This is a genomic window from Hanstruepera sp. CR43 (assembly GCF_055227665.1).
Genome location: NZ_CP200078.1, coordinates 2,364,529 through 2,421,964 on the forward strand (window position 1 = coordinate 2,364,529; position 57,436 = coordinate 2,421,964).

General features: G+C 35.7%; 59 protein-coding genes, 2 tRNA genes and 1 pseudogene (2 of these 62 running past the window's edge). 44 read left to right on the top strand and 18 right to left on the bottom strand.

Annotation, left to right across the window (positions count from 1 at the left end; genetic code table 11):
• The 5 genes in view from ACKXGU_RS10750 to ACKXGU_RS10770 are tightly spaced (each overlapping or abutting the next) and all read right to left on the bottom strand, a layout consistent with a single transcriptional unit that may run on beyond the window.
• Positions 1-296 carry the start of a purine-nucleoside phosphorylase gene (locus tag ACKXGU_RS10750; protein ID WP_463465319.1) on the bottom strand. Its footprint begins 517 nt before the window's first position, so only the first 296 of its 813 coding nucleotides appear in the window; its start codon is at positions 294-296; its stop codon lies beyond the left edge, outside the window.
• Positions 253-891: a TIGR04282 family arsenosugar biosynthesis glycosyltransferase gene (locus ACKXGU_RS10755; RefSeq protein WP_463465320.1), complete on the bottom strand. Its 639-nt coding sequence runs from the start codon at positions 889-891 to the stop codon at positions 253-255. Before ACKXGU_RS10755 ends, ACKXGU_RS10750 begins: the two co-directional genes overlap by 44 nt.
• Positions 884-1,381, bottom strand: coding sequence for a rhodanese-like domain-containing protein (locus ACKXGU_RS10760; RefSeq protein WP_463465321.1), 498 nt, complete (start codon positions 1,379-1,381; stop codon positions 884-886). Before ACKXGU_RS10760 ends, ACKXGU_RS10755 begins: the two co-directional genes overlap by 8 nt.
• Positions 1,381-2,433 carry an arsenosugar biosynthesis radical SAM (seleno)protein ArsS gene (arsS, locus tag ACKXGU_RS10765; protein ID WP_463465322.1) on the bottom strand — a complete coding sequence of 351 codons (1,053 nt, stop codon included), beginning with the start codon at positions 2,431-2,433 and terminating at the stop codon, positions 1,381-1,383. Before arsS ends, ACKXGU_RS10760 begins: the two co-directional genes overlap by 1 nt.
• The gene (locus tag ACKXGU_RS10770) at positions 2,434-2,769 is read right to left on the bottom strand and encodes an arsenosugar biosynthesis-associated peroxidase-like protein (RefSeq protein WP_103051038.1); all 336 of its coding nucleotides are present in this window, start codon (positions 2,767-2,769) and stop codon (positions 2,434-2,436) included.
• 130 nt (positions 2,770-2,899) lie between these two features.
• Here ACKXGU_RS10770 and ACKXGU_RS10775 point away from each other — a divergent pair, with 130 nt between their 5' ends.
• The 9 genes from ACKXGU_RS10775 to ACKXGU_RS10815 all read left to right on the top strand — a co-directional run bounded on the left by ACKXGU_RS10775 (position 2,900) and on the right by ACKXGU_RS10815 (position 9,786).
• Positions 2,900-4,147, top strand: coding sequence for a cation:proton antiporter (locus ACKXGU_RS10775; protein ID WP_463465323.1), 1,248 nt, complete (start codon positions 2,900-2,902; stop codon positions 4,145-4,147).
• 5 nt (positions 4,148-4,152) lie between these two features.
• Positions 4,153-4,788: a Crp/Fnr family transcriptional regulator gene (locus ACKXGU_RS10780; protein WP_463465324.1), complete on the top strand. Its 636-nt coding sequence runs from the start codon at positions 4,153-4,155 to the stop codon at positions 4,786-4,788.
• Between the two features lie 73 nt (positions 4,789-4,861).
• Entirely contained in the window at positions 4,862-5,665 is an 804-nt protein-coding gene (locus ACKXGU_RS10785; RefSeq protein ID WP_463465325.1) for a sulfite exporter TauE/SafE family protein, read from the top strand.
• Between the two features lie 68 nt (positions 5,666-5,733).
• Complete coding sequence (locus ACKXGU_RS10790) at positions 5,734-7,146, top strand: MBL fold metallo-hydrolase (RefSeq protein ID WP_463465326.1); 1,413 nt, start codon at positions 5,734-5,736, stop codon at positions 7,144-7,146.
• 117 nt (positions 7,147-7,263) lie between these two features.
• On the top strand, positions 7,264-7,623 hold the full coding sequence (locus ACKXGU_RS10795; protein ID WP_463465327.1) for a rhodanese-like domain-containing protein: 360 nt from the start codon (positions 7,264-7,266) through the stop codon (positions 7,621-7,623).
• A 1-nt stretch (position 7,624) separates the two neighbouring features.
• Positions 7,625-7,897 (top strand): heavy-metal-associated domain-containing protein, encoded by a 273-nt coding sequence (locus ACKXGU_RS10800; RefSeq protein ID WP_463465328.1) that lies wholly within the window; start codon positions 7,625-7,627, stop codon positions 7,895-7,897.
• Complete coding sequence (locus ACKXGU_RS10805) at positions 7,894-8,898, top strand: c-type heme family protein (RefSeq protein ID WP_463465329.1); 1,005 nt, start codon at positions 7,894-7,896, stop codon at positions 8,896-8,898. The genes ACKXGU_RS10800 and ACKXGU_RS10805 overlap by 4 nt, the downstream gene beginning before the upstream one ends.
• An 8-nt stretch (positions 8,899-8,906) precedes the next feature.
• Positions 8,907-9,203, top strand: a complete 297-nt coding sequence (trxA, locus tag ACKXGU_RS10810; protein ID WP_463465330.1) for a thioredoxin — start codon at positions 8,907-8,909, stop codon at positions 9,201-9,203.
• Position 9,204: 1 nt separating this feature from the next.
• Entirely contained in the window at positions 9,205-9,786 is a 582-nt protein-coding gene (locus ACKXGU_RS10815) for a methyltransferase domain-containing protein (protein WP_463467430.1), read from the top strand.
• A gap of 3 nt (positions 9,787-9,789) precedes the next feature.
• Here the strand turns inward: ACKXGU_RS10815 and ACKXGU_RS10820 are convergent, their stop codons facing one another.
• On the bottom strand, positions 9,790-10,668 hold the full coding sequence (locus ACKXGU_RS10820) for a sterol desaturase family protein (RefSeq protein WP_463465331.1): 879 nt from the start codon (positions 10,666-10,668) through the stop codon (positions 9,790-9,792).
• Between the two features lie 150 nt (positions 10,669-10,818).
• On the opposite strand from ACKXGU_RS10820, the gene ACKXGU_RS10825 reads away from it, so the two are divergent.
• Genes ACKXGU_RS10825 through ACKXGU_RS10835 form a run of 3 tightly spaced genes read left to right on the top strand, consistent with a single transcriptional unit; the run spans position 10,819 to position 12,440 of the window.
• Positions 10,819-11,376, top strand: a complete 558-nt coding sequence (locus tag ACKXGU_RS10825; RefSeq protein WP_463465332.1) for a YeeE/YedE family protein — start codon at positions 10,819-10,821, stop codon at positions 11,374-11,376.
• 3 nt (positions 11,377-11,379) lie between these two features.
• Positions 11,380-11,793 carry a DUF6691 family protein gene (locus ACKXGU_RS10830; protein WP_463465333.1) on the top strand — a complete coding sequence of 138 codons (414 nt, stop codon included), beginning with the start codon at positions 11,380-11,382 and terminating at the stop codon, positions 11,791-11,793.
• Between the two features lie 53 nt (positions 11,794-11,846).
• Complete coding sequence (locus tag ACKXGU_RS10835) at positions 11,847-12,440, top strand: peroxiredoxin-like family protein (protein ID WP_463465334.1); 594 nt, start codon at positions 11,847-11,849, stop codon at positions 12,438-12,440.
• Between the two features lie 64 nt (positions 12,441-12,504).
• Here ACKXGU_RS10835 and ACKXGU_RS10840 read toward each other — a convergent pair.
• Positions 12,505-12,577: transfer RNA gene (locus ACKXGU_RS10840), tRNA-Phe, on the bottom strand.
• A gap of 100 nt (positions 12,578-12,677) precedes the next feature.
• Between ACKXGU_RS10840 and ACKXGU_RS10845 the strand changes: the two genes are divergently transcribed.
• The 7 genes from ACKXGU_RS10845 (at position 12,678) to ACKXGU_RS10875 (ending at position 20,446) form a co-directional block, all read left to right on the top strand.
• Positions 12,678-13,409 (top strand): type III pantothenate kinase, encoded by a 732-nt coding sequence (locus ACKXGU_RS10845; protein WP_463465335.1) that lies wholly within the window; start codon positions 12,678-12,680, stop codon positions 13,407-13,409.
• Positions 13,406-14,722, top strand: a complete 1,317-nt coding sequence (locus ACKXGU_RS10850) for a hypothetical protein (protein ID WP_463465336.1) — start codon at positions 13,406-13,408, stop codon at positions 14,720-14,722. Before ACKXGU_RS10845 ends, ACKXGU_RS10850 begins: the two co-directional genes overlap by 4 nt.
• 19 nt (positions 14,723-14,741) lie before the next feature.
• Positions 14,742-16,127 carry a hypothetical protein gene (locus tag ACKXGU_RS10855; protein WP_463465337.1) on the top strand — a complete coding sequence of 462 codons (1,386 nt, stop codon included), beginning with the start codon at positions 14,742-14,744 and terminating at the stop codon, positions 16,125-16,127.
• Positions 16,127-16,684 carry an LPS export ABC transporter periplasmic protein LptC gene (lptC, locus tag ACKXGU_RS10860; protein WP_463465338.1) on the top strand — a complete coding sequence of 186 codons (558 nt, stop codon included), beginning with the start codon at positions 16,127-16,129 and terminating at the stop codon, positions 16,682-16,684. Before ACKXGU_RS10855 ends, lptC begins: the two co-directional genes overlap by 1 nt.
• 57 nt (positions 16,685-16,741) lie before the next feature.
• Positions 16,742-16,924 carry a hypothetical protein gene (locus ACKXGU_RS10865; RefSeq protein WP_103051071.1) on the top strand — a complete coding sequence of 61 codons (183 nt, stop codon included), beginning with the start codon at positions 16,742-16,744 and terminating at the stop codon, positions 16,922-16,924.
• Between the two features lie 9 nt (positions 16,925-16,933).
• On the top strand, positions 16,934-18,223 hold the full coding sequence (locus tag ACKXGU_RS10870; RefSeq protein WP_463465339.1) for a hemolysin family protein: 1,290 nt from the start codon (positions 16,934-16,936) through the stop codon (positions 18,221-18,223).
• A gap of 99 nt (positions 18,224-18,322) precedes the next feature.
• Positions 18,323-20,446 (top strand): peptidylprolyl isomerase, encoded by a 2,124-nt coding sequence (locus ACKXGU_RS10875; protein WP_463465340.1) that lies wholly within the window; start codon positions 18,323-18,325, stop codon positions 20,444-20,446.
• Positions 20,447-20,497: 51 nt separating this feature from the next.
• Here the strand turns inward: ACKXGU_RS10875 and ACKXGU_RS10880 are convergent, their stop codons facing one another.
• Both ACKXGU_RS10880 and ACKXGU_RS10885 read right to left on the bottom strand, forming a co-directional pair.
• A complete protein-coding gene (locus tag ACKXGU_RS10880) occupies positions 20,498-21,400 on the bottom strand; it encodes a GYDIA family GHMP kinase (RefSeq protein WP_463465341.1) in 903 nt (300 codons plus the stop codon).
• A pseudogene (locus ACKXGU_RS10885) lies at positions 21,387-22,713 on the bottom strand (hydroxymethylglutaryl-CoA reductase, degradative). The gene ACKXGU_RS10880 and the pseudogene ACKXGU_RS10885 overlap by 14 nt, the downstream one beginning before the upstream one ends.
• A 224-nt stretch (positions 22,714-22,937) precedes the next feature.
• Here ACKXGU_RS10885 and ACKXGU_RS10890 point away from each other — a divergent pair.
• The 3 genes from ACKXGU_RS10890 (at position 22,938) to ACKXGU_RS10900 (ending at position 26,926) form a co-directional block, all read left to right on the top strand.
• Complete coding sequence (locus tag ACKXGU_RS10890; RefSeq protein WP_463465342.1) at positions 22,938-24,455, top strand: peptide MFS transporter; 1,518 nt, start codon at positions 22,938-22,940, stop codon at positions 24,453-24,455.
• Positions 24,456-24,480: 25 nt separating this feature from the next.
• Positions 24,481-26,265: a peptide MFS transporter gene (locus ACKXGU_RS10895; protein ID WP_463465343.1), complete on the top strand. Its 1,785-nt coding sequence runs from the start codon at positions 24,481-24,483 to the stop codon at positions 26,263-26,265.
• A gap of 115 nt (positions 26,266-26,380) precedes the next feature.
• Positions 26,381-26,926, top strand: a complete 546-nt coding sequence (locus tag ACKXGU_RS10900; protein ID WP_463465344.1) for a thioredoxin family protein — start codon at positions 26,381-26,383, stop codon at positions 26,924-26,926.
• Between the two features lie 7 nt (positions 26,927-26,933).
• Here ACKXGU_RS10900 and ACKXGU_RS10905 read toward each other — a convergent pair whose 3' ends face one another.
• Positions 26,934-28,973, bottom strand: a complete 2,040-nt coding sequence (locus ACKXGU_RS10905) for a ComEC/Rec2 family competence protein (RefSeq protein ID WP_463465345.1) — start codon at positions 28,971-28,973, stop codon at positions 26,934-26,936.
• Between the two features lie 22 nt (positions 28,974-28,995).
• On the bottom strand, positions 28,996-29,520 hold the full coding sequence (locus tag ACKXGU_RS10910) for a C40 family peptidase (RefSeq protein ID WP_463465346.1): 525 nt from the start codon (positions 29,518-29,520) through the stop codon (positions 28,996-28,998).
• 108 nt (positions 29,521-29,628) lie between these two features.
• Between ACKXGU_RS10910 and ACKXGU_RS10915 the strand changes: the two genes are divergently transcribed.
• Entirely contained in the window at positions 29,629-30,798 is a 1,170-nt protein-coding gene (locus ACKXGU_RS10915) for a DNA cytosine methyltransferase (RefSeq protein ID WP_463465347.1), read from the top strand.
• On the opposite strand, the gene lpxB is transcribed toward ACKXGU_RS10915, so the two are convergent.
• The 3 genes from lpxB to surE are packed head-to-tail and all read right to left on the bottom strand — an operon-like array spanning position 30,788 to position 32,966.
• Complete coding sequence (gene lpxB / locus ACKXGU_RS10920) at positions 30,788-31,906, bottom strand: lipid-A-disaccharide synthase (RefSeq protein WP_463465348.1); 1,119 nt, start codon at positions 31,904-31,906, stop codon at positions 30,788-30,790. The genes ACKXGU_RS10915 and lpxB overlap by 11 nt on opposite strands.
• Before the next feature lie 6 nt (positions 31,907-31,912).
• Positions 31,913-32,197: a hypothetical protein gene (locus ACKXGU_RS10925; RefSeq protein ID WP_463465349.1), complete on the bottom strand. Its 285-nt coding sequence runs from the start codon at positions 32,195-32,197 to the stop codon at positions 31,913-31,915.
• Positions 32,175-32,966 carry a 5'/3'-nucleotidase SurE gene (surE, locus tag ACKXGU_RS10930; RefSeq protein ID WP_463465350.1) on the bottom strand — a complete coding sequence of 264 codons (792 nt, stop codon included), beginning with the start codon at positions 32,964-32,966 and terminating at the stop codon, positions 32,175-32,177. The genes ACKXGU_RS10925 and surE overlap by 23 nt, the downstream gene beginning before the upstream one ends.
• A 154-nt stretch (positions 32,967-33,120) precedes the next feature.
• Here surE and ACKXGU_RS10935 point away from each other — a divergent pair, with 154 nt between their 5' ends.
• Entirely contained in the window at positions 33,121-35,262 is a 2,142-nt protein-coding gene (locus ACKXGU_RS10935; RefSeq protein WP_463465351.1) for a carboxy terminal-processing peptidase, read from the top strand.
• A 7-nt stretch (positions 35,263-35,269) separates the two neighbouring features.
• Positions 35,270-36,364, top strand: a complete 1,095-nt coding sequence (locus ACKXGU_RS10940) for an ABC transporter permease (RefSeq protein ID WP_463465352.1) — start codon at positions 35,270-35,272, stop codon at positions 36,362-36,364.
• A gap of 3 nt (positions 36,365-36,367) precedes the next feature.
• Here the strand turns inward: ACKXGU_RS10940 and ACKXGU_RS10945 are convergent, their stop codons facing one another.
• The 3 genes from ACKXGU_RS10945 to ACKXGU_RS10955 are packed head-to-tail and all read right to left on the bottom strand — an operon-like array spanning position 36,368 to position 38,425.
• Positions 36,368-37,045: a hypothetical protein gene (locus tag ACKXGU_RS10945; protein ID WP_463465353.1), complete on the bottom strand. Its 678-nt coding sequence runs from the start codon at positions 37,043-37,045 to the stop codon at positions 36,368-36,370.
• Entirely contained in the window at positions 37,042-37,644 is a 603-nt protein-coding gene (gene yihA / locus ACKXGU_RS10950) for a ribosome biogenesis GTP-binding protein YihA/YsxC (RefSeq protein ID WP_463465354.1), read from the bottom strand. Before yihA ends, ACKXGU_RS10945 begins: the two co-directional genes overlap by 4 nt.
• 16 nt (positions 37,645-37,660) lie before the next feature.
• Positions 37,661-38,425, bottom strand: coding sequence for an alpha/beta fold hydrolase (locus ACKXGU_RS10955; protein ID WP_463465355.1), 765 nt, complete (start codon positions 38,423-38,425; stop codon positions 37,661-37,663).
• Positions 38,426-38,720: 295 nt separating this feature from the next.
• On the opposite strand from ACKXGU_RS10955, the gene mraZ reads away from it, so the two are divergent.
• From mraZ to ACKXGU_RS11050, 19 genes are all read left to right on the top strand, one after another.
• Complete coding sequence (gene mraZ, locus ACKXGU_RS10960) at positions 38,721-39,191, top strand: division/cell wall cluster transcriptional repressor MraZ (RefSeq protein WP_463465356.1); 471 nt, start codon at positions 38,721-38,723, stop codon at positions 39,189-39,191.
• Positions 39,178-40,074, top strand: a complete 897-nt coding sequence (rsmH, locus tag ACKXGU_RS10965) for a 16S rRNA (cytosine(1402)-N(4))-methyltransferase RsmH (protein WP_463465357.1) — start codon at positions 39,178-39,180, stop codon at positions 40,072-40,074. The genes mraZ and rsmH overlap by 14 nt, the downstream gene beginning before the upstream one ends.
• Positions 40,074-40,391: an FtsL-like putative cell division protein gene (locus ACKXGU_RS10970; protein WP_103051091.1), complete on the top strand. Its 318-nt coding sequence runs from the start codon at positions 40,074-40,076 to the stop codon at positions 40,389-40,391. The genes rsmH and ACKXGU_RS10970 overlap by 1 nt, the downstream gene beginning before the upstream one ends.
• Positions 40,392-40,452: 61 nt before the next feature.
• Positions 40,453-42,405, top strand: a complete 1,953-nt coding sequence (locus tag ACKXGU_RS10975) for a penicillin-binding protein (protein ID WP_463467431.1) — start codon at positions 40,453-40,455, stop codon at positions 42,403-42,405.
• Positions 42,402-43,865 (top strand): UDP-N-acetylmuramoyl-L-alanyl-D-glutamate--2,6-diaminopimelate ligase, encoded by a 1,464-nt coding sequence (locus ACKXGU_RS10980; protein WP_463465358.1) that lies wholly within the window; start codon positions 42,402-42,404, stop codon positions 43,863-43,865. The genes ACKXGU_RS10975 and ACKXGU_RS10980 overlap by 4 nt, the downstream gene beginning before the upstream one ends.
• 7 nt (positions 43,866-43,872) lie before the next feature.
• Positions 43,873-45,114 carry a phospho-N-acetylmuramoyl-pentapeptide-transferase gene (gene mraY, locus ACKXGU_RS10985; RefSeq protein ID WP_463465359.1) on the top strand — a complete coding sequence of 414 codons (1,242 nt, stop codon included), beginning with the start codon at positions 43,873-43,875 and terminating at the stop codon, positions 45,112-45,114.
• 1 nt (position 45,115) lies between these two features.
• The gene (gene murD, locus ACKXGU_RS10990; RefSeq protein WP_463465360.1) at positions 45,116-46,447 is read left to right on the top strand and encodes a UDP-N-acetylmuramoyl-L-alanine--D-glutamate ligase; all 1,332 of its coding nucleotides are present in this window, start codon (positions 45,116-45,118) and stop codon (positions 46,445-46,447) included.
• Between the two features lie 7 nt (positions 46,448-46,454).
• Positions 46,455-47,648, top strand: a complete 1,194-nt coding sequence (locus tag ACKXGU_RS10995; protein ID WP_463465361.1) for an FtsW/RodA/SpoVE family cell cycle protein — start codon at positions 46,455-46,457, stop codon at positions 47,646-47,648.
• The gene (gene murG, locus ACKXGU_RS11000; RefSeq protein ID WP_463465362.1) at positions 47,648-48,748 is read left to right on the top strand and encodes an undecaprenyldiphospho-muramoylpentapeptide beta-N-acetylglucosaminyltransferase; all 1,101 of its coding nucleotides are present in this window, start codon (positions 47,648-47,650) and stop codon (positions 48,746-48,748) included. The genes ACKXGU_RS10995 and murG overlap by 1 nt, the downstream gene beginning before the upstream one ends.
• Positions 48,745-50,097 carry a UDP-N-acetylmuramate--L-alanine ligase gene (murC, locus tag ACKXGU_RS11005; protein ID WP_463465363.1) on the top strand — a complete coding sequence of 451 codons (1,353 nt, stop codon included), beginning with the start codon at positions 48,745-48,747 and terminating at the stop codon, positions 50,095-50,097. The genes murG and murC overlap by 4 nt, the downstream gene beginning before the upstream one ends.
• 16 nt (positions 50,098-50,113) lie before the next feature.
• Positions 50,114-50,806, top strand: coding sequence for a cell division protein FtsQ/DivIB (locus tag ACKXGU_RS11010; protein ID WP_463465364.1), 693 nt, complete (start codon positions 50,114-50,116; stop codon positions 50,804-50,806).
• 3 nt (positions 50,807-50,809) lie between these two features.
• Positions 50,810-52,132, top strand: coding sequence for a cell division protein FtsA (gene ftsA / locus ACKXGU_RS11015; RefSeq protein WP_463465365.1), 1,323 nt, complete (start codon positions 50,810-50,812; stop codon positions 52,130-52,132).
• Positions 52,133-52,176: 44 nt separating this feature from the next.
• Positions 52,177-54,138 carry a cell division protein FtsZ gene (gene ftsZ, locus ACKXGU_RS11020; protein ID WP_463465366.1) on the top strand — a complete coding sequence of 654 codons (1,962 nt, stop codon included), beginning with the start codon at positions 52,177-52,179 and terminating at the stop codon, positions 54,136-54,138.
• 101 nt (positions 54,139-54,239) lie between these two features.
• On the top strand, positions 54,240-54,692 hold the full coding sequence (locus tag ACKXGU_RS11025; RefSeq protein WP_463465367.1) for a GatB/YqeY domain-containing protein: 453 nt from the start codon (positions 54,240-54,242) through the stop codon (positions 54,690-54,692).
• A 68-nt stretch (positions 54,693-54,760) separates the two neighbouring features.
• Complete coding sequence (locus ACKXGU_RS11030; RefSeq protein ID WP_463465368.1) at positions 54,761-55,012, top strand: GIY-YIG nuclease family protein; 252 nt, start codon at positions 54,761-54,763, stop codon at positions 55,010-55,012.
• 1 nt (position 55,013) lies between these two features.
• Positions 55,014-55,087: transfer RNA gene (locus tag ACKXGU_RS11035), tRNA-Arg, on the top strand.
• Between the two features lie 181 nt (positions 55,088-55,268).
• Complete coding sequence (locus ACKXGU_RS11040; RefSeq protein WP_463465369.1) at positions 55,269-55,838, top strand: hypothetical protein; 570 nt, start codon at positions 55,269-55,271, stop codon at positions 55,836-55,838.
• A 221-nt stretch (positions 55,839-56,059) separates the two neighbouring features.
• Positions 56,060-56,785: a zinc-dependent peptidase gene (locus tag ACKXGU_RS11045; protein ID WP_463465370.1), complete on the top strand. Its 726-nt coding sequence runs from the start codon at positions 56,060-56,062 to the stop codon at positions 56,783-56,785.
• Between the two features lie 77 nt (positions 56,786-56,862).
• A complete protein-coding gene (locus tag ACKXGU_RS11050; RefSeq protein WP_463465371.1) occupies positions 56,863-57,282 on the top strand; it encodes a CBS domain-containing protein in 420 nt (139 codons plus the stop codon).
• A gap of 45 nt (positions 57,283-57,327) precedes the next feature.
• On the opposite strand, the gene rpe is transcribed toward ACKXGU_RS11050, so the two are convergent.
• Positions 57,328-57,436, bottom strand: partial view of a ribulose-phosphate 3-epimerase gene (rpe, locus tag ACKXGU_RS11055; protein WP_463465372.1) — the 3' end only. The gene runs 554 nt beyond the window's last position; 109 of the gene's 663 nt are visible here — the last part of the coding sequence; the start codon falls outside the window, past its right edge; it ends in the stop codon at positions 57,328-57,330.

Below are 57,436 nucleotides of genomic sequence, written 5' to 3' on the forward strand. Positions count from 1 at the left end.
TCCATAATCCGAACCGGATAGGTGACATCTTGTAGTGTATAACCTTCATATACATGGAAGCGTCCTTGCATGATGACGGCTTTTTTGCCTTCAATAATTCCGTAAATGAGTTTGCCTTTATGGAATTCGACCGTAGCGGTTGGAAAGTTTGGGATATGGTTGTAGCTCACTTCATGGAGGATTTCGACTTCTTCCAATAGTTTTCCCAATCCTGTTCCTAGGATGATGCCAATTTCAGGGTTTTCAAAGCCTTTACTTTGTAAATATTCGGTTGTCTCCGTGATGAATTTTATCATGTAAATATATCTTATAAATGGATGAATTTTTTAAATCTTCAAGGGTGTCTATATCGTTCAGTGTTTCTAACAAACCTACTGAAATAGATTGAGATTGTAACACGTTCATAGTTTCTTCAAACACTTTGGAATTACTCCAAGGCATGTTTTTAAAAAGGTTTTTATGAAGCTGTTTCATGCCAACTAAATAATAACCGCCATCTTCAGCTGGACCAAAAACGGTATCGGACGTTTTCAGTGCGCCAAAGGATTTGTTTATGAGTTCTTCTGAAATATCTGGCAAATCCGAGCCTATGAGTACAATGTTTTGATAGCCTTTTTTAAAACCGTCATTGAAGGCGTTTTTCATGCGTTCGCCCAAATCATTTCCTTGTTGAATGGTTTTGAAATCATTATGCCATCCTGTTTCTTCAATGGAATCTGAAAAATAAATGTGCTTGTCAATAGTTACCTGTTTAGTGGCTTGCTCGGTTTTAGATACGAGTATTTTGTAAACTTCAAAAGCAGCTTCGTCACCTATGTCTTTTGCCAGGCGTGTTTTTACTTTGCCCAACTCGCTGTTTTTCACAAATACAATCAGCAAATCCTTACTCATAGACACAGTCTCCTTTTTTTAGCCACTTGCTCCAGTCTTTTGAGAATCCATGCACTTTGGTGGTTTCACCCTTGTCATCAAAAACTGTGTAATCAGCATTTTTCCACTCAAAGATGCCACCATATAGATTATAGACCTGTTTATATCCTGCTTTTTGAAGTTTTTCCGCAATATCTTCCGAACGAATACCCAACGAGCAATACACCACAATGGTTTGGTTTTTATCAGGTACTTTGGTCTGAACTTCATCCAAATGGAAATTATTATAACCCACGTACATAGCTTTGTTTATGTGGCTCACTTCAAATTCTGGGCGTTCTCGAGCGTCCAATATCACTGCTTGTGTTTTCGGCATGGCTAATTCCTGAACACTTATATATGGCACCGAATTGGTGTTATATTTTTTTAGTAATTCAGACAACGACTCTTGGGAATAGCCAGAAACTATACCAAACACGATCAGGGCCATATTTAGGATATATCGTTTCATCAGGTAACACTTCCTTGACAGCTACTACCAGCACCAGCGGTACAGCCATAACAGTGCTGCGAAATGACAATATTTCTACCTTCAAGAAGGGATTCGTTGAATTCAGAAATGTGTTTGGCCTGACTGTTTACGGGCAATTGTAGCATTTGGTTAAAGTCACAATCATATAAGAATCCGTCCCAGCTTACTGATAAGGTATTGGTACACATGACGTTTTTGACAGCTTCAGGGTTATATGCTTCAACCAGTGCGTACATATAATCTTCATAATTTTCGGATGCAATTAAGTAATCCAAAAATCGACTGATGGGTAAATTGGTTAGTGCAAACAAATTATGAAAATGAATCCCGAAATCATCTAATAGCGATTTTTTAAAATCTTTTTCCAATGCTGCTTGATTTCCTGGTAAAAAGGCGCCAGAGGGATTGTAAACCAAATCCAAACGCAAGTCACTTTCAGGCATACCATAACCTATGGCATTCAAATCTTGAAGTGCCTGGATAGATTTGTCGAAAACACCATCACCACGTTGCTTATCGGTCTTGCCTTTAGTCCAATGTGGCATGGAACTCACGACATGGATGTTGTGTTTTTTGAAAAACTCTGGTAAATCATGATATTTTTTATTAGCTCTAATGATGGTCAAATTGGAGCGCACAATAAAATCCTTAATGCCTGCCTTGGCTGCTTCTTTCACAAACCATCGAAAATTGGGATTCATTTCTGGAGCACCACCTGTTAAATCTAATGTATGAGCTTCGGTTTGTTTTATCACATCCAAGCATTGTAGCATGGTTTCTTTGGTCATAATTTCCTTACGATCAGGTCCAGCATCTACATGGCAATGCGCACAAACTTGATTGCACATGTAACCTACATTAATTTGAAGGATTTCCAGCTTCCTGGCTTTCAATGGAAATTGTTGGCTTTCGGCCAGCTTGTTTTTAAATTTAGGCAATTCATCAGATTCAAAGATACCATTAGACAGTATTTCCAGTTGTCGGTTGCTTTCGGCTAATTCACTATGTCTCTTATGGAGCGATTGTAGCATCTATAAATCCAGTTTATTGACTTTATTCATCATTTGGACACCATGAACCAAGGAAGCGCCTCCACGAATGGCACCAGCTACATGCAGTGCTTCCATCATTTCGGCTTTAGTAATGCCACGTTGTAATCCATCACCCGTATAGGCGTCAATACAATAAGGACATTGAATAGTATGGGCAACTGCCAGCGCAATCAGGGACTTTTCCCGTTCGGTTAAATGGCCTTCCTTAAAAACAGCATTGTAATAATCGAAGAATTTAGAGCCCAATTCCTCATTCCAATCCGATATTTTTCCAAATTTTTTGAGATCGGCTGGGTCGTAATAGGTTTTTTGCATGGTTTAATTTTTTGAAAATGGAATATACGGTTTTAAGTCGAAGCTATGAATTAAAGATTACAGAAAATATGAAGTTTCAATTCTTGAAAAAACGAAAAATGGTATATTGCAAATAATATAAACTATTGTTATGGATTACTTTCATATAGCCACTGTTCTGGTGGTCATATCGGCTATTTTTGGTTATGTTAATGTGCGGTTTTTAAAGCTCCCAAATACGATAGGGCTTATGCTGATAACTATTGTTTTTACCTTGGCAGTTTTTGCTTTGAGTGCGGTAGATTCAACCTTACTAAATGCAGAACGCTACATTATTACACAAATTGATTTTAAGGAAATCCTACTGGATGTTATGTTGAGTTTTATGCTGTTTGCGGGAGCCTTGCATACCAATTTTGAGCAGTTGCGCGTGCAACGATGGCCAGTCTTGGTTTTTGCCACAATAGGAGTTTTGACTTCTACTTTTTTGGTTGGCTATGCCATGTATTTCTTATTACCGATTTTTGGATTGCCAGTAGAATTGGTTTATTGTCTCTTGTTTGGTGCTTTAATCTCGCCTACTGACCCTATTGCTGTTTTGGGTATTCTTAAAAATGTAGGTGCTCCTAAAAAATTGGAGACTAAAATTGTTGGGGAGTCCTTATTTAATGATGGTGTGGGCGTTGTGGTATTTCTAACCATTTTAAAAATAGCTCAATTGGGCAGTGGCGAAATTCAAGTGTCTGAAATTTTTGAGCTCTTTGTAGTTGAGGTTATTGGCGGCATAACATTAGGACTGGCTGTTGGATGGGTTACCTATCGATTAATGAGGTCTATTGATGATTATGATATTGAAGTTATTATAACATTAGCTGCTGTTATGGGAGGAACTGTCGTCGCGCAAATATATCACTTGTCAGCACCATTGGCCATGGTAACAGCCGGATTGGTTATTGGAAACGATACAGTGAGAAATTCAGCCATGTCAGAAATAACCGAAAGCTATGTGGATAAATTTTGGGAATTGGTCGATATTTTATTGAATACCATTTTATTTGTGTTGATAGGTATGGAGATTTTGGTTTTAACCTTTGAAACCAATTATATGTTTGCGGGACTTGTGGCTATTCCAGTAGTGTTAATTTGTCGCTATTTGTCCTTATTGCTGCCTGTTAAGTTTTTTGAAAAGCGTTTGGACTTTGCTCCAAAAACCAATCTTATCATGACCTGGGGTGGATTGCGTGGCGGTATTTCGATTGCTTTGGCACTGGGATTGACATTGGATATGCACCGAGACTTATTTTTAGTAATTACCTATATCATTGTTATATTTTCCATTTTAGTTCAAGGATTATCTTTGGGTAATTTGGTCAAGCGATTTACACCAACCATTAATTAAAAATTATGATTCAAGAACTTACCCAGAACTATGCGCATCTTTTTGAAAAAGAGCTTTTAAACGAGATTAATCAGGTTGGAACTTACAAGGATATTCCTGAAGGACATAAAATGATTGAGATTGGCGAGTACGTCCGTTCGATGCCTTTATTGATTTCTGGAGCTATAAAAATTTTACGGGAAGATCATGATGGTGATGAGCTGTTACTCTATTTTTTGGAAAAAGGCGATACCTGTGCCATGACCTTAACTTGTTGCTTGGGTCAGACCAAAAGTGAGATTCGTGCCATTGCAGAAACGGATGCTAAACTCATTATGATTCCCATAGAAAAGATGGAAGAATGGTCAGCCAAATATAAAAGTTGGCGGAATTTTGTGTTTGAAAGCTATCATAATCGACTCAATGAGTTGTTGGAAACCATTGATAGTATTGCCTTTTTAAAAATGGATGAGCGCTTGTTGAAATATCTTAATGAAAAAGCCCGGATTTCAAACGATAATATCATCAACAGTACGCATCAAGAAATAGCTTACGAGTTACATACATCGCGGGTGGTTATTTCACGACTTCTTAAAAAGTTAGAGAATTTAGGAAAGGTGGAGTTACACAGAAATCATATTGTGATAAAGAACATCAACTAGTCATTGTAACAGTTGTTACTGATAACTTTTGAAAGCATGAGTACTTTTGCCTCAAATGTTATCAATACTAAATATGGAACTACTAGAAATTTTTGGATATATCAGCGCTTTGATCATTGGCATTTCACTTGGCTTGATAGGAGGTGGTGGGTCCATTTTGGCAGTACCAGTATTGGCCTATTTATTTGTGGTTAATGAAAAAGTAGCTACAGCCTATTCTTTGTTTATTGTAGGTTTTAGTTCATTAATTGGTGGCGTTAAACAGCATTTTAAAGGCTATGTGGATTGGCGTACAGCAGTTGTTTTTGGTTTACCTGCCATTGTCGGAGTTACTTTGGTAAGACATTATTTGGTGCCTGCATTACCAGATGTGTTGTTTGAAATAAGCGATTTTGAGTTCACTAGGCGTATGGGTATGTTTGGGCTTTTCGCACTGCTTATGTTTCCAGCAGCGTTTTCCATGCTGAAAAAACGGGAGGATAAAGTAGTTGATAAAGCGGTTAAGTATAATTACCCGTTGATTTTAGTGGAAGGATTGGTTGTTGGAGCTATAACAGGATTGATTGGTGCAGGTGGTGGGTTTTTAATTATTCCAGCGTTAGTGATTCTCGCTAATGTCAAAATGAAGGTTGCTGTTGGAACCTCATTGATCATTATAGCCTTTAAGTCCTTGTTAGGATTCTTTTTGGGAGATGCCGTGACTATGGAAATTGATTGGACATTTCTTATCACATTTACCGGTATATCCTTAATTGGTATCTTTATTGGTAGTTATTTAGGGAATTTTATTGATGGTAATAAGTTGAAAAAAGGATTTGGATACTTTATTTTTGTTATGGCCATATTTATTTTTTACATGGAGTTTTTTGTAAAATAGGATTGTAACTTAAGTTACTGCTTGATTGATAATCAAATCGTAAATTTGTAAAATTAAAATTTAGAAAGATGAAGATAGAACAAATATATACTGGATGTTTAGCTCAAGGTGCATACTACATAGAGAGTGAAGGTGAAGTGGCTATTATTGATCCGTTGCGAGAAGTAAAGCCTTACATTGAAAGAGCCAAGAAAGCAAACGCCAAGATTAAATATATTTTTGAAACCCATTTTCATGCTGATTTTGTGAGTGGGCATGTTACCCTATCAAAAGAGACAGGCGCTCCAATCGTTTATGGGCCAACAGCTAATCCCTCATTTGATGCCCATATAGCTAAAGATCATGAGGAATTTAAACTTGGAAACATCACCATTGTAGCCTTGCACACACCAGGGCATACCATGGAGAGCACAACCTATTTGTTACGCGATGAAAATGGTAAAGACCATGCTATTTTTAGTGGCGACACGCTGTTTTTAGGAGATGTTGGACGACCAGATTTAGCTCAAAAAGCAGCTGATATGACTCAAGAAGAATTGGCTGGTATGTTATATGATAGTTTGCGGAGCAAAATTATGCCATTAGCGGACGACGTTATTGTTTATCCAGCTCATGGTGCAGGATCGGCCTGTGGTAAAAATATGATGAAGGAAACAGTAGACACGCTCGGTAATCAAAAAAATATGAATTATGCCTTACGAGCTAATATGACTAAACAGGAATTCATTAATGAGGTAACGGAAGGTTTAGAGGCTCCGCCAAAATATTTCCCGTTGAATGTTAAAATGAACAAGGAAGGGTATGATGACATAGACGAGGTATTAAAACGTGGCACACAAGCTTTAACGCCAGATGCCTTTGAAGCTGCTGCCAATGAGACAGAAGCCGTGGTATTGGATGTGCGTCATCAAAGTGAGTTTGTGAAAGGACATATACCACGATCTATTTTTATAGGTATTGATGGCGGTTTTGCGCCATGGGTTGGCGCATTGATAGCCGATGTAAAGCAACCGATTTTATTGGTGACCCCTGAAGGAAGAGAGGAAGAAACCATTACTAGACTATCGCGTGTAGGTTTTGACAACACGTTGGGATATTTAAAGGGTGGTTTTGAAGCCTGGAAAGCAGCTTCTAAAGAATACGATACCATTTCATCCATTTCGGCAGATGTCTTTAAAGAAAAATTAGCGGATTCGAATATACCAGTTTTTGATGTTCGAAAAGAAGGTGAATATGCTAGCGAGCATGTAAAGGATGCGCATTTAACGCCTTTGGACTTCTTGAATGATCATTTGAGTGAGTTTCCAGAAAATGAGACTTTCTATGTGCATTGCGCTGGTGGTTATCGTAGTGTGATAGCAGCATCCATTTTGAAAAGTCGCGGTATTCATAATTTAGTAGATGTTGCCGGTGGTTTTGGTGCTATTAAAAAAGCAGGAATCCCAGTAACGGATTACGTTTGCCCTTCGACATTAAAATAGTTTGAAAACTGAATTAGATATTTGAAAGAGCGGTACTGCCGCTCTTTTTTTAGTAACAAATGTTACGGACAGGCTTACAGCAAAGTTGTAATTTTACACTTGAAATTAATGTTAAACATGAAACAAATAGTAATCATTATGTCAATAATATCTATGTTATTCGGAACAACCAGTCAAGATTCTGCCATTAAGGTTTTGGCTCCAACAGAATATAAAACGCAAATTGAAAAAGGAAAAGTACAATTGGTGGATGTCAGAACACCAAGCGAATACCAATCGGGTCATATTAAAAATGCCCAAAATATTGATTTTAACGCGCCGTCTTTCGCTAGTCAATTTGAAAAATTAGATAAGGAAAAGCCTGTTTATGTTTATTGCCGAAGCGGTATGCGTAGTGCTCAAGCTTCTAAAAAATTGGTAGCCATGGGTTTCAAGGAAATTTACGACCTTAAAGGTGGTTATTTAAATTGGAAATAAGATGAATGCAGCTATTGTAATCCAAAACTTAAAATGTGGCGGTTGTGCCAACACCGTCAAGAACAAGCTATCTGAAATTGAGGGGCTTCAACACATTCATGTTGATGTTGAAAACAGTGTGGTAGCGTTCCAATATAGTCAAGAGGATCAGTTGATTGAAGCTAAAGACCGATTGAAAGCCATTGGCTATCCAGAACTAGATGCGGCAAATTCCATGATTACAAAAGCTAAATCATACATCAGTTGTGCAACCGGAAAAATGGCAAAATCATGATTTTGAGAACTTCCTTTGTTTTGGTATTTCTACTTTTGATGGCAGGTTGTAAAAACAACAACCACAACAGCGAATATGCTGAAATCGAATCCATTAAGAGTTCTGAAGAGCATCCTGGCAAAAAACTCATGGAAACCAACTGTTATGTGTGCCATAATCCAACTGCTAGTGAGCAGAACCGAATAGCACCTCCCATGATTGCTGTCAAGAAGCACTATTTAACAGATGGTATTTCAAAAAAAGACTTTATAAAAAGTATTCAGGATTTTATGAAAAATCCAAATGCTGACGATGCCAAGATGATTGGTGCTGTGAAAAGATTTGGTGTTATGCCTAAAGCCAATTATCCAGAGGCAACCATTACCCAAATTGCTGATTACATTTATGACAATGAGATTGAGCAACCCGAGTGGTTTGAAGAACATTTTAAACAAGGGCACGGTCAGGGTAAAGGCCTAGGCAAGGGAAATGGCCATCATGGTCAGATGATGGACAAACAACAAGCCAAAGTTGACGATTCAGATTTAAGCTTTGAAGAACGCGGATTGAAATACGCTTTGGGGACGAAGGCTGAATTGGGAAAGAACTTAATGGGAACCATTCAGAAAAAAGGCACTCTGGAAGCCATTGCCTTTTGCAACGAAGCGGCCTATCCGTTGACGGATAGTATGGCCGTAGTTTATAATGCGACCATCAAACGTGTATCTGATAAACCTAGAAATCCATACAATGCAGCGAGTTCGCACGAAGTAAACCTCATTAATAAGTTCAAGAAAGTTATTGCTAAAAGTGAAGAGCCACAAGCCATTGTTGAAGTAGGTGCTGAATCTGTAAACTTTTACTATCCCATTACGACAAACAGCATATGCTTGCAATGTCATGGGAAGCATATTGAATCCGAAGTTTATAAAACTATAAAAAGCTTGTACCCACAGGATTTGGCAACGGGTTATGGTGAAAATGAAGTGCGAGGCATGTGGAGCATATCATTTAATAAGTAAATTTTGTTATGAGTAGCTTTTCTAGTTTAATAAATCAAGACAAACCGGTTCTCGTGGATTTTTTTGCAGAATGGTGTGGCCCTTGTAAAATGATGGCGCCTATTCTAAAAGAAGTCAAGGATGCACTAGGTGAATCGGTGTCAATTTTAAAAGTAGATGTGGATAAAAACCAAGCTCTGGCTGCACAAATGCAGGTAAGAGGTGTCCCCACTTTGGTATTATATAAAAAGGGCAAACAACTATGGAGGCAATCTGGAGTCGTTCAAAAGAACGACTTAATTTCCCTGATAAAATCACATGCCTGATTTGAATTTATCTGAAGAATTTTGGGACAATCGCTATAAAAACCATGATACGGGTTGGGATATTGGTCATGTTTCTACACCGTTAAAAGCCTATATTGATCAAATACAGAATAAAAATAACAAAATTCTGATTCCAGGCGCTGGTAATGCCTATGAAGCCGAATACCTTATTAAAAATGGTTTTCAAAATGTTCATGTCGTTGACTTATCAAATACGGCTTTGAGTAATTTAAAGGCTCGTGTCCCTGAATTTCCTGAAGAACAACTACATCATGCTAACTTTTTTGATTTGAATGAGACTTTTGATTTAATATTGGAGCAAACCTTTTTTTGTGCTATAAATCCAGATTTGAGAATGGCTTATGCTGAAAAAATGGTTGAGCTTTTAGAAACAAATGGTAAACTGGTGGGTTTGTTGTTCAATGATACTTTGAATACGGATAGACCGCCTTTTGGAGGCTCAAAAAAAGAATATCTACATTATTTTGAACCCTATTTTTATATTGATATTTTTCAGGAATGCTACAATTCCATCGAAAGTAGAGCCGGTCGCGAGTTATTTATCAAGTTGCTGAAGAAATAAGATTTACTTCTTGTTCTTAAAAAAACCATGGGTTAATTGTCCCCAGAAATTTTGAGGCATGTTTTCATCACCTTTATATCCCAATTCAATGGTTCCACTGTCTTCAGGCACATAGTTAGTTTTAAAAATATAATCCCATAGGCTTAAGCTAATCCCAAAGTTTACTCCATATTGCCTATTACCTGGTAAGCTGTAGGCATGATGGTACAAATGCATGACCGGATTATTAAATATATATTTAAGAGGTCCCCAAGTAATCTTGATATTGGAGTGGTTAAAATGACCAATAGTAATAGCCATAAAATGAACAATGTAAGCCTGTTCGGGTTCAAAACCACCTAAAATCATGACGCCAAAAACTTTCAATGGCTTATAAAGTATGTTTTCCATCCAGTGATAACGCAAATGGGCTGCAAATCCCATTTCTTTTACGCTATGGTGAACTTGGTGAAAACGCCATAACACCTCAAAACGATGCAGCATAACGTGGGTAAACCATTGCACAAAATCCAATACTATAAAAAACACCAACAACTGGAGCCACATTGGCCAAATTGAAATATCAACGATAGCAAGACTTTTCATAGAAATCCCCATATTGCTGAAGGCAAGCTCTAAAACACTATAGACACCGGTAATGATAATGGCGAAAATGAAAAAATTAAAGAACATGTAAAAGGTATCCAGCCAAAAGTCTTTTCTAAAAATAGCTTGTTCTTGGCGCCATGGAAAGGCAATTTCCAGTAGCCACACCACTAAAGAGATGACAATTAACCCCCAAAAGTAATTCGTATACCAAGGCACTTGAAACGTTATGGAATTCCAAGTCCAATTCAGCGTTCCTGTGAAGGCATTCATAAAAACTTCAATATATTCCCACATAGAATAGATGTTATTTTACAAAGTTACGGACAATTGATAAAATGATTTTATACAAAATTGCACTAAGTAACTGTTAAAGTCAGTAACTAATGTTACGAAATGTGCTTGGTAGCATCAATTTTCGTTTTCTTTGTAAAAATTTTTTTTGAAATGGATTTAATAAATGAGCCTTGGCCTTGGTATGTGTCCGGTCCCATGATTGCTTTTATCATGTTTTTGTTGATTATGGTTGATAAACGGTTTGGAATGTCTTCAAACTTAAGAACTATGTGTAGTATGGCGGGAGCTGGGAAGAAAGCCACTTTTTTTGATTTTGATTGGAAGTCTCAACGCTGGAATTTAGTCGTTGTTTTGGGTGCTGTCATTGGTGGTTTTATAGCTTCTAATTTTATGACACCTTCTGACGCTGTAGCTATTAATCCAGATACCATTACCAATTTGAAGGCATTAGGTTTTGAGAGTGCAGGCGAGGCTTACTTACCCACCGAGTTATTTAATAATACCGTTTTTTCAGATTTCAAAGCCTTGGCAATTTTAATTATTGGCGGATTTTTGGTTGGCTTTGGTGCACGCTATGCGGGTGGCTGTACTTCCGGTCATGCCATTTCAGGTTTGAGTAATTTGCAATTACCATCATTGCTTGCTGTTGTTGGCTTTTTTATTGGTGGATTATTGATGGTTCATGTGTTATTCCCACTAATATTTTAAGAGATGAAAACAATTGTTTATTTAGTCATAGGTGTTCTATTTGGTATTACCATGTTTAAGTCGGAAGCGGCATCTTGGTTTCGAATCTATGAAATGTTTCAATTTCAGGCATTCCATATGTACGGCATTATTGGGTCAGCACTGGTATTGGGTGTTTTAATGACTTATTCTATAAAGCGATTTAACATCAAATCATTTTATAAGAATGCTATTCATTTTGAAGCCAAAGAGAAAAGTTTTTATCGTTATATAATTGGCGGCATTCTGTTTGGATTGGGTTGGGCTTTGGCAGGTGCTTGTCCAGGGCCTATGTATACTCTGGTGGGCGCGGGATTTATGCCTATGATTCTGGTGGTTTTGGCTGCTGTTGTCGGAACCTTTGTCTATGGTTTGTTGAAAGATAAATTACCACATTAAATAATTTTGTAAGGAGTTAAACAAACAATGGACTGAATCAGGAAAATAATCTTATGAAGTCTTTACCACTTTTGTTTGCCTTATTCTTATCACTTACATTATATGCTCAAGTTCCCGAAAAAGCAGAAGATATCAGCCCTTTGTTGATTGGAGAAAGCATCCCCAATGCCAAATTGTTGGATGTAAACGGTCGCGATGTTTCTATTCATAAAGTCATTAAAGAAAAGCCCACTGTGCTCGTTTTCTATAGAGGTGGTTGGTGTCCGTATTGTAATGAGCAATTAGTGGCTTTGGGAGAAGTGGAGCAGGAAATCATTGATTTAGGCTATCAAATTGTAGCCGTGAGCCCTGACCATGTTGCGTCGTTGAAACCAACGATTGAGACCGAAGGTTTGAACTATCAGGTATATGTCGATCCCCAAGCAAAGCTTATTCAAGAAATGGGTATTGGATTTAAAACACCTGGTATGGCCAAAATGTATATTACCAAGAAAACCAAAATGGACGCTACGGAGATATTACCAGTTCCAAGCGTTTTTGTTTTAAATACTTCAGGTGAAATCTTGTTTGAATATATCAATCCAAACTATAAAATACGATTAAGTTCAGAGCTATTGATAGCCAATTTGATAGCTTTAAAAGCTTAAAATTAGAAAAATAACATACTTTTTAAACCAAAAAACCCGAACAATTTGTTCGGGTTTTTAGCGGTGGTGCCTCCAGGAATCGAACCAGGGACACAAGGATTTTCAGTCCTTTGCTCTACCAACTGAGCTAAGGCACCAGTTGCATTAATGCGGATGCAAATATAAGTTGTTTTTATTATCCTCCAAAAGAAAAATTATAAAAAATCGTTTTGTAATTTTGCCGTTTTTAATAGCGCTATGAATTTAGTTGTTGATATAGGAAATACGTTTGCCAAGTTCGCTGTTTTTCAAAATGATGACCTTGTTTTTAAAACAAGCTTTGAATTAGCATCTTTTGCAAAAGAACTCAATAGCGTACTTCAGAAATACCATTCCATCAATGATTGTATTATTTCTTCAGTTGGGAAACTAAATGAAGATGATAGTCGGTATTTAAAAAAGAAGTTGCCTGTTTTAGAACTTAATTCAAATACCCCATTACCTTTTATTAACAAATACCAAACGCCTAAAACACTAGGAGTGGATAGAATAGCATTAGTCTCGGCTGCAGTAAAAAACTACCCAAAATCTAATGTGTTAATCATAGATGCTGGAACTTGTATAACCTATGATATCGTAACAGCTGACAACCAATATTTAGGCGGTGGAATATCTCCTGGGGTTGACATGCGCTATAAGTCGCTTAACAATCTTACAGCCAACTTGCCGTTATTAAAACCAACGGCTCCAAAATATCTGGTAGGGAAGACCACTAAAGAAGCTATTCATTCCGGAGTTATGAATGGCGTAATCCATGAAATTGACGGTGTAATTAATGATTATAGGCAGGAATTCGAAGATTTAACAGTTATTTTAACAGGAGGAAACGCTAATTTTTTGTCTAAACAATTAAAAAGTAGCATATTTGCGAACTCTAATTTCCTGTTGGAGGGCTTAAACTATATTTTACAATTTAATTCAGAAGAATGATTAAAAAACTTGTACTGGTTTTCATCGCGCTGTTTACCATTCAAATTTATGCACAGGAAGGTACGTCGTCACCTTACTCGTTTTACGGAATTGGTAGCTTAAAATTTAAAGGGACAGTGGAAAATAGAAGTATGGGTGGTTTAAGTATCTATACAGACAGTATTCATATCAACTTGCGAAACCCTGCCTCCTATGCCGGAAAAAGTTTGGCCATGTATGGTAATGAGGGTAGACCCGTTAAATTTGCCGTTGCAGGATCCCACTCAAGTTTAAAATTAAAAAGTGATTCGGGAGATGATAGATTGTCTTCATCTACTTTTGATTATTTGGCCTTGTCAATCCCAATTGGTAGAGTTGGTGTTGGAGTTGGCTTAATACCATATACCTCGGTTGGGTATAAATTGGAAACTCTTAACAGTAGTGACCAGTTGAGTGAAAGATTTCGAGGGGAAGGTGGTCTTAACAGAACCTATTTGTCAGTTGGCTATTTAATTAATGATCATTTTAGTATTGGGGTAGATGCCAGATATAATTTTGGTAATATCAAGAATAGTACGATTGTATTTGGATACAATGATGACGGAGAATTATTGCAATATCAATCCAGGGAAAACAATCGATCTGATTTAAGCGGTTTGAGCTTCAATATAGGGCTGACCTATCAAAGAATGATTACTGATAAGCTGGAGTTGAAATCGGGAGTTACCTATACGCCACAAGCAAAATTACAATCTCGAAATGAGCGTTCGTTCAATACCATTGTTATCAATTCATCTTCCGGTCAAGAATTTATAGTGAATACTATTGAAGCCGATCTGGAATCACAAGGGTTGGATGAAACCAATTTTTTACTGCCTTCTAAATTTTCATTGGGAGCTGGAATTGGCCAACCAAGAATTTGGTTTGTTGGTGCAGAATATACCTTTCAAAACACGGAAAAATTTGTAAATGAACTTCACAGTAATAACGGTACAGTTTATTCAAATAGTTCAAGTTTTGCTATTGGAGGATTTATGGTTCCTAAATATAATTCTTTTTCAAGTTACTTTAAACGAATGGTTTACAGGGCTGGATTACGCTTTGAAGACACTGGTTTAAATATTAACAACACCAGTATTAATGAGTTTGGCATATCTTTTGGAGTAGGATTACCAATAGGTAGCGCCAGAGACTTTTTCTCGAATGCTAATCTAGGTTTTGAATTAGGAAAACGGGGAACCACAAAAAACAATTTAATACAAGAGAACTTTTTTAATTTTCATTTAAGTTTGTCGTTAAATGATAGATGGTTCCAAAAAAGAAAATATGAATAAACACTATAAATTTGATATTATGAAAACGAAAATTACATGGTTAACGCTGGTGCTGGTTTTTTTGGCCTTTAATAGTGTTAATGCACAACAAGATGAAGAGTGTATGACGAACTTGTCTATTTTCTCTGAGTATGCTAAAGCTAAAAATTACGACGCCGCTTTTGAGCCTTGGATGAAAGTTAGAAACAAGTGTCCAAAATTAAACCTGAATATTTATATTGCTGGTGAGGATATTTTGGAGCATAAAATTGAAAAATCCAATGGAGCTGAAAAAGTAGCTTTTATCAATGATTTGAAAAAATTATGGGAAGAGCGTGCCATGCATTATGCCAGTAAAACCAAAAAGGGAGAATATGGTGCTAAATCTTGTCAATTACTTTATGATAACAGAGAGTTGTTGAAGTTGACCGATGAAGAGTTGTATGAGTGTTTTGATGCTGCTTATAAGGCTGACCCAGAAACTTTTACAAACCCAAAATCATTATATACCTATTTTTCTTTAATGGTGGACTTATATGATGCTGGAAAAAAATCGGCTGCTGATTTGTTCAACAAATATGATGACGTAACTGAAAAAGTAGAAATAGAGGTCAGTAACTTCTCTGAAGATTTAAATAAATTGGTTGCCAAAGAAGATGCTGGAACAGCTTTAACCAGTAAAGAAGGTAGATACAAAAGATACTATGAAAGTTACTTAACTAATTATGATTTAATTTCAAGTAATATGGATAAAAAATTAGGAGATCGTGCCAATTGCGAAAACTTAATTCCATTATATACTAAAGATTTTGAAGCCAACAAAGACAATGCCGTTTGGTTACAGCGTGCAATGAATAAGATGTATGAAAAAGAATGTACTGATGACCCTTTATTCGTAAAGATTGTAGAGCAGAAAAACGCTGTTCAACCAGATGCTAACACCGCATTCTATATTGGGATTTTAAAGGACAAAGCTGGTCAATCCAACGAAGCAGTTAAGTTTTATGAGCAAGCTATTAGTTTAGAAACTGATAATTTCAAGAAAGCTAAATTGAATGAGAAAATTGGTGATAAATTAAGAATGCGTGGAAGCTATGGTAGTGCCAGAAGTTATTATGATAAAGCATTACAACTTAACCCGTCAAATGGTCGTCCACACTTGAAAATTGCTGACATGTACAACAGAAGTGCTAACGATTGTGGTGATACGAATTTTAACAAGCGTGCCGTGTTTTGGTTAGCTGCTGCCGAAGCCGAAAAAGCCGGTCGTGTAGACCCAACTTTAAAAAGTTCAGCAGCACAGTCTGCAACAAGCTATAGAGCCAAAGCACCACAGAAAAGTGAGATTTTTAGCGAAGATATGTCTGGAAAGTCTATCAGCATTGGATGCTGGATTGGCAGAACCATTACTGTTCCTAAAATCTAATGTTTAGAACACAATATCAAATATATTTAAGCATAGTCATGGTAATAGCCATGACTATGTTTTTTTCATGCAAAAGCAATTTAGATGAGGTCAACAAAATTGGTATTTCAGAAAATGAACCCATTGGCGTTGCTGAAAATATCAATTTAAAATATACCGATTCTGGTCGTGTAACGGCTAACTTATTGAGTCCTAAAATGCTTGACTTTTCCAATAGGACTTTTGCTTACAATGAATTTCCTGATGGTGCACACCTGATATTGTTTGATGAAAACAATGAGCAAAGTACCGTTACTGCAGATTATGCCATAGTTTATGATAAAACAGGTATTATTGATATGCAAGGCAATGTGATTTTGGCTTCTGCTCAAAAGGATACCTTATTTGCAGAACAACTGTATTATGACCAAGAACGCGAATGGTTGTTTACCAATAAACCTGTGACCTTTAGACGTGGCCTAGACGTTATTAACGGGAAGGGCTTTGATTCTAATGCCGATTTTAGCCAAGCCGAAGTTTTGGAAATAGATGGTGTAATCACACCTCTTGATGAATAACTTATTTTTCAGCCTCCTTTTTTAGTATCTTTACATTAAATTTTAAACCTCCTATTAATGAAAATCTATAAGTTTTTCCATTATGCCTATTTAATTTTTGCGGTACTATTTATTATTGATGCGATTCAAAATTGGGATAGAGGCTCAAGAACATATATTTCATTGGGCTTGGCTGCTTTGGCAATTTTTGTGTTTTTCTTCAGAAGAAAGTTTATGAAACGTTACGAAAATAAAAAGTAATTGGAGCTCATGTCAGCGGAAGTTCTCATTATTATTTCTTCATTAATTCTTTCGGCCTTTTTTTCAGGAATGGAAATAGCCTATGTGTCTTCGAACAAGATTCACATAGAAATAGAAAAAAAGCAAAAAGGACTTTTGGCTAAAATCCTATCTAGATTAACGGAAAGCCCGTCGAAATTTATTGCAACCATGCTCATTGGAAATAACATTGCGCTGGTTGTTTATGGGTTTTTTATGGGAGATGTTTTGGTCAATTGGTTTCAATCCATGCTGCCCTCATCTTACAGCGTGGTTAATTATTTATTGATTGATTTGAGTCTTTTGACACAAACGATTATTTCCACATTGATTATCTTAATTACGGCAGAATTTTTACCGAAGGTATTTTTTCAGATTTATGCCAATTCGCTTTTAAAAATACTAGCCTTACCAGCCTATATTTTTTATATAATCTTTACCTGGATTTCAAATTTTGTTATTTGGATTTCAGATTTGGTATTGAAAAAGTTCTTTAAAACAGATGGCGATCAGGTACAATTGGCTTTTACAAAGGTAGAATTGGGTAACTATATCAGTGAGCAAATGGAGAGTGTTGAGGCTCATGATGATATGGATACCGAAATTCAGATTTTTCAAAATGCTTTAGAATTTTCCGAAGTGAAAGCCCGTGAAGTTATGGTGCCAAGAACTGAAATTATAGCTGTTGAGGTAAAAGAATCTATAAAAGCTATGAATGCTTTATTTACTGAAACCGGTATTTCTAAAATGGTCGTTTACAAAGAAAACATTGATGATATTTTGGGTTACGTGCATTCTTTTGAATTATTTAAAAAACCTAAAAATATCAAGTCGGTTATCATGCCTGTGGAATTTGTTCCAGAAACCATGTTGATCAAGGATATCTTGAACGTACTAATAAAAAAACGCAAGAGTATAGCTGTGGTTTTGGATGAATATGGTGGCACTTCTGGTATTATGACGGTTGAAGATATTGTTGAGGAATTATTTGGAGAAATTGAAGATGAACACGATACTGTGGTTCTTAAAGAGGAGCAAATGGATGAACATAATTATGTGTTTTCAGCTAGATTGGAAGTGGATTATCTTAATGAAACCTACAAGCTAAACTTACCTGAAAGTGAAAATTATGAAACTTTGGGAGGGCTTATTGTAGACCAAACTGAAGGAATTCCAGAACATAACGAAGTGGTGACTCTGGATGATTTTCAATTCACAATCTTGGAAGTCTCGAACACTAAAATAGACCTCGTTAAACTAAAAATTCTGCAAGAGGACTAATTTCCTGAATATTATATCAATTAATGGTATAATCTACTTTTATTATTAAATAGAAAATGGTATTTTCGCGCACTATATCGTAAAAAATTTAAATGACAGATGGCAGTTTTAAATAAAATTAGACAACGTTCACTTTTTTTAATATTAATAATCGCATTAGCATTATTTTCATTTGTATTATCTGATTTGTTCAGAAACAGCGATGCGCTTTCTGCAAAATCGCAAAATGTTGTTGCAACCATTAACGGGAAAGAAATAACCCGTGAAGATTTTTTAAGCAAGGTTGAGGCAGTTCAAAGGCAGTTAGGTCCTAATGGAACAAGTACCCAGGCCATGAACCGTGTTTGGGACCAGGAAGTTAGACAAGCTGTTATGGAAACGCAATATGAAGCTTTGGGTATTACCGTAGAGCAAGATCAAATGCGCGACCTTTTAAAAACAACCTTGGCAAATAATCCTGACTTTCAAAATGAGGCTGGAATTTTTGATGAAGCCAAACTTTCAGAATACATTCAAACTTTAAAAACCAGTTCGGAAGCAGCTTACCAACAATGGGTTGACTATGAGCAATCATTGGCTAATAATGCCTTACAAACTAACTATATGAATATGGTTAAAGCGGGTATGATTGGTACTTTAGCTGAAGGAAAACTGGCATATCATTTAGAGGGAGACAAGGTTGATTTGAGATTTGTTCATATTCCGTTTTCTTCAATTCCAGATAGTACCATTACCGTTACTAAATCGGAAATTGCCAAGTATGTAGAAGAGCACAAAGAACGTTATGAAGTAGAGGCATCAAGAGATATCCAGTTTGTTGAATTCAAGGAAGTAGCCTCTGTAGAAGATGAAGCTGAAATCGAAAAAGCTGTAGCTGCTTTCAAAGAAGGAAAAGTGGAATATAATGATGGCAGAACAGATACCATTAAACCATTTGCTCAAGTTAAGGATCATGCTAACTACATCAACTTTGTTGCAGGTTCAGACATCAAGTTTGATAACCGTTTCATTAAGAAAAATCAATTACCAACGGCTTTTGCTGATAGTATCTACAACTTGAATGTTGGTGAAGTATTTGGTCCATACAAAGACAATGGCTATTTCAAATTATCAAAAGTTGTGGCTGATATCCAAATGCCAGATTCAGTTAAGGCCAGACATATATTAATTCCATTTGTAGGTTCGCGTTCTGCAACAGATTCTACAACACAATCGGAACCTCAAGCTAAAGCAACTGCTGATAGTTTGATGCGTATTGTTAAGGCTGATACAACCAAGTTCAAAGGACTTTTAGACTTTTCAGCTGATAAGGTTAGTAACGAGAATGATGGTGTTTTAGATTGGTATACTTACAATGCCATGGTTCCGGAATTCAGAGATTACACCTTTGAAAATGAAGTAGGTGATATAGGTGTTGTTAAATCGGCTTTCGGATTCCATGTCATAGAGATATTAGGACAAAAGAACAAGCAACGTTCAGTTAAAGTGGGCACTATTGCAAGAAAGATTGAGCCATCTGAAGAAACAGTGAATGCTGTTTTTAGAGATGCATCAAACTTTGAGATTGCTTTAGAAAAAGGAGATTTCCAAACTTTGGCTGAAGAGAATGAATATGTTGTTAGACCTGTAAACACGATTAAGGAATTGGATGAGAATATTCCTGGTTTAGGTAGTCAGCGTGCTATGGTAAGATGGGCTTTTGAAGATGAAACCGAAGTAGGTGAATACAAGCGATTCAATGTACCAGGTGGATATGCCATTGTACAATTAGTGGCTAAAAATAAAGCTGGTTTAATGAATACGGAAGAAGCTTCTATTACCGCTTTACCAGCCATTAGAAAGGAAAAGAAAGCAGAACAGATTAAGTCTCGAATTACAGCGACTACGGTTGAAGACTTGGCAAAAGCCGAAAATTTATCCCCTAGAACATCATTGGCGTTAACCATGAAAAACCCAACGCTTTCAGGTGTTGGTAAAGAACCATTGGTTATTGGAATGGCGTTTGGCATGGAGCAAGGAGAGACTTCTGGGTTAATAGAAGGTGAGAATGGTATTTTTATGATTAATGTGGTTAAAAAAGAATTGGCTACTGAAATGGATAATTACCAAGGATTTGCCAACCAAGTGCAAACAGCCAAAGTAAATGCTGTGAACACGAGATTATACAATGCGTTAAAAGATGCAGCAGACATTGAAGATAACAGAGCTAAAACAGTTCAATAGTTTATAATAATATTTGTTAATTAAAAGCCTTTCTGAAAAGAAAGGCTTTTTTTATAATGCCATTGTTTTAAATGGAATAATTGTATCGTAACCTTTAGTTTTAAAATAGGTTGAAGGGTTTTCGGTTGCGGTTGCTAAAATAAAGTCACCGCCCCAGGCACCCAGACTTTTAATGGCGCCTTTAAAATCATTAAACAACCTGTTCTTTATAGGTTCTTGTTTGAGAATAGCATCTATGATTGTTTCATGTTGGTTTATCAAATTATTGAATTCCGATAAATTATTGCAGGTAATAATACTTTCGGTAATTTTGTTTAAAGAAGTAATTGCTCCTAACTTGTCAAACTTGTTTTTCCGATAGGCATCTATGGCATCTCGGCTATTTTGCTTTTTGTTCAAATACACAAAATAGAGATTGTCTTTAAAGTTTGGGTTAAATTCTACGTTTTGAATGTCTTGACTATCTTTTTTCAAACTATAGACAATAGGGTTGTTATTTGAAGCGCAAGCAATATCGTAGCCACTGCCACCAAAGGTTAATTCTAATAACTGGTAAGGGTCTATTTGTGCCCAATTGGCCAGATTATTAATTAAGGTTGAAGAGGATCCCAAACCCCAATCTTTAGGAAAGGTTAGTTTGGTTTCAACCGAGCAGCCTGCATTTAAAAAATCAGGATTTAATTGTTTGGCAACATTTAAGATTTGAATAAGCCTTTTTACAAAATCTGTGTTAGAATCATTTGAATAAAGATTATTCAGTTTAATATTTGTTTCAAACCAGATATGCTCGTTATGATCAATGCTTTTCCAATGTATGGTGTCAGAATCATTAGGTTCAACGGTTAAGTGTTGTCCGTATTTGGTTGGTAGGGCCAATCCTTTAGCACCATCTAAAACCAGATATTCACCGGTTAATAATAATTTGCCGTTGCTGTAAAAGTTACTTTTCGACACCTCGTAAATTATTTAAAGCATCAACAACAGCACTATGGGAAACCGTTTGGGTTTTAAAATGTTCAATAAGTTGGTTCTTTTTCAGAGTTAGTCGCTTCGAACTGATTGAGAATATTCATTAAATGCATTTTCATATGGCCTTCTTGAATCCCTGTGGTAATCAAGGAACGCAACGCGCCAAAATTTTGGGCCAGACCAGCTACCGCTACAATACCCATGAGCTCTTTTGCTGAAGGTTTATGAAGTAACTCCAAGGATAATTTAACCAGAGGATGTAAACCAGTCAGTCCTCCAACCGTACCTAATGCCAATGGAATTTCAATCCAGAATTTAAAAATGTCGTTCTCAATGGAAGCATGTGTCAAACTACTATATTGACCATTTCTGGAGGCATAAGCATGGACGCCTGCTTCAACAGCTCTAAAGTCATTACCTGTAGCTAAAACAACCGCATCGATACCATTCATAATGCCTTTATTGTGGGTGACAGCTCGGTAAGGTTCCACTTCAGCAATCCTGACAGCTTGAATAAACCTTTTGGCAAAAGTTCTGGGGTTTATTTTATCGTCATCACTTAAGTCATCAACCGGACAAGAAACTTCAGCTCTCACCAAACAATTCGGGACATAATTGGAGAGAATACTCATGACAATGTCTATGTTTTTTTCTTCATCAGAAAAATCATCATAGGCTTTGGCTTCCGTTTTAAAGGTTTTGGCAAATTGTTCCAAACAGGAGTTAATGAAGTTGGCACCCATGGCATCCTGTGTTTCGAAGGTTGCATGAAGCTGGTAGTAATTGGGAATATCAGCAGTTTTGTCAATGAGTTCAATATCCAAAATACCACCACCACGTTTTTCCATATTCTTGGTAATGGGTTTGCTATCACTAATGAGTTTTGGTTTTACAGAGTTGAAAAAATGTTGTAATTTTTCAAAATCACCTAGATATATAAAATGTACCTGACCAATTTTGGTTGTTGAGATGATGGTGGTTTTGAAGCCGCCACGATCGAGCCAAAATTTAGCTGCTTTACTGGCTGCTGCCACAACAGAACTCTCCTCAATGGCCATGGGAATTGTATGCAAGGTGCCATTAATTAAAAAATTAGGGGCAACTCCAAGCGGTAAATAGTAATTTGTAATCGTATTTTCAATAAACTCGTCATGAAGTTGTTGCAGCTTGTCGTTGGAATTCCAGTATTGTTTGATGATGTTTTTGGCATTCGCGTTTTGTGCAAAATACGTGTCGACTATCCAATCAATTTTCTTGGATTTTGATAGTTTTGAAAAGCCAGAAATAGGTTTGCCCATTACAATAAAATTGAAAATGTAAAGATACTATTATTGTGTGAGTTCTAATGCCAAGGGCTATTTAACTGTTAATAAATACGGTTTTTTGCTTAATTTTTAGTAAACTTGGCATTATTTTATTAATACCATATCTTAAATGAAATTATCCACATTTTTCTTCCTTTTAAGTTTCGTGGCCACTTCACTTGGTAATTCAATAATAAAAACTAACTAACTCAAATACTATGTCAGATCAATTAGACCATTTTAAAGAAGAACCTCAATTACTAGGGCATCCAAAGGGATTATTCTATTTGTTTTTTGCGGAACTATGGGAGCGTTTTAGTTTCTATGGTATGCGGGCACTATTGACCCTTTATATGGTTGATGTTGTCTTTGAGGCACTATCAAATAGAGATTATGCAGCAGCAGCTGTTTATGCATCTTATGGTTCCTTGGTTTATGCGTCCACCGTTATTGGCGGTAAAATATCCGATAGTATTTTAGGGATGCGACATTCCATATTTTTGGGAGGTATATTGATGGCTATCGGTCACTTTGTATTGGCTATTGAGAATGACATTGCGTTTTATTTGGCTTTGGCCTTTATTGTTGTTGGAAATGGGTTTTTTAAACCTAATATATCAACGTTTGTTGGGTCACTTTACAAAGAAGGAGATCCACGTAAAGACTCTGGGTTTACCATATTTTACATGGGGATTAATATTGGTGCTTTTGCTTCACCACTATTATGTGGTTGGTTAGGACGTGAATATGGCTGGCATTATGGTTTTGCCTTGGCAGGATTTGGGATGTTATTGGGACTAGCTTTCTTTTGGAGCGGCATCAAAAAAAATATATTTGGAAGTAGAGGACTTCCAAATAATAATACCATTTATAATAAGTCTATTCTTGGTTTGAAAAATAACCAATTTGTTTCTGTTTTGGCATTTCTGTTTGTACCGTTAATTGCTTTTTTATTGTCTTCTTATCAACCCATTTGGGGGGATCAAAATATTGTAAACGTTATTTTTAAAGTAATTGGTTTTACCGTATTAGGATATATGATTTATGTGATGGCTAAAGCTACCGCAGATGAAAGGAATAAATTGATTGTGGCTATCTTCTTAACTGTTTTTATGACTATTTTTTGGGGCTTTCATGAGCTTTCAGGTAGTGTGATTACATTATTTGCTGAAAGAAATGTAAACTTAATGTTTATTAATGCTCCCCAAACAAATGCAATTAATGCCATGTATATTATAATATTGGCGATACCTGTTTCGTTGCTGTGGCAATACCTTTCCAAGAAAAAGATAAATCCAAGAACACCTTATAAATTTGCTTTGGGATTAGCATTTGCGGCCATTAGTTTTTATGTATTGGCTATAAGTGCAGAAAGTGCCGATACGAATGGTAAAGTACCATTTTCGTTTTTAATGATTATGTATTTTATCCTGTCTGTTGGTGAATTGTTTATGTCACCTGTTGGGCTGTCTAAAATGACAGATTTAGCACCAGCAAGATTAATAGCATTTGTTATGGGTGTTTGGTTTTTGTCATCCGCATTTGCATTCCAAATTGTTGGATTTATTGGAAAAGAGCTTGCTGTTGAAAGTACCGATAAGAATGTAGGTGGCTTTGATTCTTTAGGAATTTATACTGATGGATTCCATCTCATTGCTATGTATGCTGGAGGTGCAGCCATCATTACCTTAATTCTGGCTCCAATTTTAAAGCGTTTAATGGGTAACGTACACTAATAGAAATTAACTAAACTAACTATATATGAATACTGATATTGAAAATTTATTTAAGGATAAGGTTATAGGGCATCCTGCTGGATTGTTTGTGTTATTTTTTACAGAAATGTGGGAACGTTTTTCGTTCTATGGGATGCGGATTTTATTGGTTTATTTTTTAACTGCACCGTTAATCGGTGATAATCCAGGATTAGATTGGTCGAGTGAACATGCTTTGTCTTTAATCGGAACCTATGCTTCGTTGTTATACTTAACTCCGATTGTAGGTGGATGGATAGCCGATAAAATAACTGGGTACCGCATAGCAGTTGTTATTGGGTGTCTAATTATGACTTTAGGACATGCTGCTATGGCTTTAGAAACAACCATGTCTTTTTATTTAGGTTTAGCATTTTTAATTATTGGTACAGGTTTCTTTAAACCCAATATCACTTCTATCATTTCAACCATGTACAAGGGTAAAGAATCTAAAAAAGATGGTGCCTATACTATTTTTTATATGGGTGTGAATGCCGGAGCATTTTTTGGAATGCTACTTTGTGGTTATTTGGGTGAAACCAAAGGTTGGTCATGGGGATTCGGTCTAGCAGGGATTTTTATGTTACTAGGTATGCTACAATTCTGGTTAGCAGGTAGTCTGTTTGGAAGTATTGGAGCTAAACCAACCAAAGTTCATGAAGTAGAATTGCCTCAAAACATCAACGAGGTTAGTCCTGCTGAACAGGAAGAAGCTGAAGCTGATGAAAAGTTAAATCCTTTTACCATGTTCGATAAAGTTCTTATTGTACTTTCTTCAATAGGAGGATTGTTATACTTGTTCAACGACCCTATGGAAAAAATAGGCAATATCAATATGTTGCCATTTGAAGTAGGTGGCTTGAGTGGAACGAATGTAATTGTTTTAATAGCTCTTTTGTTATTCTTATTGTTATTAGTAATAAGAATCATAAGGTATATTCCAGTCGTCAGGGATCGTATTATTGCGGTTTCTATTTTTGGTGTGTTTACGGTGTTTTTCTTTGCATTTTTCGAGCAATCTTTAGGTTCGATGGCATTATTTGCTGGTGATTATACAAATAGAACACTTGAAGGGAATGCGGGAATGATTTTTAGTGTAATAGATACGCTTCTAACCACAATTCCATTGATTATCATTACTTGGGTACTTATTTTATTGGCTAAAAAGACATTTTCAAGAATTGGTTTATCAAATATAATCTTGGCAATAGCATTTATTGGGCTCTGGATTTTAGTTATTTATCGTTTATATGTGAAATTATCAGCAGATGTTACTGAAGTAGAGGCATCCTGGTTTGCTATATTGAACTCGTTTTTTATTATCACATTAGCACCATTATTTTCCAAATGGTGGGAAAGTAAATTTAATCCGAGTGCTGCCATGAAATATGGTATAGGTTTAATTCTATTGGGATTAGGTTTTGCCTTTTTATCTTATGGGGCCGGAGAAATACCATCAGGTGCTAAAACGGCTTCTGTAAGTATGGTGTTTTTAATTATGGCTTATTTATTTCATACTATGGGGGAATTATGTATTTCGCCCGTTGGATTATCGTATTTAAGTAAATTAGTTCCTGCCCGAATGATAGGGTTTATGTTTGGTATATGGTATTTGGCCATTGCGGTTGGTCAAAAAGCTGCTGGAAAGATGGGAGGAATGATTGATAAGATTTCTGAGGAGTATTCTATGAGTACCTTCTTTTTGATATTTACATTGGTGCCAATTGGAGCTGGATTAGTCGCCATTGTATTAAATCCATTATTAAAACGCTTAATGCACGGTGTTCGTTAATCGAAAAAATCGTTAAAATATCCTCAAAACACGTCATTCTTGGCGTGTTTTTTATATTTTAGGAACGGTTTTTGAAAGTTTCCTTTCTAAATCCGACAATTAAAAAAACAGAAACATGAAAAGAGTATTAGTACTAGTAACCATATTGTTTTTCGCAGTACAGGTTCATGCACAGGAAATAAACTGGGTGTCTTTAGAGGAGGCCGTCGCCCTTCAAAAAAAGAACCCTAAAAAAATAATGATGGATGTTTATACCAATTGGTGTGGTCCCTGTAAAATGTTAGATAAAAACACCTTTCATAATAAAGATGTGGTAGACTATGTCAACAAAAACTATTATGCCGTCAAGTTTAATGCTGAAGGTAATGAAACCATCACGTTCAATGGACAAACGTTTGACAATCCACAATACGATCCAGCGAAAGCTAACAGACGAAACGGCGTTCATGAACTGGCTAGACATTTTAGTATTAGATCCTATCCTACCATTGTGTTTTTAGGGGAGTCAGCAGAGTTTTTAACTCCAGTAATTGGTTACAAGACACCAAGACAATTAGAGTTATATTTAAAGCTGTTTAAAAATGACGACCATAAGGACTTTAAATCTCAAGATGATTTTACAGCCTACTACAACGCCTTCAAACCTGAATTTTCTGAATAGAAAAATATCACTTAATAATATAAGCTCCCTTTTCACCGGTATAGTGAAAAGGGAGTTTTCTTTTTCTACAGGTTTGTTCCCATCTTTTTATGTAGGATTTATAATTACTGCCATCGGCGATTATACAAATCGGATTTAGACTATCAATTAATCGCGTTAGATTAATTTTGGGCGAGTTTCTCAATAGGATATAGTCAGGATTAAAACGTAAGTTTTGATAAATACCCAAGCTATCAATAATCAACAACTTTTTACTTTTAAATCGATAGACGTTTTTTAAGGTATCATATTCAATTTTTTTGATGAAGTTGCCAACTTCGTAGTTTGTGATAATCTGATTATTCTTTAAAATAGTGCTATCTAAATTATGGCAAATATTCAAATGGTTTCCATTTTTGATGCCCACAAGGCTAAACCTACTTTTATGGAAGACAACCATTTCATCATGTAACTCTACTTGCCATTTGTTATACGTTAATAGCACTTGAAATATTAGAATCGAAATTAGTGCTACAGATAAGTGCTTGTAGCTTTTCGATTTAAAATAGTTAATGCCACATATAATGATGACATAAAATGCTATGGTCAAAAACCAATTCATGGGAATATCTTTAAACAAAAAAGCTTCTTGGTGGGCAACCCAGTTAAAAAGAGAATTCATGGCATGAATGATATAACCGTAAATATCGAATAGGATGTTTTGGGGTGTGTTCAATACGGCCAAAAGGATGATAAAGAAACCAAAACCTAGAATAAGTCCTAAAATAGGAATGATTAAAATATTAGAGATAAAGAACAAGCCTGGAAATTGATGAAAGTAAAATAAACTCAGAGGTAAAATGCCAGCCTGCGCTGCAAATGATACAGCGAGTAACTCCCATATTCTGTTGGGCACTTTATAGTTAAATCGTAACAATGGCTTCAGCATCGGGTAAATCATCACAATACCTATAACTGCTAAATAACTCAATTGAAAACCAACCTCAAACAAGAAAAATGGATTAATAAGTAGTATCAAAAAAGCTGAAATGGCTAGTGTGTTCATCGTATTATGAGGCCGTTTTAGGTTCATGCCAATAGCAAGTGCTGTAAACATGGTCACAGCACGTAAAACAGAAGGCGATAAACCGGCTATTAGAGCAAAACTCCATAATAAAATCAGGATTATACCAGTTTTAATATATAAACCATATTTATACCTTTTTAAGAATCCTAATAAAAAGTTTAACATCATTAAGATGATTCCAATATGTAATCCGGATATAGCCAAAATATGAATGGCGCCAGCATTGGCGTAATCTTCATAAAGGTTTTTGCTAATGTCTTGTCGGTAGCCTAACAATAACGCGTTAATAACGGCCAATTCATCAGGTTCAAAGTTGTAGTTTTCTAATTTGTTAATAATTGATTGTCTCAAATTACTTGCAAAGCCAAGAATAGTTGGGTTATGCTTATCCAATAACGTCATAGTATTGTAATCACTATAAATCTGTGCATAAACATTTCTGTTTTCTAAATAAGCCTTGTAGTTAAATTGAAATGGATTCAAAGGAGGTTTTAATACTTGCAATTTTGAATTCATTGCTATCTGATAATCAACTGACAAATGCTGATTCAATGAATCTTTTGAAATATTAAGTTGTACTTTACCATTGACTAAAACGGAATCAATTTGAATGACATTTGCTATGTAGCGTTCGTGATAGGTTGTTGGTTTTAGCTGTTCACTGATGCTTAAAATAATTTGAGAATCACGAGGGTTGTCATAATCATAGAAATGACTGTAATGTTTTTGATGATTTTGTTGATTGTGAATAAATACAATGAATATACCAAGGGAGATAGTGGTTAATAAAGTCAAAACACCAAACCAAATGGTTTTTTTGAACTTATCTTTAGAATATTGGTAGTTTACTAAAGTAGCAGTGAGAAGTACCAAAGTTGTTGACAATGATTCTACAAGAGTAAAATCGGTGTCTTTACCAATAATGATACCAATTATAAGACAGATGGTTAGTTTAATAATGGGGAAATCAAGTAACTTCATTACAGGAAGTTACAAAAAATTCTTACAAAATACGTCTAGCTTGCACAAATGCAAAGTACCAATACTTTTCTGACAAAAGAGATGTTATGACGCCTTTACTGGTTGTAGAATGTATAAAAGTCACATAGCCAGGTCTGGCTTCTGTAACAATGCCAACATGATTGACATTGCGACTATTTTTTTTGGTTGCAAAAAACAATAAGTCGCCTTTTTGAACTTCTTTGACATCCACCCAGTCACCCGTTAGAGCTAATTGAGAAGTGGTTCTTGGTAATGCAATGGCCTCTTTTTTATATGCGGTGGTTACCAATCCTGAACAATCCATACCTTTTTTAGTTGTGCCACCATATTTGTATTTAACACCTTCAAAAGTTTCGGCATAGTCTACAATAGCATTTACTTTATTGCTGTAATCTGAATCTGAACTCCTGCCTTCATAGGTGGCAACCGTTTGGTGTGATTTACGAGTAGAAGATTGAGCTGTCTTTTTTGATTTACAAGACGAGAGAATTAAAAAGCAGCAAATTATTAGGGCCAATTTTCGCATGCATCGAAAATAAACAATTTTGTTATTAAAAAAATAATAACCTTTGAAAAACTTGATTTGTCTTCCATACAAATTCTCTTATTTTTAGCACTCAATTTAGAATAATCTATGAATGTAGTTGATTTGTTTTCTGGATGTGGTGGATTGGCATTAGGCTTTAAATGGGCTGGTTGTAACACGCTATTGGCCAGTGACGTGGATGAAAATTGTGAAGAAACGTACACACATAATTTTCCCAATGTACCGTTTTTAAAAGGTGATTTACGAACTATTACTACCAAACAGATAAAAAGTCAAATGAGTGATTCTGTTGATGTGGTTATTGGGGGGCCACCATGTCAAGGTTTTTCGTTGGCCAATAAAAACAGAAACAAAGTCAAGGATGACCCAAGAAATGAATTGTTCTACGAGTTTGTGCGAGTTGTTACCGATTTGCAGCCCAAAGCCTTTGTGATGGAAAATGTACGTGGATTGTTATCCATGCAAAAAGGGAAAGTCATTCAGTTAATGAAGGAAGAATTTGAAAATGCCGGCTTGGGTTACCAGGTTGATTTCAAGGTATTGCTGGCTTCTGATTATGGTGTTCCCCAGAACAGACAACGAGTCATAATGATTGGTATTAGAAAAGATTTGGATATAAAACCTGAGTTTCCAATAAAAACCTACGCAAAACCTATTACCGTATGGGAAGCTATTTCAGACTTGCCTCAAATAGAAGCTTCTCAAGGTGAGGAAAAGATGAACTATGAAAGCGAGCCTCAAAACACCTATCAAGAGCTCATGAGGAAATCATCGGCATCCGTTTTCAATCACGTTGCCATGCGTCATACTAAACGTTTGATAGAACGCTTTAAAGTCATTAAAGCTGGTCAATCTTTAGCACATGTTCCGCAACAACATGCGGCCGTGAAACGGGGCAAGCCAACGGAAAAATCAAAAATTGTCTTCTCTCAAAACAATCAACGGTTGCATGCTGATAAGCCAGCTCCAACCATAGCGGCGTCGTTTCAAAGCAATTTTATTCATCCGTATCTAAATCGAAATTTTACGGCTAGGGAAGGTGCGCGAATGCAATCATTTCCAGATGATTTTGTTTTTCAGGGCATGCGAACCAAAATGAGTTGGGAAAAGGGTTTGAGTCAATATCAACAAATAGGAAATGCCGTTCCACCACTTTTGGGTTATGCCATTGCGAGTAAAATAATGGATCTTTTGAATGGCTCGGAAACTAATTTAGAAAATCACCAACTTTTTAAGCAGGCTGAAGCTATTGGCTGATGGACTCATAGATGAGTTTGGCTGTTTTGGCACTGGCTCCCTTGCCACCTAGTTTTTTCTCCAATTCATAATAAGACATAAAGAACTTGGTACGCTCATAACTGTCTAATATGCGATCTAATTCTGTTTTTAAACGCTTTGTATTGAAGTCATCTTGAATCAATTCCGTAACGACTTCCTGATCCATAATCAAATTGACCAAAGAAATATATTTTATGTGCTTTACGAGACGTTTGCCAATTTGATAGGACAACCAACTACCTTTATAGCATACTACTTCAGGCACTTTGAAAAGTGCAGTTTCTAATGTTGCTGTACCTGATGTTACCAATGCTGCCGAAGACACACTTAATAAATCATAAGTTCTGTTGGAAACAAAATGAACATTGGCATTCTTGATGAACTGCAGGTAAAAACTGTAATCCTGACTTGGTGCACCAGCAATCACAAATTGGTAATTAGGGTAATTATTGACCACACTCAACATAACAGAAAGCATTTTTTTAATTTCCTGCTTTCGGCTTCCTGGAAGTAAGGCTATTATAGGTTTTTCGTTTAATTCATAATCGGCTCTAAATGTATATTCATCTACTTGGGTTCTATTGGCTATAGCATCAATTAGTGGGTGACCTACAAATTCAACAGGATAGTTGTGCTTGTTTTCGTAAAAATCCTTTTCGAATGGTAGAATAACGTACATGTTGTCAACATCTCGTTTTATGTCCTTAATCCGGTTTTCCTTCCAAGCCCAAATTTGTGGCGAGATATAATAATGGGTTTTAAACCCTTTTTGTTTTGCCCATTTGGCAATCCGAAGATTGAAACCTGGATAATCAATAAAAATAATGACATCAGGATTGTACTCCTCAATATCCTTTTTGCAAAACGATAAGTTTCGGGTAATGGTTCGAAGGTTCATGATTACTTCTGCAAAACCCATAAACGCTAAATCCTTGTAATGCTTGATTAGATTGTTAGAAACATGCTGCATTAAATCTCCACCCCAAAATCTAAATTCAGCGTTAACATCTTCTTTGAGCAATGCCTTCATTAAATTGGAACCGTGTAAATCACCTGACGCTTCTCCAGCAATAATGTAGTATTTCATCTATAATTACATGAATTTAGTAACAAAGGTAAAAATAGCAACAATAACAGTTGCCAACAAAACACCCCTAGCACGATAATCTTGCTTCTTTTTAATAAAAACAAAAAAGGCTAATAAGTTTAAAATAGCACCTAAACTTATTAATTTACCGAGAAAACCTTCTGATGAAGCCGATTTCAACACAGAAATAAAACCATCGCCATTACCCAATATTAACGTGGCCAAATAAAGACCGATAATATTGGCAATGAGACCTATAAGCAACCCTTTAAATACTTCTTGTTTCATCATCGAAATTCCATGTGTTTAATTGTTGAATACAGTGATGTGCTGTTAAATCAAATTGAACAGGTACAACAGAAACATAACCATTTGTTAAAGCCCATTCATCAGTGTCTTCACCATGATCTAAATTAACAAATTTCCCTGTTAACCAATAATAATCTTTTCCTTGTGGGGTTTTTCGTTTATCAAATTCCTCTTCCCAGTTTGCACGTGCCTGACGACAAATTTTAATACCTTTTATCATTGATTTTTTCAAGTTAGGTATGTTGACGTTTAAGACCACATCCTTAGGTATGCCATTTTTTAATACTTTTTTAGCTATTTGTCTTACAAATGATTCCGAACCTTCAAAATTAGCATTGTAATTATAGTCCAATAACGAAAAGCCAATAGCAGGAATACCTTCAATTCCAGCTTCCAGAGCAGCACTCATAGTACCTGAATAAATCACATTAATTGAAGAGTTTGACCCATGATTGATTCCAGAAACACACAAATCAGGTCTTTTGTCCAGTATTTCATTGACTGCTAATTTAACGCAATCAGCTGGCGTACCAGAGCAACTATATTCCGGTTGATCACCAGAATCAATGTGAACACGTTCCAAATGCAATGTGGAATTGATGGTGATGGCATGACCCATGGCACTTTGAGGGCTATCTGGCGCTACCACAACAACATCACCTAATTCTTTCATGACCTTAATCAATGTTCTAATTCCTGGGGCTGTAATGCCATCGTCGTTAGTAATTAGTATTAAAGGCTTTTTAGCCATAATTGTTTCTGAATTGTTGTTATGCTAAAATACACAAATTCGAGTGCTTTCAGATATTATTTAGTGTTTAACAAAAAATTAGTACCATTTGATTATATTGGCATAGTTTTTTCTTTAATTTAGTGAAAAATATATGATGTTTATTTTAAGAATTATGAAAAGGAATTATAATATTTTGATACTAATGCTTCTTTTGGCATTTGCATCATGCAGCTTTACCACGAAAACATTTAGTGACCCTAATAAAGATAAACTTTTAATACAGGTTATAACCTACGTTTTGGAAAGAGGTCACTTTGATCCCAAGGATATGGACGACGCCTTTTCAGCGGAAGTATATTCTGACTATTTAGACCAGATAGACCCTTTAAAACAATATTTTTATCAGTCTGATATTAAAGAGTTTGAAAAGTACAAAACTGAAATTGATGACCAATTAAAGGCTTTGGATATTTCATTTTTCAATTTAACTCATGAAAGACTCATGCAACGTATTGAGGAGGCTAAAGTGATTTATCGAGAAGTGTTGGCACAGCCCTTTGATTACACCATTGATGAAACGTTCAATTCAGATTATGAATCTTTAGATTTTGTAAGCAATAAAAAAGAAATGAAAGAACGTTGGAGACAACGTCTAAAGTACACCAATTTGGCCAATTATGATGACTTGATTTATGCTCAAGAAAATGCTGAAAAGAATACTGAAAATGCGGAGCCAGTAGAGCCAAAATCGATAGATGAAATTGAAGCAGAGTCCAGAAAGGAAACCTTAAAAACAATAGATATCTATTATAACGATTACATTGATGATATGGAACGCAAAGATTGGTTTGTTGTTTATATCAATGCCATTACCCAAGAGTTTGACCCACATACTACCTATTTTGCACCGGAAGATAAAGAGGTTTTTAATCAAGGTATTTCTGGTCAATTGGAAGGAATTGGTGCCAGACTCCAAAAACGAATGGATAATATTAAAATTGTTGAACTCATATCCGGAGGTCCTGCCTGGAGAGGTAAAGAATTAGAGGTTGGTGACATTATTTTAAAAGTAAAGCAAGAAGATGAAGAAGCTCCAGTAAGTATTGTTGGTATGCGAATTGACGATGCTATTAAGCTCATCAAGGGTCCTAAAGGAACCAACGTGTATTTAACTGTTAAAAAAGTTGATGGTACAATTGAAGAAATTAAAATTACCAGAGATATAGTCGAATTAGAGGAAACGCATGCCAAGTCATCTATTGTTACTAAAAACGAAAAGAAGTATGGTGTCATTAATTTGCCTAAATTCTATGCCGATTTTGAACATTATGATAAGTTAAATGCCGCAGCAGATGTCAAATTAGAGATTGAACGGCTTAAAGATCAAGGCATGGAAGGATTGGTACTTGATTTACGAGGCAATGGTGGTGGATCCTTGACAACAGTTGTTGAAATGGCTGGTTTGTTTATCGAACAAGGACCAGTTGTTCAGGTACGTTCTACAGATGAACCCAAAGAAGTATTAAAAGATACAGACAAGTCCATTACTTGGGATGGGCCTTTAGTTATATTGGTTAATGAGTTTTCAGCATCAGCTTCAGAAATTTTGGCAGCTGCCATGCAGGATTACAAACGTGCCATAATAATTGGAAGTAAACAAACTTATGGAAAAGGGACCGTGCAGTCGTTTTTTGATTTAAATCGTATGATTAGAAACAATAAAGATGGCGATTTAGGAGCATTAAAAGTGACACGCCAAAAATACTACAGAATTAACGGTGGATCGGTGCAGTTAGAAGGCGTTAAAAGTGATGTGGTTGTTCCAGACCGATACAGTTTTATTGATATTGGAGAAAAGGACCAAGAAAATCCATTGAGTTGGGATGAAATTGACGCTGCAGAATTTTCGTTTTGGGATGGGTATTTTGATTATGACACAACCATTAAAAAAAGTAATGAAAGAATGCGTAATAATCCGCAATTGAAACTAATTGAAGAAAACGCAAAATGGGTCAAGGAACGTATGGATGAGAAGCAATACTCATTAAATTATGAAAAATACAAGGCTAAATTAGATTTGAATGAAGAAGAGGCTAAACAGTTTGATGAAATTTCTAATTATGAGACCAATTTGACATTTGAATCATTGCCATATGAGTTACGATTATTTGAACAGGATACCGTTCTAAAAGATAAGCGTATTCGCTGGCACGAAAGTTTGAGTAAGGACGTATATGTTGAAGAAGCCTTACATGTTCTTGAGGATTTGAAAGCATCTTATACCATAAAGAAAGTGGCAACCATCAAGGACTAATTTTTTTATGAGTCAGCCAACAAGCTCATTAAGTAAACTAGCGCTCCAGAAATTCAAAAGAAATTTCTGGGGCGTTTTTAGTTTGGTGTTTATTATAATCATTGGCTTGATTTCCATATTTGCCTATATTTTAGCACCTGATAATTCACAGCACGCCAATCAGATGCATTTGGCAATACATTCTCAAAAGCCAGGATTCACAGTTGATATGCTTGTGATTCCTGAATCAAAAAAAAGTGAACAAGCTTTATTGAACAAGCTTTTTTTTGGTTATCAAAATTCTGATACTGAAATCCCCATTACAGAACATGTGCTGGAAAACAACCAATTAACTTACACGGAGTATGCCGCTGATAATTTGGAGGGGTTGACTAAAACCATTGATTTGAGTGTTTATAATGAAAATTCTATAAAACCATTTGTTGACGAACGAACATTTATTTTTGGAACGGATAAATACGGAAGAGACTTGTTGAGTAGGGTGCTGGTTGGTGCTAGAATTTCATTTTTTATAGGCTTTATTGCGGTATTTATATCACTGGTTGTCGGTATCCTAATGGGGAGCTTGGCTGGTTACTTCGGCGGTAAGGTTGATGCTGTTATAATGTGGATTATTAATGTATCATGGTCTATTCCAACCTTACTTTTAGTAATTGCTATTACACTGGCTTTGGGTAAAGGCTTTTGGCAAGTATTTATTGCTGTTGGATTGACTATGTGGGTTGAAGTGGCTAGAGTGGTTAGAGGTCAGGTTATTAGCGTAAAGGAAATGCAATATGTAACAGCTGCCAGAGCTTTAGGCTTTAATGACTATAGAATAATAACCAAACACATTCTCCCAAATATTATGGCTCCTGTCATTGTTATTTCAGCAACTAATTTTGCAGCTGCTATTTTAATTGAAAGCGGTTTGAGTTTCCTGGGTATTGGGGCGCAACCACCTATGTCAAGTTGGGGCGCAATGATAAAAGATCACTATAATTATATTATTCTCGGTAAGCCTTATCTGGCATTAATACCAGGATTTTGTATTATGAGTTTGGTTATGGCATTTATGCTTATGGGTAATGCTTTACGTGATGCATTGGATGTGAGGAGTTGACAATTAATCCCTCTCTTTATCATTAAAAAATCCATTCCAAATCTCTGGTTTTAAATGCCCTGTCATATAATCTGCTCTATTCTCTCCATTTCTGACCAGTACTTCTCCATTCGGCTTAATGATAGCGTGTGAGCCACAAAGAGTTGGATTAAGAAATATTTTGTTTCTGAAAAAGCTGTTTAAGTCTGAAAAGAAAAATTCAGTTTCACTATTTGGGTTATTTTTTAACTGAATAGTGTTTTCGAATAAACAAAACAATATCATATCATTTGAGTATAAATAATCTCTGATAGGCGTGATAAATTCCTTCCGTTCTTTTATATCACTTTTAGTCCATTTGTTGTCCCAAACAGAATTGCATAAATCATCTTTATAATAGAATTCCAAAATAATAATCAGACTGTCTTGAATTTTCTTACCTGTGATTTTTTCAAGTTCTGTAATTAAAGAACTATGAGTGAAATTGCCATATTGATAAAGATCTTTTTTCAAAGTTGCATAGCGCTTTTTGTTTTTTCCAATAGAGTCCCAACGGCTCAAGAGCAACTCCTTATTACTCCATTTTTTTCTGAACTTAATTTGACTAATCCTATTGCCATCTTCGTCAATGTAGATTTTTGCTTGTCCTAAACTGTAATGAGAAACTAGAATGATGAAAAAAAATGAGAGTATAATTTTCATGGGTTGAAATCATTATTTATGGAATCTATATAATCCAAAACCTCATCTTTACCAATCGATTTTGAAGATGATGTCACAAAATAGTTTGGCATGTCTTCCCAAGTTTCCAGTAGTTTGGTTTTGTAATTTTCTACATGACGGGTTATGGCATTTGGTTTTAATTTATCCGCTTTTGTGAAAATTATGGAGAATGGAATGCCGTGTTCACCTAACCATTGCATAAATTCTAAATCGATAGGTTGTGCATCATGTCTAATATCTACCAAAACAAAAGCAGATACCAATTGCTCTCTTAAGCTAAAATATTGCGTTATAAATTTTTGAAAGGTTTTTTTTGCACTTTTGGATACGCGAGCATAGCCATAGCCAGGTAAGTCAACTAAATACCAGTTTTTATTAATTAAAAAATGATTAATTAGTTGCGTCTTTCCAGGTCTTCCAGATGTTTTGGCTAAACTTTTTCTATTGGTCAGCATATTTATCAATGATGATTTGCCAACATTACTCCTGCCAATAAAAGCATATTCAGGCAGTAAATTTTTTGGGCATTTCATCACATCAGAATTACTCATTATAAATTCTGCCGATTTAATTTCCATGACTAATAAATTGGGTTTAGAAATTTCTTTTGGTTAACCAGGAATCAAGAATCTCATTGAATTCATCAGGATGTTCCATCATGGCCGCATGCCCACACTTGTCTATCCAGAACAATTCAGAATCTGGCAAAAGTTCATCGAATTCTTCAGCAACTTCCGGTGGTGTTACGGTATCATTCTTGCCCCAAATGATACATGCAGGTGTTTGCATATTGGGTAGGTCTTTAGCCATATTATGTCTGATGGCGCTTTTAGCAATGGCCAAGGTTTTAATCAGTTTATTTCTGTCATTGACCGTTTCAAAAACTTCGTCAACTATCTCTTTTGTGGCAACTGCTGGGTCATAAAACACATCTTGAGCCTTCTTTTTAATCACCTCATAATCACTGCGTTTGGTATAACCACCACCCATCGCACTTTCATAAAGGCCAGAACTACCTGTTATTATCAAGGCTTTGACTTTTTCTGGGTATAACTTAGTATGATATAGACCAATATGTCCACCGAGTGAATTCCCTAACAAGATAACTTCATTAAACCCTTTGAATTCAATAAAATCATGAAGGTATTTTGCGAAACTTTTTACATTGGTCTTTAAAAGGGACATGGTGTAAATGGGTAGTTCAGGTATAATGACACGATACCCTTTCTTGCTGAAATAATTGGTGACAGAATCAAAATTACTTAACCCTCCCATCAGGCCGTGAAGAACAATAATTGGAGTTCCTTCACCAACTTCAATATATCTGTAACTTTTTTCTTTTTTTAATCTGTGCGCCATTATTTGATTTAGCTGTTCTTAAAGGCAAATATAGTCAATTCATTCACAATATATGGATAAATATTGGCGCCTTGCAAAAGCCAATTCTTCAAGATATTAACATTGATATTAGGAATATGTATTGATTGTATTAACTCTCTGAAATTAAGCTGTTAAGATATTTTTAGCAAAATTTCAAATCGCAAAAAACAGACTGTTAATCGAAAAATTATCAACAAAGTGGTAAAATGTGGTAAAATGTGGTATATTTTTCAATATATTTGAAACTTAATCCCTAGAATCAGGAAATAGCGGTTTGAACTCATTAATAGGAACATACGAATGTAAGGTGGACTCAAAAGGTAGATTGATGTTGCCTGCTGCTTTAAAAAAGCAGTTGTCACCTGTGCTTCAAAATGGGTTTGTTCTCAAACGAGCCGTATTTCAACCATGTTTAGAGTTGTATCCTATGACGGAATGGGAATCACTCATGCAAAAAGTTAATAAGCTTAATCGATTCAAGAAAAAGAACAATGATTTCATCCGCCGATTTACTGCCGGATTGAGAATGATTGAGGTAGACTCTACAGGGAGATTATTGATTCCAAAAGATTTGGTGGTGTTTGCTAATATTTCGAAGGAAATAGTGGTGTCCTCGGCCATTAACATCGTTGAGATTTGGGATAAAACAAAATATGAACAAGCTATCGATGATGCTACAGGCGATTTTGCTGATTTAGCTGAAGAAGTAATGGGACAAGATGACGATGACCATGGAATATCATAATCCCGTTTTACTTAAAGAAACAGTTGATGGCTTAAATATAGTTGAAGATGGGGTTTATGTTGATGTCACTTTTGGTGGCGGCGGACATAGTCGGGAGATCTTAAAAAGATTGGGAAAAAATGGCAGACTATATGCATTTGACCAAGACCCAGACGCTCTTTTAAATACAATTGATGATGATCGTTTTACGCTTATTCATGAAAACTTCAGATACCTGAAACGGTTTTTAAGGTTTTATGGTGTCAAAGAAGTGCATGGTATTTTGGCTGATTTTGGTGTGTCCTCACATCAGTTTGATGTAGCAGAACGCGGTTTTTCAACCCGATTTGAAGCCGATTTAGACATGCGAATGAATCAAAATGATGCGCTTTCAGCTTTTCATGTTGTTAATGAATATGATGAAGATCAATTGAGGCAGTTGTTGTGGCAATATGGTGAATTGCGTCAAGCGCCAGCTATGGCAAGGGTGATTGTTGAAAATAGGAATGCTGGTTTCATAAAAACCAGTGATCAGCTAAAAGAGGTTTTGAAGCCATTTTTGAATCATAAAAAAGAAAATAAAGTGTTAGCTCAAATTTTTCAGGCCATACGAATAGAGGTGAATCAAGAAATTGATGTTTTAAAAGAATTCTTGATACAAACACCAGAGGTTCTTAAAAAAGGTGGGCGATTAAGTGTGATTTCATATCACTCGCTAGAAGACCGACTAGTAAAACGATTTATTAGAAATGGACTATTTGAAGGAGAGCCAGAAAGGGATGTGTATGGAAATTATGAGGTGCCATTCAAAAAAGTAGGTGGGTTAATTGTTCCAACATCTGAAGAAATTAAAAATAACAACCGTGCACGAAGTGCCAAATTAAGAATAGCTGAAAAGTTATAATGAAAAAGGGATTGTACAGCATTTTAAAAGGAACATTTTTAGTCAGTGATGACGCTTTTAAAAATTGGAGAATGATCTTGTTTTTGTCGGCGCTTGCTATAATCATGATTGCAAGTTCGCATAGCGCAGATAAAAAAGTACATGAAATTGCACGTTTAAATAATGAGGCTAAAGAAATGCGATCAGCTTTTGTTGATGGTCGTAAAAAGCTCATGGAATTAAAAAAGGAGACAGTTGTGGAAAGGAAGATGAAGGAAATGGGATTAGCTATATCAGAAATACCGCCCACAAAAATTAAAGTTAAATCACAAAATTGAGTTCAACTTGGCAGTAAACGAGAAGAACATATTGAACCGATTGTATTTTATAGCAGGATGTATGTTCATCTTCGCCTTAGCTGTAATCTTTAAACTGTTAAGTATTCAATTTTTACAGGGTGATAAATATCGCAGTTTAGCCGAAGAGCGAACCATAAAAAATGTGGTTATTCCGGCCAATCGTGGTAATGTATATTCTGCTAACGGTAATCTTTTGGCAACTTCAATTCCAAAATATGATATCCGGATTGATGCCATGACGCCTTCTTCGACAACTTTTGAAAAATATTTAAAACCACTTTGTGATTCGCTATCAGCCTTTTCAGGTAAACCTTCGTCTTATTATGAACGATCGATTCGAAAGGCAAGAGCCAATAAGAACAGATACCTGTTATTAAGTCGAAACATTGGTTATTCAGAATATATCCGAGTTAGAAACTTTCCATTATTAAATCAAGGAGCCTTTAAAGGCGGATTAATTGTAGAACAAAACACCAAACGTGAGCACCCAATGGGTGGAATTGCGCAACGTTCCATTGGGTATGAACGATCAGATGAGGATGGTAATATCACCAGAGCAGGATTGGATGGTGCTTTTGGCACTAAATATTTAAGAGGTAAAGATGGCCACCGATTAAAACAAAGAATCGGAAAAGGCCAATGGAAACCCATAGCTGATTACAACCAAGTTGAACCAAAAGATGGCTATGATATTTATACAACAATTAGTGTCAACATTCAGGATATTGCCCATCATGCCTTATTGCAACAATTGGAATATTATGAAGCGGAGCATGGTTGTGTTGTAGTTATGGAAGTTGCAACTGGCGAGATTAGAGCTATTTCTAATCTGGGAAGAACGGACAAGGGAACCTATTATGAAAAGTTAAATTATGCAGTTGGTGAATCTCATGAGCCCGGATCTACTTTCAAGGTGATGGCTTTGATGGCAGCATTGGAAGATAAAGTGATTGATACATCAACAATTGTGGATACGAAAAGAGGGCGCAAAATGTTTTATGGTCGATACATAAATGATTCCCACCATGGAGGTTATGGTGAAATATCAGCCGCAAGAGCATTAGAGGTATCTTCAAACATTGGTTTAGCTACAATTATTGATGATAATTATGCCAATTCACCTGAAAAATTTCTGAATAGAATAAAAAGTTGGAAGCTGGATCAGCCTCTGGGATTGCCAATTTTAGGGGAGGGAAAACCGGCTATTTATGAGCCAGGTCATACTAAATGGAGTAAAAATGCATTGCCTTCAATGGCTTATGGTTATAACTTGTCCTTGACGCCATTACAAACCTTAACTTTTTACAATGCTATTGCCAATAATGGCGTCATGGTAAAACCACGATTTATAAGAGAGGTCAAGGAGTTGGATAAACAGATTGAAAGTTTTGAGAGGGAGATTATCAACAATAAAATTTGTTCAGATAAAACACTCAAAGAAATTCAAGCTATTCTTAAAAATGTTGTGGTGAGAGGTACAGGTAAGTCTTTGTATTCCCCTTATTTTTCAATCGCAGGTAAAACAGGAACGGCGAAAACCGAATATTGGATGCCTGATTGGGAAAAGAATAGACGATATGTGTCATCTTTTGCGGGTTATTTTCCAGCCGAGAACCCAAAATATTCCTGTATAGTTGTCATTCATAAGCCTAGTGTTGTAAAAGGTTATTACGGAGCTGATGTAACAGGACCTGTATTCAAAAGAATTGCTCAAAAAATATTTACGGATACGCCTTTGATTGATGAGGTGGAATCCTTGGAAATCCAACATGCTGCTATTGATAAGGAGTATGAACGCTATTATGATATTTCTGAAAAGCATAAAACGATCATGCCTAATGTTGTTGGATTGCCAACCATGGATGCCGTTGCCATACTTGAAAATATGGGTCTTAAAGTCAGAACTCAAGGTGTTGGTGAAGTAAAATCACAGTCTATCACTAAAGGCGATAAAATTAAACGGAATCAAACAGTAATAATAAACGCATCATGATGACTTTAAAGGATATTTTATACAAAGTTACTTTGAATGCTGTTGCTGGTTCAACAAATGTTCCAGTCAATAAAATTGAGTTTGATTCCAGAAAAGTATCAAAAAACGATGTCTTTGTGGCTATTGTAGGGACGCAGTCAAACGGACACGATTTTATTGAAAAGGCTTTGTCTAATGGTTGTACCGCAGTCATCTGTGAAAAACTACCTGTAAAATTAGAACCAGAAGTAACTTATGTGGAGGTCGAAAATTCTTCAAGTGCTTTGGCAATTATGGCGTCAAATTATTACGGTACGCCTTCTGATAATTTACGTTTAGTAGGTGTCACGGGAACTAATGGCAAAACAACAATTGCTACGCTCCTGTATCAGTTATTCAAAAAAGCAGGCTACAAAGTAGGTTTATTATCAACTGTAAGAATTATGGTTGATGATATTGAATATAAAGCAACCCATACAACACCTGATTCATTGACAATTAATAAGTATTTAATGGAGATGAGCGAAGTTGGTGTTGAATATTGTTTCATGGAAGTTAGTTCTCATGGAATACATCAAAAACGAACCGAAGGGCTGAAGTTTGAAGGGGGTATTTTCACCAACCTTTCTCATGATCATTTAGATTATCATAAAAGTTTTGCCGAATACCGAGATGTTAAAAAGTCATTTTTTGATGGACTGTCTGAAAAAGCTTTTGCTTTGGTCAACATTGATGACAAGAATGGACTTGTCATGCTTCAAAATACCAAAGCTAGAAAATTTACCTATGCTCTTAAAAGTTATGGAGATTATAAAGCTCAAATTCTTGAAAATCAATTTGGCGGACTACTACTTAAAATAAATGATAGTGAAGTCTGGACAAGATTGATTGGAAACTTTAACGCCTATAATGTTCTGGCTATTTACGCAACAGCTGAATTACTTGGTCTGGAAAAAGTTGAGATTTTAAGGCTTATTAGTGAGTTAGAAAGTGTCTCTGGACGTTTTCAGTATCTGATTTCTGATGATAAAATTACAGCTATTGTCGACTATGCCCATACGCCAGATGCCTTAAAAAATGTACTTGAAACTATTAACAGTATCCGTACAAAGAATGAAGAACTTATAACGGTTGTTGGTTGTGGTGGAGATCGTGATAAAACTAAACGACCTAAAATGGGACATATCGCTTCTGCCTTGAGTACCAAGGTTATTTTCACCAGCGATAATCCAAGAAGTGAAAATCCTGAAACAATTATTAGTGAGATAGAAGCCGGTGTGGAACCTCAAAATTTCAAAAAAACCATTTCAATAACCGATCGAAAACAGGCTATTAAAACAGCTTGCCAAATGGCCAATAGTAATGATATTATACTAATAGCAGGAAAAGGTCATGAAACCTATCAGGAAATAAAGGGTGAGCGATTTGATTTTGATGATTTTAAAATAGTGAAAGAATTCTTAAAGCAATTGCAGAAATAAAGACCATATGTTGTATTACCTATTTGAATATCTAGAAAAACAGTACCAATTTCCTGGAGCATCATTATTTGGGTTTATAACCTTTAGAGCTGCTATGGCTATCATACTGTCGTTGCTGATATCGACCATTTTTGGGAAACGCATCATCAAATTTCTAAGAAGACAACAAGTTGGTGAAACCATACGGGATTTAGGTCTAGAAGGGCAAGTTGAAAAAGCAGGAACCCCAACAATGGGAGGTATCATTATCATTCTAGCAACGCTTATTCCTGTTTTGTTATTGGCAAAGCTTGAAAATATTTATGTCATCCTATTAATTGTCACAACTGTTTGGATGGGAACCATTGGATTTATTGACGATTACATTAAAAAGTTTAAAAATGATAAGGAAGGTTTAAAAGGGAGGTTTAAGGTATTAGGTCAGGTTGGACTGGGAATCATTGTTGGGGCAACGCTATTTTTTAGCAATGATGTCACTATCAAAGAAGAACTGCCTATTGAAGAACAAAGAGTTTTGCTTGCTGAAAATCCAGATTTACCGACTGCTAAATTGTTTGATGTAGAAGAAAAATCTACAAAAACCACTATCCCTTTTGTTAAAAACAATGAGTTTGATTACTCCGACTTAATCACATGGATTAACCCAAATTTAAAGCAATACGCTTGGGTTATTTTCATTTTGGTGAGCATTTTTATTATAACCGCTGTTTCGAACGGCGCAAACTTGACTGACGGTATAGATGGACTTGCTGCTGGTACATCGGCCATTATTGTATTGACTTTAGGAATATTTGCTTGGGTTTCAGGTAATATCATTTTCTCTCAATATTTGAATATTATGTATATACCTAGAGTTGAGGAAATAACTATTTACATAGCTGCATTTGTAGGAGCATTAATTGGGTTTTTATGGTATAACACATATCCAGCCCAAGTTTTCATGGGAGATACAGGAAGTTTGACCATTGGCGGCATTATCGCAGTGATAGCTATTGCAGTAAGGAAGGAATGGTTGATACCTGTATTGTGCGGCATTTTTCTGGCCGAAAACTTATCGGTGGTCATGCAAGTCAGTTGGTTTAAATATACCAGAAAAAAATATGGTGAAGGAAGGCGCATTTTTAAAATGTCGCCACTACATCATCACTATCAAAAATCAGGATATCATGAAAGTAAAATCGTTACCAGATTCTGGATTGTCGGAATACTGTTAGCCATTATTTCTATTGTGACATTGAAAATTAGATAGTATGAAAAGGCTTGTGGTTTTAGGTGGAGGAGAAAGCGGTGTTGGAACTGCTTTATTAGGTAAGGCCAAAGGATATGAGGTTTTTGTTTCCGATAAAGGGAAAATCAAACCAAAATATCAAGACGTTCTTGAAAATAATGAGATTGATTGGGAACACGAAAAGCATACGGAATCCAAAATTTTGAATGCAGATTTAGTAATGAAAAGCCCTGGTATTCCACCAAAGGTGGATTTGGTCCAGAGATTAATAGCAGCCAACATTCCCGTGATTTCCGAAATAGAATTTGCATCAAAATATACCGATGCTACTATTGTGGGAATCACTGGGAGTAACGGCAAGACTACCACGGCATCATTGACCTATCATATTCTTAAGCAGCAGCTGTCAGTAGGTTTAGGAGGTAATATAGGCGCCAGCTTTGCAAAACAAGTTTTAGAAGATGATTTTGAGAATTACGTATTGGAAATCAGCAGTTTTCAATTGGATGATTGTAAGGATTTTAAACCGCATATAGCGGTAATTACAAACATCACGCCGGATCATTTAGATAGATACGATTATAAATTTGAAAACTACATAGCCTCCAAATTTAGGATTGCCATGAATCAAGATTCAAATGACTATCTAATTTACGACGGGGATGATCCTGTTATATCAAATTGGTTAGAGCTACACCCAATTCAATCAACTTTATTGCCTTTTTCATTGGTTCAAACTTTTGAAAATGGTGCTTTTTTAGAAAATGAAAACATAAAAATAACAATAGATAACAACCAGATAATTATGCCAACAAAGGATTTAGCATTAGAAGGAAAACACAATATTAAAAATGCCATGGCAGCTTCTACAGTTGCCCACCTATTAAAAATTAGAAAACAGACTATTAGAGAGAGCTTGGAAAATTTTCAAGGTGTGGAGCATCGGTTAGAACATGTGTTGAAAATCAACAAAGTTCAATATATCAATGATTCAAAAGCTACTAACGTCAATGCAACCTATTATGCTTTGGAAAGCATGGAAGCGCCAACTGTGTGGATCGTGGGTGGCCAAGATAAAGGTAATGACTACACTGAATTGTTTCCCTTTGTCAATGAAAAAGTAAAGGCTATTATCTGTTTGGGAGTCGATAATCAAAAATTACTTGAGAATTTTTCATCAATGGTTGATATTATTGTGGAAACACAATATATGAGTGAGGCTGTTAAAATAGCCTATAAAATTGCAAAATCAGGTGACAATGTTTTGCTGTCTCCAGCCTGTGCAAGTTTCGATTTGTTTGAAAATTATGAAGATCGAGGAAGACAGTTTAAAGATGCTGTAAGAAACCTATAAGATTTATATGCAAGCAGTATTTAATAACATTAAAGGTGATCGGTTAATTTGGGCAATAGCGGCATTATTGGCTATTTTCTCGTTTTTGCCTGTTTATAGTGCTGCCAGTAATCTAGCTTACATTGGAGGTAACGGAAATACATTTACCTACTTCATTAAGCACTTGATGCACTTGTTTTTAGGTTTTGCCATTATGTATGGGGTCCATAAAATACCCTACAGGTATTTTAAAGGGTTGTCTATGATTATGATGCCTGTGGTAATTGTCTTATTGGTTATAACCATGCTGCAAGGAACAACTATAGAAGGCGCAAATGCTAGTAGATGGATTCAAATACCCATTGTGAACATGTCTTTTCAAACATCAACTTTTGCATTTGTAGTGTTAATGGTTTATGTGGCAAGATATATGTCTAAAGTAAAGGATAGGGATATCACATTTAAAGAGTCCATATTGCCACTTTGGATTCCTGTTTTCTTGGTTTTGGTTTTGATTTTACCTGCTAATTTTTCAACTGCTGCAATCATGTTTTTAATGGTGATTGTATTAGTCTTCTTGGGAGGATATCCGATTAAGTATTTAGGAATCATTATTGGTTCAGGAATTATTGGATTGGTGTTTTTTGTACTTATAGCAAAAGCATTTCCGGATGTTATGCCCAATAGAATTGATACATGGATGAGTCGAATTGAAAATTTTTCATCGGATGAAGTAACTGAAGCTGACTATCAAATCGAAAAAGCTAAAATTGCCATTGCTTCTGGAGGTGTCAGAGGAGTGGGTCCAGGTAAGAGTAAGCAGAAAAACTTTTTGCCGCAATCATCTTCAGATTTCATATTTGCAATCATAGTCGAAGAATACGGGTTGTTAGGAGGTTTTACATTAATGATTTTCTATTTGTGGCTTTTGTTTAGAATAGTTATTGCCTCTCAAAAATCAGATACCATATTTGGCAAGTTATTAGTATTGGGTGTTGGACTTCCTATAGTCTTTCAAGCATTGATAAACATGGCAGTTGCTGTGGAACTGTTTCCTGTTACAGGTCAAACGTTACCCTTAATTAGTAGTGGTGGAACATCTATTTGGATGACGTGTTTGGCCATTGGAATCATATTGAGTGTTAGTGCTAAAAGAGAAGAGTTAAAAGAACAGGAATTGGACAATGAAAATCCGTTAGAAATTTTATCCGAAACGATTTAATGAGTAACTACAAAATCATATTATCAGGGGGTGGAACAGGAGGTCACATCTATCCGGCTATTGCTATTGCCAATGAATTAAAATCCCGTCATCAAAATGCTGAATTTTTATTTGTTGGTGCCAAAGATCGTATGGAAATGGATAAAGTTCCTCAAGCAGGTTATGATATTGTTGGATTATGGATTTCAGGTATACAAAGAAAACTAACCCTTAAAAACTTGGGCTTCCCTTTCAAGCTATTGAGTAGTTTATATAAGGCTAGAAAAGTAGTAAAACGATTTAAACCAGATGTTGTTATTGGAACTGGAGGGTTTGCGAGCGGGCCTTTATTACAAGTGGCGACTTCAAAAGGGATTCCGTCATTAATTCAAGAACAAAATTCTTATCCAGGTATAACCAACAAGTTGCTGTCTAAAAAAGCCAACACCATTTGTGTGGCTTATGATGGTCTGGAACGCTTTTTTCCTAAAGATAAAATCATAAAAACAGGGAATCCTGTAAGGCAAGATCTGTTGGATATTGAGAATAAAAGGCAGGATGCATTTGCCTTATTCGGTTTAGAAAAAGAGAAGAGAACATTGTTGGTGTTAGGAGGAAGTTTAGGGTCTAGACGGATTAATGAATTGATTGAAAAGGAACTGGACTATTTGTTGACACATAATATTCAGATTATTTGGCAGTGTGGTAAGCTATACTACGAACAGTATAAAATTTATGGTCATACCAAGCATATTCAGGTGCACGCTTTTATAAATGACATGGCATGTGCCTATGCTTCTGCTGATATCATTATATCAAGAGCTGGTGCTAGTTCAGTATCTGAATTATGTATCGTTGGTAAGCCAGTTATTTTTATTCCGTCTCCAAATGTAGCGGAAGATCATCAAGCCAAGAATGCTCAAGCGATTGTTGATGAAGATGCTGCTGTATTGATAAGAGAAGCAGATTTGGAAGTTGATTTTCAAAACAAGTTTACCCAATTAATGGTATCGCCTGAAAGACAAAAGCAATTAGGGCAAAACATAAGAAAATTAGCTTTGGTTAACGCAACGAGTCAAATAGCTGATGAAGTTGATAAATTATTGAAAGTAAAAAAATGAATCTAGAAACTATTGATAATGTGTACTTTATTGGGATTGGAGGTATTGGCATGAGTGCTCTTGCTAGGTATTTTCATGCTAATAAAAAACAGGTTTCTGGATACGATAAAACCAAATCAGATATAACAGATTCATTGATAGGTTTGGGTATGTCCGTACATTTTGAGGATGCTGTTAACAATATTGATGCAACATTTTTAAACCCAGTTAATACGTTGGTTGTCTATACGCCTGCCATTCCAAAGAACCACACGGAATTGGCGTATTTCAATGAAAATGGATTTAAGGTTATGAAACGTGCAGCAGTTTTAGGTCTCATTACTGAAAATACACAATGTTTGGCAGTAGCCGGAACCCACGGAAAAACTACAACAACCAGTATTTTGGGACATCTGCTAAATGCATGTGATGTTCCAGTTACGGCATTTTTAGGAGGTATCAGTGAAAATTACCAATCCAATTTAATTATGAATGGCACAGAAGTGACTGTTGTTGAGGCCGATGAATTTGATCGGTCATTTTTGACCCTATCACCTGATTTTGCTTGTATCACATCAATGGATGCCGATCATTTGGATATTTATGGTGATGCCCATGAGTTAGAAAAGTCTTTTAAGGACTTCGCAAACAAAATAAAACAAAATGGTAAACTATTTGTTAAGAGTGGATTGCCAATAAATGGAATAACCTATGGAATTGAAGATGGTTCCGATTATGCCATTATCAATTTAAAAATAGAAAATGGAGCTTATGTTTTTGACGTCAAAACGCCAAAAACAACTCTTGAAAATTTCAAATTTAACCTACCTGGTAGACATAATCTGTCGAATGCATTAATAGCCTTGGCGATGGCTGCAGAGTTTGGTTGCCCTCACCAGCAGCTCGCCAAAGCTTTAGCATCTTACAAAGGGGTTAAAAGAAGGTTCTCATATCACATTAAAAATGATGATGTGGTGTACATTGATGATTATGCCCATCATCCCGAAGAAATTAATGCGGTACACCAAGCTGTGAGGGAAATGTATCCAAGCAAAAAAGTTTTGGCAATTTTCCAACCGCATTTGTATAGTAGAACTCGGGATTTTGTTGATGAATTTGCAGAAAGTCTTTCAAAGTTTGATGAGATCATTTTACTGGATATTTATCCAGCTAGAGAACTACCTATTCCGGGAGTGACTTCACAATGGTTGTTGGATAAAATTAAAAATTCAAATAAGCAATTAGTTAAAAAAGCAAATTTAATCTCTAAAATCAAAGAAAGTAATGCAAATGTCATACTTACAATTGGAGCTGGAGATATTGGGGATGAAGTAAAACATATAAAACAAGCACTATTGCATGCGAGTTAATTGGAATCACATAAAAATGATTGTTATACTACTCTTGGTGGTAGTGTTATATGCGTTTTCAAGTGCTAAAAATAGTAAACGGAAAGTATCGGAAACCGAGATAATTTTTAAAGGCGAGGAAAATCTTTTTATCACGCATGAGGCTGTTAGTAAATTGTTAATACAAAATCAAGCAGGTGTTAAGAATGTCCCTAAAGAAATTTTAGATTTGAATCAATTGGAGACTGCCCTAAATTTAAATCCAATGATTCGTTCAGCTGAAGTGTTTGTTGGGGTTAACGGCAAATTGACAGCTGAAATAGAACAAAAAAAACCTATCGCGCGAGTGCAAAACTCGTCGCCCTTTTATATAGACGACCAAGGAAGTTTTATGCCTTTGTCAACAAATTATACTGCTAGAGTACCAATTGTTGCGGGACATGTTGATAAAAACAACTTGCAGAATGTCTATAAAATGGCAAGAAAAGTTGAAGAGGATATTTTTTTAAAGAAACATGTTACAATAATTAATCAAGATTCTGATGGAAATATCTCGTTACGATTGAGACAATGCAATTTTGAGGTGTTTGTTGGTAGTTTAAAACGATTAGATAAAAAAATAAATAATCTAAAAGTGTTTTACAAAAAAGCAACCAAAGAAAATTTAATGAATAAATATAGTAGGATTAATCTACAATTTGATAGTCAAGTGATAGGCACTAAATCTTAAACTATGGAAGGAAATATTGCAATAGGATTAGATATTGGAACCACTAAAATAGTGGCCATGATAGGTCGAAAGAATGAGTATGGTAAAGTTGAGATTTTAGGTATTGGAAAATCAAAAAGTCTTGGTGTCCATAGAGGCGTTGTGAATAACATAACACAGACTATCCAATCTATTCAATTAGCGGTTCAGGAAGCCGAGTTAGCATCCGAGATGAAAATAGAAGATGTAACGGTTGGTATTGCAGGTCAGCATATAAGAAGTTTACAACACAGTGATTATATCACACGCCCAAATTCTGATTTGGTTATTGATGAAGATGATATTGATAGACTCATCAATCAGGTTCACAAGTTGGTGATGCTACCAGGCGAGGAAATCATTCATGTGCTTCCGCAAGAATATAAAGTTGACGGTCAAGCCGAGATAAAAGAGCCTATTGGAATGTATGGCGGCCGATTGGAGGCTAACTTTCATGTTGTGGTTGGACAGGTATCGTCTATTAGAAATATTGGCCGTTGTGTTCAAAGTGCAGGATTGAATTTGGAAGGAATCACATTAGAGCCTTTGGCCTCTTCAAATGCAGTGTTAAGTCAAGAAGAAAAAGAAGCTGGTGTTGCGTTAATCGATATTGGAGGCGGAACAACGGATTTGGCCATATTTAGAGATGGTATCATTCGTCATACGGCTGTTATTCCTTTTGGAGGTAATGTTATAACAGAAGACATCAAAGAGGGTTGTTCTATTATAGAAAAGCAAGCTGAACTATTAAAAATTAAGTTTGGATCAGCTTGGCCAGGAGAAAACAAAGAAAATGAAATTGTGTCCATACCTGGATTGAGAGGTCGAGAGCCCAAGGAAATAACTTTAAAGAACCTTTCTAAAATTATTCATGCTCGGGTAGTTGAAATTATTGAACAGGTGTATGTTGAAATAAAAAATTACGGACATGAAGAACAAAAGAAAAAATTAATCGCTGGTATTGTTTTAACAGGAGGTGGAAGCCAACTTAAACATTTAAAACAGTTGGTTGAATATATTACCGGAATGGATACCAGAATTGGATTTCCAAATGAGCATTTGGCTGGTGATAGTGATGATGAAGTTACCAGTCCGTTATATGCCACGGCTGTAGGGTTGGTAATGGACGGATTGAAAAGACAGGAACGTAAGAAAGTTGAGGCAGCCTATGTAGAGGCTGTAAATGAACACGAGTCCAACGAAAATGTTGAAAGCGAAGACGTCATTGAAGCGCCAAAACCAGAAAGACGATCATTTTTAGATAAATTAACTGATCGCGTAAAAGATTTTTTAGATAACGCAGAATAAGTCAATAGACAATTAAAAAAATAAAAATTAAATAAACGTAATTCATGAGCAGCAACAAAGAATTCGAACCAAGTATTTCATTTGATTTACCAAAGAATCAATCAAATGTTATCAAAGTTATTGGAGTTGGTGGCGGTGGTAGTAATGCCATCAATCACATGTTTCAGCAAGGCATCAAAGGGGTTGATTTTGTTATCTGTAATACAGATGCACAAGCGCTTCAAAACAGTGGTGTGCCTAATAAAATTCAATTAGGAGTTAATCTAACTGAAGGATTAGGAGCAGGAGCTAATCCTGATGTTGGTGAAAAATCCGCTGTGGAAAGCTTTGAAGACATTCAAGGAATGTTAGATACCAACACAAAAATGGTATTTATAACTGCTGGAATGGGTGGTGGTACTGGTACAGGTGCTGCACCTATCATTGCAAAAATGGCTAAAGATTTAGATATCCTTACGGTGGGTATTGTCACCATGCCATTTCAATTTGAGGGAAAAATGCGTAATCAGCAAGCTCAAATTGGTATAGAAAAACTTCGTGATGTTGTGGATTCTTTGGTTGTAATAAACAATAACAAACTTCGTGAAGTCTATGGAAACCTGGGCTTTAAAGCAGGATTCTCAAAAGCGGATGAGGTACTGTCAACTGCTGCCAGAGGTATAGCTGAAGTTATTACACATCACTACACTCAAAATATCGATTTACGTGATGCCAAAACGGTTTTAAGCAATAGTGGAACTGCCATTATGGGTTCTTCAACAGCTTCTGGTCAAGACCGTGCTAAAGAAGCTATCAGAAAGGCTTTGGATTCTCCATTATTGAATGATAATAAAATTACAGGTGCTAAAAACGTATTGCTGCTAATAGTATCTGGATCACAAGAAATTACTATTGATGAAATTGGTGAAATAAATGATCACATTCAAGATGAAGCAGGTCATGGAGCCAATATTATTATGGGTGTAGGTGAAGATGAGGCTTTAGAGGACTCTATTGCAGTAACTATTATTGCAACAGGATTTGATATGGATCAACAAGATGAGATATCCAATACTGAAACTAAAAAGGTAATTCATGCTCTAGAGGATGATCAATCAATGGAACAGGACCTATCTAGAAAAATGCGAGAGCCTGCCATTATTACACCTAATATTGAGTTAGAAGAAAAGCAGGAGGATCCAGTAGTTAAGCATACTTTGGATTTAGATGAATTGGATGAAGTTAACGAGACTATATCCAAAGTAAATATTCTAGAAAATGACTTGATTGCCACAACCGAAGAAATCAAAAATATTGATGTCGTTTATGATGAGTTTTTAGCTGAAGTCCATGAGGATGACTTCGTAATCACCGAAATGAATACCAAGATTGAGGTTGAAGATGTTGCTGATGAATTGGAAGAAGAACAACAAATCACATTGACATTTGATTTACCCATTAGTGAATCTACTTCAATTGAAAATAAAGGTGATGATATGGTGGTTCATGAGTTGGAAGAAAATATCAAAAAACTTCCAGTTAAAGATTATATAGAGCTTATCACTGTTACAGAGTCTAATGAAGAAGGAGAAGTGCGCTATGCTCTTGATGATTATGTTGAATTGGAGTCAAATATGAACCATGCACAAGCAGAACCACAGGTAAAAGAAAAAATTGAAATAGAAGATTCTGAAGTGGTATTTGAAAAAAAGGTGGTTGAATCAAAAGTCAAAGAAGAAGAAAAGCAGGAAGAAGAGTTTGATCCTATGAATAGTCCTATTTCAGAAATGCTTAAGGAACGAGCTGAAGAAAGACGTCGTAAGATGAAGGATTTTAATTATAAGTTTAACAACGCCAAGATTGATGATATCGAGAAGGTGCCTGCTTATAAAAGACAAGGGGTTGATTTAGATGATTCAAAACCATCATCAGAATCAAACAGGTCTAACACCAGTTTGAGTTTAGATGATAATGATGATATCCAATTGAGAAACAATAATTCGTTTTTGCACGACAACGTAGATTAATAGCAAATTAAGTTTAGTGTTTAAACTTCATTGAAAGCCCGAGAAACTTCTTAAGTGATTTTCGGGTTTTCTTTTTATCTTCGCAACAAATTTCAAGTAGTATGAGTTTACAGGATGATGTTATGACTGCCATGAAAGAGGCAATGAAAACTAAAAATCAAACAGCTTTAACAGCATTACGAGCTATTAAATCTGCAATTTTGTTAGCAAAAACAGAAACAGGAGCACAAACAGATTTAACCGAAGAACAAGAGCTTAAAATATTACAAAAGCAGGTTAAACAGCGTAAGGATAGTGCTGCCATTTTTATGGAGCAAGGTAGAGAAGATTTAGCTGCACCAGAAATGGCTGAAGCTGAAGTAATAAGTCAGTTTTTACCGGAAGCACTGTCTGAAGAGGAGATAGAAGGTGTTGTGGTGGCCACAATTGATAGTATAGGTGCTGAGGGAATGAAAGATATGGGTAGAGTGATGGGTATTGTCAGCAAAGAGTTGGCAGGTCAAGCCGATGGTAAAACCATATCAAATATTGTAAAAGCCAAACTTTCACAATAATAAAATAGGCTGCGTAGTTCAACTGGATACCTGCCTGCCTGCCGGCAGGGAATATCAGATTTCGGTTTATGGACAAGTATTTTACATACGTATTGAGAAGTGAAGTTGATGGTAGATTGTACAAAGGGCATACAGATAATTTGGATAACCGAATAATAGAACATAATGTAGGAAAAACTAAATCCACTAAAGGTTACTTGCCATGGGAGCTGGTTTATTTCGAAACGTTTGAAACTAGAGAAGAATCTATAGAAAGAGAGAAATATTTTAAAACAGGTGTTGGTCGGCAATTCCTAAAACAAAAATTAAAAATAAAGTGAAGGCTGCGTAGTTCAATTGGATAGAATATCAGATTTCGGCTCTGAGGGTTGGGGGTTCGAATCCCTCCGCGGTCACTAATAATTGTCAAGATAAAAAAATGCCCAGTTTACTTGAGCATTTTTTTTTTTGATTTGATTTTGGCATATGTAATTGATAATCAGATTTTTTGTACTTTTAGATATAAGTTTTGACTTTAAAAATAAAACTATCAAAAAGTATACAGTTATATATGTCCTAGTGTTTTTATGCCAGTCCTTGTTTTCTCAAGTTGGTATTGGAACAACCAATCCAGATCCAAGTACAGTACTACATGTTGTTGGTGATGTATTGTTTGATGGTAATTTTATTAATCAAGAAGTTATTGGTTCGCATTCGGGAACAATACAAAATGTTCCGTTCAATAATGGTGTTTTTAATCCATTGACAGGTACTGATACTAGTGTAACGATTACTGATGGCAGCGGCGTTAATAATTCAGCTGTTTTTATTAGCGGTTTTGCCAGGGTTTTTGGAGGTAATTTAATAGGAAATAATAGTTCCTTGGGAGGTTATTTTCTGATTCTTCAAAGGGATACTACACCGGCTTTTACATCGGCTGTTAACTTAACTTATACAAGTGGGACTTGTTATATAGAAACACCCAATGGAGCTGTGAGTGCTGCAATAGGATACGGTGGTGGAGGTCATGTAAGCTATATTGATGATGCTTTAGCAGTTGGAACTTATTACTATAGGTTAGTGATTTACCCTAATGGAGTTGGCATTATTGGTGGAACTTATGATGTCTATCAAAGAGATTTAAATATCCTGCAAGTCAAACGTTAGTTTCCACTTGATAATAGAGTATATTTTTTTATATTGATCCACTCGTTATTTCCCTCATAATTTTATGGACTTTAAAACGTTACTAGGTTATGCCATACCAATACCTTTTAATACTTCAAGATAATACTTTGATCAGCAAGGTGATTCTCGGGTGTTTATTTGCCATACTTTTTTACATGATGTTCCATTATGCATTTAAAATGTATGAAATGACCTATGTCATGAAGAAAAAAAAACCATTGTATAGACATGGTTTGGGAATAATGAGAACCTTGTCTAATGATCAAAAGTCATTACTGCAAAATGAATTTTCATTTTTCAACAAATTACAGGATAAAGAACAGCGCTATTTTGAGCATCGTGTAGCCTCTTTTATTAAGGATAAAACATTTATAGGTAGAGAAGGTTTGGCTATTACAGATCAAATGAAAGTGCTTATATCAGCTACAGCAGTTATGCTTACTTTTGGGTTTAGGGATTTTTATATTGGACTGGTTGGTAAAATATTTATATATCCTGACGAATTTTTTTCTAATGTCAATGGTGCATATCATAAAGGTGAATTAAATCCCAAATTGGGTGCTTTAGTGCTTTCTTGGAAGCATTTTTTAGAAGGATATGATATTGAAAATGATAATTTAAATTTAGGAATTCATGAGTTTGCTCATGCCATTCACATTAATAGCATGAAAGAACGCGATGTAAGCTCGACTATTTTTTCTGATTCGTTTAGAGAGCTCACTGACCTACTATCTAATGAAAAGTCATTACGTGAACGTTTAATTGCTTCAGAATATTTCAGGGATTATGCATATACTAATCAATATGAATTTATTGCTGTTATAATTGAGACTTTTATTGAAACACCTATTGAATTCAGAAATCAATTTCCACACATTTATAATAAAACCAAGCAAATGCTCAATTTCGATTTTGCTGGATATTAAATGGTCTACATGACTTTTATCATACTTTTTAGTAATGAAGATTCATAATTTTAGAAGTGAATTTAAAACTACAAGTCATGAAAAAAAGAACACCAATTTCAGAAATAATGACAAAAAAAGTCATTACCCTTAATACTACTGATGATTTAGAAACTGCAGAGCGTCTATTTAAAAAATACCATATCCGACATATACCTGTGGTTAGTGGAAACCACATTAAAGGTATGTTAAGCTATACTGATTTGTTGCGCATAAGCTTTGCTGATGCTATTGATGAAGATGAAGATACAGTAGACACCATAGTTTACAATATGTTTACTATTGAACAGGTTATGGCCAAAAATTTAATCAGCGTTTCTTCAAGCACTACAATTAAAGACGTTGCAGAAATATTATCAAAAAGAGAATTTCATGCGCTGCCAGTAGAGGATAATGGTGAATTAGTTGGTATTGTTACTACCACAGATTTAATCAATTACTTGATTGACCAATATTAATTGCTAGAGATAATAATTAAAAAGCTCCTTTTAAAGGAGCTTTTTTTATGAATTGGCAAGTGTTTTTAGTTGCTTGATGGTTTCTGTTGGATCAGGGTTTTTGAAAACATGACTTCCAGCCACAAATACATCAGCTCCGGCATCAACCAATTGC

Bases quoted from the DNA above. Each gene is read 5' to 3' on its own strand.
- ACKXGU_RS10755 (WP_463465320.1), bottom strand. From the start codon at position 891: ATGAGTAAGGATTTGCTGATTGTATTTGTGAAAAACAGCGAGTTGGGC.
- ACKXGU_RS10760 (WP_463465321.1), bottom strand. From the start codon at position 1,381: ATGAAACGATATATCCTAAATATGGCCCTGATCGTGTTTGGTATAGTT.
- arsS (WP_463465322.1), bottom strand. From the start codon at position 2,433: ATGCTACAATCGCTCCATAAGAGACATAGTGAATTAGCCGAAAGCAAC.
- ACKXGU_RS10770 (WP_103051038.1), bottom strand. From the start codon at position 2,769: ATGCAAAAAACCTATTACGACCCAGCCGATCTCAAAAAATTTGGAAAA.
- ACKXGU_RS10775 (WP_463465323.1), top strand. From the start codon at position 2,900: ATGGATTACTTTCATATAGCCACTGTTCTGGTGGTCATATCGGCTATT.
- ACKXGU_RS10780 (WP_463465324.1), top strand. From the start codon at position 4,153: ATGATTCAAGAACTTACCCAGAACTATGCGCATCTTTTTGAAAAAGAG.
- ACKXGU_RS10785 (WP_463465325.1), top strand. From the start codon at position 4,862: ATGGAACTACTAGAAATTTTTGGATATATCAGCGCTTTGATCATTGGC.
- ACKXGU_RS10790 (WP_463465326.1), top strand. From the start codon at position 5,734: ATGAAGATAGAACAAATATATACTGGATGTTTAGCTCAAGGTGCATAC.
- ACKXGU_RS10795 (WP_463465327.1), top strand. From the start codon at position 7,264: ATGAAACAAATAGTAATCATTATGTCAATAATATCTATGTTATTCGGA.
- ACKXGU_RS10800 (WP_463465328.1), top strand. From the start codon at position 7,625: ATGAATGCAGCTATTGTAATCCAAAACTTAAAATGTGGCGGTTGTGCC.
- ACKXGU_RS10805 (WP_463465329.1), top strand. From the start codon at position 7,894: ATGATTTTGAGAACTTCCTTTGTTTTGGTATTTCTACTTTTGATGGCA.
- trxA (WP_463465330.1), top strand. From the start codon at position 8,907: ATGAGTAGCTTTTCTAGTTTAATAAATCAAGACAAACCGGTTCTCGTG.
- ACKXGU_RS10820 (WP_463465331.1), bottom strand. From the start codon at position 10,668: ATGTGGGAATATATTGAAGTTTTTATGAATGCCTTCACAGGAACGCTG.
- ACKXGU_RS10825 (WP_463465332.1), top strand. From the start codon at position 10,819: ATGGATTTAATAAATGAGCCTTGGCCTTGGTATGTGTCCGGTCCCATG.
- ACKXGU_RS10830 (WP_463465333.1), top strand. From the start codon at position 11,380: ATGAAAACAATTGTTTATTTAGTCATAGGTGTTCTATTTGGTATTACC.
- ACKXGU_RS10835 (WP_463465334.1), top strand. From the start codon at position 11,847: ATGAAGTCTTTACCACTTTTGTTTGCCTTATTCTTATCACTTACATTA.
- ACKXGU_RS10845 (WP_463465335.1), top strand. From the start codon at position 12,678: ATGAATTTAGTTGTTGATATAGGAAATACGTTTGCCAAGTTCGCTGTT.
- ACKXGU_RS10850 (WP_463465336.1), top strand. From the start codon at position 13,406: ATGATTAAAAAACTTGTACTGGTTTTCATCGCGCTGTTTACCATTCAA.
- ACKXGU_RS10855 (WP_463465337.1), top strand. From the start codon at position 14,742: ATGAAAACGAAAATTACATGGTTAACGCTGGTGCTGGTTTTTTTGGCC.
- lptC (WP_463465338.1), top strand. From the start codon at position 16,127: ATGTTTAGAACACAATATCAAATATATTTAAGCATAGTCATGGTAATA.
- ACKXGU_RS10865 (WP_103051071.1), top strand. From the start codon at position 16,742: ATGAAAATCTATAAGTTTTTCCATTATGCCTATTTAATTTTTGCGGTA.
- ACKXGU_RS10870 (WP_463465339.1), top strand. From the start codon at position 16,934: ATGTCAGCGGAAGTTCTCATTATTATTTCTTCATTAATTCTTTCGGCC.
- ACKXGU_RS10875 (WP_463465340.1), top strand. From the start codon at position 18,323: ATGGCAGTTTTAAATAAAATTAGACAACGTTCACTTTTTTTAATATTA.
- ACKXGU_RS10890 (WP_463465342.1), top strand. From the start codon at position 22,938: ATGTCAGATCAATTAGACCATTTTAAAGAAGAACCTCAATTACTAGGG.
- ACKXGU_RS10895 (WP_463465343.1), top strand. From the start codon at position 24,481: ATGAATACTGATATTGAAAATTTATTTAAGGATAAGGTTATAGGGCAT.
- ACKXGU_RS10900 (WP_463465344.1), top strand. From the start codon at position 26,381: ATGAAAAGAGTATTAGTACTAGTAACCATATTGTTTTTCGCAGTACAG.
- ACKXGU_RS10905 (WP_463465345.1), bottom strand. From the start codon at position 28,973: ATGAAGTTACTTGATTTCCCCATTATTAAACTAACCATCTGTCTTATA.
- ACKXGU_RS10910 (WP_463465346.1), bottom strand. From the start codon at position 29,520: ATGCGAAAATTGGCCCTAATAATTTGCTGCTTTTTAATTCTCTCGTCT.
- ACKXGU_RS10915 (WP_463465347.1), top strand. From the start codon at position 29,629: ATGAATGTAGTTGATTTGTTTTCTGGATGTGGTGGATTGGCATTAGGC.
- lpxB (WP_463465348.1), bottom strand. From the start codon at position 31,906: ATGAAATACTACATTATTGCTGGAGAAGCGTCAGGTGATTTACACGGT.
- ACKXGU_RS10925 (WP_463465349.1), bottom strand. From the start codon at position 32,197: ATGATGAAACAAGAAGTATTTAAAGGGTTGCTTATAGGTCTCATTGCC.
- surE (WP_463465350.1), bottom strand. From the start codon at position 32,966: ATGGCTAAAAAGCCTTTAATACTAATTACTAACGACGATGGCATTACA.
- ACKXGU_RS10935 (WP_463465351.1), top strand. From the start codon at position 33,121: ATGAAAAGGAATTATAATATTTTGATACTAATGCTTCTTTTGGCATTT.
- ACKXGU_RS10940 (WP_463465352.1), top strand. From the start codon at position 35,270: ATGAGTCAGCCAACAAGCTCATTAAGTAAACTAGCGCTCCAGAAATTC.
- ACKXGU_RS10945 (WP_463465353.1), bottom strand. From the start codon at position 37,045: ATGAAAATTATACTCTCATTTTTTTTCATCATTCTAGTTTCTCATTAC.
- yihA (WP_463465354.1), bottom strand. From the start codon at position 37,644: ATGGAAATTAAATCGGCAGAATTTATAATGAGTAATTCTGATGTGATG.
- ACKXGU_RS10955 (WP_463465355.1), bottom strand. From the start codon at position 38,425: ATGGCGCACAGATTAAAAAAAGAAAAAAGTTACAGATATATTGAAGTT.
- rsmH (WP_463465357.1), top strand. From the start codon at position 39,178: ATGGAATATCATAATCCCGTTTTACTTAAAGAAACAGTTGATGGCTTA.
- ACKXGU_RS10970 (WP_103051091.1), top strand. From the start codon at position 40,074: ATGAAAAAGGGATTGTACAGCATTTTAAAAGGAACATTTTTAGTCAGT.
- ACKXGU_RS10975 (WP_463467431.1), top strand. From the start codon at position 40,453: ATGTTCATCTTCGCCTTAGCTGTAATCTTTAAACTGTTAAGTATTCAA.
- ACKXGU_RS10980 (WP_463465358.1), top strand. From the start codon at position 42,402: ATGATGACTTTAAAGGATATTTTATACAAAGTTACTTTGAATGCTGTT.
- mraY (WP_463465359.1), top strand. From the start codon at position 43,873: ATGTTGTATTACCTATTTGAATATCTAGAAAAACAGTACCAATTTCCT.
- murD (WP_463465360.1), top strand. From the start codon at position 45,116: ATGAAAAGGCTTGTGGTTTTAGGTGGAGGAGAAAGCGGTGTTGGAACT.
- ACKXGU_RS10995 (WP_463465361.1), top strand. From the start codon at position 46,455: ATGCAAGCAGTATTTAATAACATTAAAGGTGATCGGTTAATTTGGGCA.
- murG (WP_463465362.1), top strand. From the start codon at position 47,648: ATGAGTAACTACAAAATCATATTATCAGGGGGTGGAACAGGAGGTCAC.
- murC (WP_463465363.1), top strand. From the start codon at position 48,745: ATGAATCTAGAAACTATTGATAATGTGTACTTTATTGGGATTGGAGGT.
- ACKXGU_RS11010 (WP_463465364.1), top strand. From the start codon at position 50,114: ATGATTGTTATACTACTCTTGGTGGTAGTGTTATATGCGTTTTCAAGT.
- ftsA (WP_463465365.1), top strand. From the start codon at position 50,810: ATGGAAGGAAATATTGCAATAGGATTAGATATTGGAACCACTAAAATA.
- ftsZ (WP_463465366.1), top strand. From the start codon at position 52,177: ATGAGCAGCAACAAAGAATTCGAACCAAGTATTTCATTTGATTTACCA.
- ACKXGU_RS11025 (WP_463465367.1), top strand. From the start codon at position 54,240: ATGAGTTTACAGGATGATGTTATGACTGCCATGAAAGAGGCAATGAAA.
- ACKXGU_RS11030 (WP_463465368.1), top strand. From the start codon at position 54,761: ATGGACAAGTATTTTACATACGTATTGAGAAGTGAAGTTGATGGTAGA.
- ACKXGU_RS11045 (WP_463465370.1), top strand. From the start codon at position 56,060: ATGAAGAAAAAAAAACCATTGTATAGACATGGTTTGGGAATAATGAGA.
- ACKXGU_RS11050 (WP_463465371.1), top strand. From the start codon at position 56,863: ATGAAAAAAAGAACACCAATTTCAGAAATAATGACAAAAAAAGTCATT.